The 57,142-nt window shown below is 73.1% G+C and carries 49 protein-coding genes and 2 pseudogenes (1 of these 51 cut by a window edge); 27 read left to right on the top strand and 24 right to left on the bottom strand.

What is annotated here, in order from left to right; all coding sequences use genetic code 11:
* The 4 genes from ACFC09_RS18630 to ACFC09_RS18615 form a co-directional block, all read left to right on the top strand.
* Positions 1–3,760, top strand: partial view of an SDR family oxidoreductase gene (locus tag ACFC09_RS18630; RefSeq protein ID WP_376529322.1) — the 3' portion only. 2,525 nt of this gene lie to the left of the window's left edge; only the last 3,760 of its 6,285 coding nucleotides appear in the window; its start codon lies beyond the left edge, outside the window; its stop codon occupies positions 3,758–3,760.
* Positions 3,761–3,810: 50 nt separating this feature from the next.
* Positions 3,811–4,446, top strand: a complete 636-nt coding sequence (locus ACFC09_RS18625; protein ID WP_376529320.1) for a 4'-phosphopantetheinyl transferase family protein — start codon at positions 3,811–3,813, stop codon at positions 4,444–4,446.
* Positions 4,419–5,192, top strand: a complete 774-nt coding sequence (locus ACFC09_RS18620; protein WP_376529317.1) for an SDR family NAD(P)-dependent oxidoreductase — start codon at positions 4,419–4,421, stop codon at positions 5,190–5,192. Before ACFC09_RS18625 ends, ACFC09_RS18620 begins: the two co-directional genes overlap by 28 nt.
* Positions 5,193–5,494: 302 nt before the next feature.
* Positions 5,495–5,824: a hypothetical protein gene (locus ACFC09_RS18615; protein WP_376529315.1), complete on the top strand. Its 330-nt coding sequence runs from the start codon at positions 5,495–5,497 to the stop codon at positions 5,822–5,824.
* A gap of 270 nt (positions 5,825–6,094) precedes the next feature.
* Here the strand turns inward: ACFC09_RS18615 and ACFC09_RS18610 are convergent, their stop codons facing one another.
* The gene (locus ACFC09_RS18610) at positions 6,095–6,724 is read right to left on the bottom strand and encodes a TetR/AcrR family transcriptional regulator (RefSeq protein WP_376529313.1); all 630 of its coding nucleotides are present in this window, start codon (positions 6,722–6,724) and stop codon (positions 6,095–6,097) included.
* 58 nt (positions 6,725–6,782) lie between these two features.
* On the opposite strand from ACFC09_RS18610, the gene ACFC09_RS18605 reads away from it, so the two are divergent.
* Positions 6,783–8,264: an MFS transporter gene (locus ACFC09_RS18605; protein WP_376529310.1), complete on the top strand. Its 1,482-nt coding sequence runs from the start codon at positions 6,783–6,785 to the stop codon at positions 8,262–8,264.
* 228 nt (positions 8,265–8,492) lie between these two features.
* On the opposite strand, the gene ACFC09_RS18600 is transcribed toward ACFC09_RS18605, so the two are convergent.
* Positions 8,493–9,041 carry a GNAT family N-acetyltransferase gene (locus tag ACFC09_RS18600; RefSeq protein ID WP_376529307.1) on the bottom strand — a complete coding sequence of 183 codons (549 nt, stop codon included), beginning with the start codon at positions 9,039–9,041 and terminating at the stop codon, positions 8,493–8,495.
* 442 nt (positions 9,042–9,483) lie between these two features.
* The gene (locus tag ACFC09_RS18595; RefSeq protein WP_376529582.1) at positions 9,484–10,089 is read right to left on the bottom strand and encodes a helix-turn-helix domain-containing protein; all 606 of its coding nucleotides are present in this window, start codon (positions 10,087–10,089) and stop codon (positions 9,484–9,486) included.
* 107 nt (positions 10,090–10,196) lie between these two features.
* Here ACFC09_RS18595 and ACFC09_RS18590 point away from each other — a divergent pair.
* Positions 10,197–10,824, top strand: a pseudogene (locus tag ACFC09_RS18590) (SAM-dependent methyltransferase).
* Positions 10,825–10,866: 42 nt separating this feature from the next.
* Positions 10,867–11,367, top strand: a complete 501-nt coding sequence (locus ACFC09_RS18585; RefSeq protein ID WP_376529304.1) for a DinB family protein — start codon at positions 10,867–10,869, stop codon at positions 11,365–11,367.
* Between the two features lie 171 nt (positions 11,368–11,538).
* Here the strand turns inward: ACFC09_RS18585 and ACFC09_RS18580 are convergent, their stop codons facing one another.
* Positions 11,539–12,120 carry an ABATE domain-containing protein gene (locus ACFC09_RS18580; RefSeq protein ID WP_376529301.1) on the bottom strand — a complete coding sequence of 194 codons (582 nt, stop codon included), beginning with the start codon at positions 12,118–12,120 and terminating at the stop codon, positions 11,539–11,541.
* A gap of 122 nt (positions 12,121–12,242) precedes the next feature.
* Here ACFC09_RS18580 and ACFC09_RS18575 point away from each other — a divergent pair, with 122 nt between their 5' ends.
* A complete protein-coding gene (locus ACFC09_RS18575; RefSeq protein WP_376529298.1) occupies positions 12,243–13,046 on the top strand; it encodes an MBL fold metallo-hydrolase in 804 nt (267 codons plus the stop codon).
* On the opposite strand, the gene ACFC09_RS18570 is transcribed toward ACFC09_RS18575, so the two are convergent.
* Positions 12,997–13,503: a hypothetical protein gene (locus ACFC09_RS18570; RefSeq protein ID WP_376529294.1), complete on the bottom strand. Its 507-nt coding sequence runs from the start codon at positions 13,501–13,503 to the stop codon at positions 12,997–12,999. The genes ACFC09_RS18575 and ACFC09_RS18570 overlap by 50 nt on opposite strands.
* A 257-nt stretch (positions 13,504–13,760) precedes the next feature.
* Between ACFC09_RS18570 and ACFC09_RS18565 the strand changes: the two genes are divergently transcribed.
* The 9 genes and pseudogenes from ACFC09_RS18565 to ACFC09_RS18525 all read left to right on the top strand — a co-directional run.
* Positions 13,761–13,904 carry a hypothetical protein gene (locus tag ACFC09_RS18565; RefSeq protein ID WP_376529291.1) on the top strand — a complete coding sequence of 48 codons (144 nt, stop codon included), beginning with the start codon at positions 13,761–13,763 and terminating at the stop codon, positions 13,902–13,904.
* Between the two features lie 115 nt (positions 13,905–14,019).
* Positions 14,020–16,158, top strand: a complete 2,139-nt coding sequence (locus ACFC09_RS18560) for a SpoIIE family protein phosphatase (protein ID WP_376529288.1) — start codon at positions 14,020–14,022, stop codon at positions 16,156–16,158.
* A 920-nt stretch (positions 16,159–17,078) separates the two neighbouring features.
* Positions 17,079–17,462 (top strand): RNHCP domain-containing protein, encoded by a 384-nt coding sequence (locus ACFC09_RS18555; protein WP_376529285.1) that lies wholly within the window; start codon positions 17,079–17,081, stop codon positions 17,460–17,462.
* Between the two features lie 28 nt (positions 17,463–17,490).
* Complete coding sequence (locus ACFC09_RS18550; RefSeq protein WP_376529282.1) at positions 17,491–17,919, top strand: RNHCP domain-containing protein; 429 nt, start codon at positions 17,491–17,493, stop codon at positions 17,917–17,919.
* Between the two features lie 309 nt (positions 17,920–18,228).
* Positions 18,229–19,374 (top strand): molybdopterin-dependent oxidoreductase, encoded by a 1,146-nt coding sequence (locus ACFC09_RS18545; protein ID WP_376529280.1) that lies wholly within the window; start codon positions 18,229–18,231, stop codon positions 19,372–19,374.
* The gene (locus tag ACFC09_RS18540; protein ID WP_376529278.1) at positions 19,371–19,826 is read left to right on the top strand and encodes a hypothetical protein; all 456 of its coding nucleotides are present in this window, start codon (positions 19,371–19,373) and stop codon (positions 19,824–19,826) included. Before ACFC09_RS18545 ends, ACFC09_RS18540 begins: the two co-directional genes overlap by 4 nt.
* A 323-nt stretch (positions 19,827–20,149) precedes the next feature.
* Entirely contained in the window at positions 20,150–21,202 is a 1,053-nt protein-coding gene (locus ACFC09_RS18535; RefSeq protein WP_376529274.1) for an NAD-dependent epimerase/dehydratase family protein, read from the top strand.
* A gap of 11 nt (positions 21,203–21,213) precedes the next feature.
* The gene (locus ACFC09_RS18530; RefSeq protein WP_376529272.1) at positions 21,214–21,420 is read left to right on the top strand and encodes a hypothetical protein; all 207 of its coding nucleotides are present in this window, start codon (positions 21,214–21,216) and stop codon (positions 21,418–21,420) included.
* Between the two features lie 46 nt (positions 21,421–21,466).
* Positions 21,467–22,926: pseudogene (locus tag ACFC09_RS18525) on the top strand (glycosyltransferase 87 family protein); the annotation flags it as partial.
* 48 nt (positions 22,927–22,974) lie between these two features.
* Here ACFC09_RS18525 and ACFC09_RS18520 read toward each other — a convergent pair.
* Positions 22,975–23,604, bottom strand: a complete 630-nt coding sequence (locus ACFC09_RS18520) for a TetR/AcrR family transcriptional regulator (RefSeq protein ID WP_376529270.1) — start codon at positions 23,602–23,604, stop codon at positions 22,975–22,977.
* 64 nt (positions 23,605–23,668) lie between these two features.
* On the opposite strand from ACFC09_RS18520, the gene ACFC09_RS18515 reads away from it, so the two are divergent.
* A complete protein-coding gene (locus ACFC09_RS18515; protein ID WP_376529267.1) occupies positions 23,669–24,328 on the top strand; it encodes a peroxiredoxin-like family protein in 660 nt (219 codons plus the stop codon).
* 377 nt (positions 24,329–24,705) lie between these two features.
* Positions 24,706–25,305 carry a YbhB/YbcL family Raf kinase inhibitor-like protein gene (locus ACFC09_RS18510; RefSeq protein WP_376529264.1) on the top strand — a complete coding sequence of 200 codons (600 nt, stop codon included), beginning with the start codon at positions 24,706–24,708 and terminating at the stop codon, positions 25,303–25,305.
* 147 nt (positions 25,306–25,452) lie between these two features.
* Here the strand turns inward: ACFC09_RS18510 and ACFC09_RS18505 are convergent, their stop codons facing one another.
* The 3 genes from ACFC09_RS18505 to ACFC09_RS18495 all read right to left on the bottom strand — a co-directional run bounded on the left by ACFC09_RS18505 (position 25,453) and on the right by ACFC09_RS18495 (position 29,069).
* The gene (locus ACFC09_RS18505) at positions 25,453–25,974 is read right to left on the bottom strand and encodes a hypothetical protein (protein WP_376529261.1); all 522 of its coding nucleotides are present in this window, start codon (positions 25,972–25,974) and stop codon (positions 25,453–25,455) included.
* A 2-nt stretch (positions 25,975–25,976) separates the two neighbouring features.
* Positions 25,977–27,410, bottom strand: a complete 1,434-nt coding sequence (locus ACFC09_RS18500) for a molybdopterin-dependent oxidoreductase (RefSeq protein WP_376529259.1) — start codon at positions 27,408–27,410, stop codon at positions 25,977–25,979.
* 282 nt (positions 27,411–27,692) lie between these two features.
* Positions 27,693–29,069, bottom strand: coding sequence for a glycosyltransferase 87 family protein (locus ACFC09_RS18495; protein WP_376529256.1), 1,377 nt, complete (start codon positions 29,067–29,069; stop codon positions 27,693–27,695).
* Positions 29,070–29,462: 393 nt separating this feature from the next.
* On the opposite strand from ACFC09_RS18495, the gene ACFC09_RS18490 reads away from it, so the two are divergent.
* Both ACFC09_RS18490 and ACFC09_RS18485 read left to right on the top strand, forming a co-directional pair.
* Positions 29,463–30,587: an MFS transporter gene (locus ACFC09_RS18490; RefSeq protein WP_376529578.1), complete on the top strand. Its 1,125-nt coding sequence runs from the start codon at positions 29,463–29,465 to the stop codon at positions 30,585–30,587.
* Positions 30,588–31,023: 436 nt separating this feature from the next.
* Positions 31,024–31,659, top strand: coding sequence for a ScbR family autoregulator-binding transcription factor (locus ACFC09_RS18485; RefSeq protein WP_376529253.1), 636 nt, complete (start codon positions 31,024–31,026; stop codon positions 31,657–31,659).
* 66 nt (positions 31,660–31,725) lie between these two features.
* Here the strand turns inward: ACFC09_RS18485 and ACFC09_RS18480 are convergent, their stop codons facing one another.
* The 3 genes from ACFC09_RS18480 to ACFC09_RS18470 form a co-directional block, all read right to left on the bottom strand.
* Positions 31,726–32,502 (bottom strand): class I SAM-dependent methyltransferase, encoded by a 777-nt coding sequence (locus ACFC09_RS18480; RefSeq protein WP_376529250.1) that lies wholly within the window; start codon positions 32,500–32,502, stop codon positions 31,726–31,728.
* Positions 32,503–32,789: 287 nt separating this feature from the next.
* Positions 32,790–33,956, bottom strand: a complete 1,167-nt coding sequence (locus tag ACFC09_RS18475; protein WP_376529248.1) for a tetratricopeptide repeat protein — start codon at positions 33,954–33,956, stop codon at positions 32,790–32,792.
* 7 nt (positions 33,957–33,963) lie between these two features.
* Positions 33,964–36,840 carry a CHAT domain-containing protein gene (locus ACFC09_RS18470; protein ID WP_376529246.1) on the bottom strand — a complete coding sequence of 959 codons (2,877 nt, stop codon included), beginning with the start codon at positions 36,838–36,840 and terminating at the stop codon, positions 33,964–33,966.
* A gap of 23 nt (positions 36,841–36,863) precedes the next feature.
* On the opposite strand from ACFC09_RS18470, the gene ACFC09_RS18465 reads away from it, so the two are divergent.
* The 4 genes from ACFC09_RS18465 to ACFC09_RS18450 all read left to right on the top strand — a co-directional run bounded on the left by ACFC09_RS18465 (position 36,864) and on the right by ACFC09_RS18450 (position 42,074).
* A complete protein-coding gene (locus ACFC09_RS18465) occupies positions 36,864–37,232 on the top strand; it encodes a hypothetical protein (protein WP_376529245.1) in 369 nt (122 codons plus the stop codon).
* A complete protein-coding gene (locus tag ACFC09_RS18460) occupies positions 37,229–38,119 on the top strand; it encodes a hypothetical protein (protein ID WP_376529244.1) in 891 nt (296 codons plus the stop codon). The genes ACFC09_RS18465 and ACFC09_RS18460 overlap by 4 nt, the downstream gene beginning before the upstream one ends.
* Positions 38,116–38,661: a hypothetical protein gene (locus ACFC09_RS18455; RefSeq protein WP_376529241.1), complete on the top strand. Its 546-nt coding sequence runs from the start codon at positions 38,116–38,118 to the stop codon at positions 38,659–38,661. The genes ACFC09_RS18460 and ACFC09_RS18455 overlap by 4 nt, the downstream gene beginning before the upstream one ends.
* 218 nt (positions 38,662–38,879) lie before the next feature.
* Entirely contained in the window at positions 38,880–42,074 is a 3,195-nt protein-coding gene (locus tag ACFC09_RS18450; RefSeq protein WP_376529238.1) for an amidohydrolase family protein, read from the top strand.
* A gap of 43 nt (positions 42,075–42,117) precedes the next feature.
* Here the strand turns inward: ACFC09_RS18450 and ACFC09_RS18445 are convergent, their stop codons facing one another.
* Positions 42,118–43,362 carry an MFS transporter gene (locus ACFC09_RS18445; RefSeq protein ID WP_376529236.1) on the bottom strand — a complete coding sequence of 415 codons (1,245 nt, stop codon included), beginning with the start codon at positions 43,360–43,362 and terminating at the stop codon, positions 42,118–42,120.
* A 134-nt stretch (positions 43,363–43,496) separates the two neighbouring features.
* Here ACFC09_RS18445 and ACFC09_RS18440 point away from each other — a divergent pair, with 134 nt between their 5' ends.
* Positions 43,497–44,423, top strand: a complete 927-nt coding sequence (locus tag ACFC09_RS18440; RefSeq protein WP_376529233.1) for a LysR family transcriptional regulator — start codon at positions 43,497–43,499, stop codon at positions 44,421–44,423.
* A 13-nt stretch (positions 44,424–44,436) separates the two neighbouring features.
* Positions 44,437–44,634, top strand: coding sequence for a DUF4333 domain-containing protein (locus tag ACFC09_RS18435; protein WP_376529230.1), 198 nt, complete (start codon positions 44,437–44,439; stop codon positions 44,632–44,634).
* Positions 44,635–44,785: 151 nt separating this feature from the next.
* Here the strand turns inward: ACFC09_RS18435 and ACFC09_RS18430 are convergent, their stop codons facing one another.
* From ACFC09_RS18430 to ACFC09_RS18380, 11 genes are all read right to left on the bottom strand, one after another.
* A complete protein-coding gene (locus ACFC09_RS18430; protein WP_376529227.1) occupies positions 44,786–45,685 on the bottom strand; it encodes an HpcH/HpaI aldolase/citrate lyase family protein in 900 nt (299 codons plus the stop codon).
* On the bottom strand, positions 45,682–47,022 hold the full coding sequence (locus ACFC09_RS18425; protein ID WP_376529225.1) for a CaiB/BaiF CoA transferase family protein: 1,341 nt from the start codon (positions 47,020–47,022) through the stop codon (positions 45,682–45,684). Before ACFC09_RS18425 ends, ACFC09_RS18430 begins: the two co-directional genes overlap by 4 nt.
* 92 nt (positions 47,023–47,114) lie before the next feature.
* Positions 47,115–47,438: a PfkB family carbohydrate kinase gene (locus ACFC09_RS18420; protein ID WP_376529222.1), complete on the bottom strand. Its 324-nt coding sequence runs from the start codon at positions 47,436–47,438 to the stop codon at positions 47,115–47,117.
* Positions 47,435–48,859 (bottom strand): ADP-ribosylglycohydrolase family protein, encoded by a 1,425-nt coding sequence (locus ACFC09_RS18415; RefSeq protein ID WP_376529576.1) that lies wholly within the window; start codon positions 48,857–48,859, stop codon positions 47,435–47,437. The genes ACFC09_RS18420 and ACFC09_RS18415 overlap by 4 nt, the downstream gene beginning before the upstream one ends.
* A 2-nt stretch (positions 48,860–48,861) precedes the next feature.
* The gene (locus ACFC09_RS18410) at positions 48,862–50,010 is read right to left on the bottom strand and encodes an ADP-ribosylglycohydrolase family protein (protein ID WP_376529220.1); all 1,149 of its coding nucleotides are present in this window, start codon (positions 50,008–50,010) and stop codon (positions 48,862–48,864) included.
* Positions 50,007–51,347, bottom strand: a complete 1,341-nt coding sequence (locus ACFC09_RS18405) for an ADP-ribosylglycohydrolase family protein (RefSeq protein WP_376529217.1) — start codon at positions 51,345–51,347, stop codon at positions 50,007–50,009. The genes ACFC09_RS18410 and ACFC09_RS18405 overlap by 4 nt, the downstream gene beginning before the upstream one ends.
* Positions 51,344–52,462 carry an ADP-ribosylglycohydrolase family protein gene (locus ACFC09_RS18400; protein ID WP_376529215.1) on the bottom strand — a complete coding sequence of 373 codons (1,119 nt, stop codon included), beginning with the start codon at positions 52,460–52,462 and terminating at the stop codon, positions 51,344–51,346. Before ACFC09_RS18400 ends, ACFC09_RS18405 begins: the two co-directional genes overlap by 4 nt.
* Positions 52,463–52,550: 88 nt before the next feature.
* A complete protein-coding gene (locus ACFC09_RS18395; RefSeq protein ID WP_376529212.1) occupies positions 52,551–53,858 on the bottom strand; it encodes an extracellular solute-binding protein in 1,308 nt (435 codons plus the stop codon).
* Positions 53,858–54,679 carry a carbohydrate ABC transporter permease gene (locus tag ACFC09_RS18390; protein ID WP_376529574.1) on the bottom strand — a complete coding sequence of 274 codons (822 nt, stop codon included), beginning with the start codon at positions 54,677–54,679 and terminating at the stop codon, positions 53,858–53,860. The genes ACFC09_RS18395 and ACFC09_RS18390 overlap by 1 nt, the downstream gene beginning before the upstream one ends.
* Before the next feature lie 89 nt (positions 54,680–54,768).
* On the bottom strand, positions 54,769–55,677 hold the full coding sequence (locus ACFC09_RS18385; protein ID WP_376529572.1) for a carbohydrate ABC transporter permease: 909 nt from the start codon (positions 55,675–55,677) through the stop codon (positions 54,769–54,771).
* A gap of 38 nt (positions 55,678–55,715) precedes the next feature.
* Complete coding sequence (locus tag ACFC09_RS18380; protein WP_376529209.1) at positions 55,716–56,846, bottom strand: LacI family DNA-binding transcriptional regulator; 1,131 nt, start codon at positions 56,844–56,846, stop codon at positions 55,716–55,718.
* Positions 56,847–57,142: the final 296 nt, after the last annotated feature.

The following is a 57,142-nucleotide window of genomic DNA, read 5'->3' as shown; positions in this document are numbered from 1 at the left end:
CGTGGCCTGGTCGGCCCACCTGCCCGGGACCCCGGACGCGGCGGACGTCGCCCGCCGTCTGGCCGACGGACGCGCTCCCGCGGCACGGCGCTCGTTCGGAGCACGCTATCCGCTCCCCTCCTTCGCCGAGGTACCCCTCCCCGCGCGCGCCGCGGCGGCCGTCGACCGGGCCCAGCTGATGGCGCTGCAGGCCGTCGCCGCACTCGTGCCGCCCGACATCTCGCCCTGGTGGGAGGGGCTGCGGGAGACCTGCGGGGTCTTCGCAGCCCACACCGGTGTCCCCGCCGTGTCACCCGACATGACCGTCCGCTGCCACGCCGCCTCGCTGGCCGAGGCAGCCACGCGCCCGGCGCCCCGCGGGCTCGACAGCGCCGAACTGCGCAGGGCCACCGCGGCGTTCCTCGACGCGGTGCGCGAGCGCACCAGCTGCGGGGAGGACACTCTGGCCGGCCTGATGCCGAACGTGCTCCCCGCCCGGGTCGCCGCCCTGCACGACCTGCACGGCCCCACGATGACCCTCGACACCGGGCTCACCTCGGGCCGCAGCGCCCTCCGGGCCGCCGCCGCCCATCTGCGGCGCGGGGAACTGGAACTGGCGCTGGTGCTGGGCGCCAACGGCGCCGCCGGCCCGCTGTCCGCCCGCCTGCACGACATGGGCGCATCCCGCGAGCCGGCCGAAGGGGCCTTCGCGCTCGTGCTCACCCGCGCCTCCGTCGCCCGCGCCCGCGGCTGGCCCCAACTCGCCGGCCTCGGCGCCCTGCTGGACCGACTGCCCACCGGGCATCGCGAACCGGACGGGTGGAGCTACCTGGGAGCCGACGATCTGATAGCCGTCCTGCGGTACCTCGTCACCCGTGGCCCGGTCCCCGCACCGGCCGCCGCGGCGCCTACGACGACCCCGACGCACCCAAAACCGGCGAACCCGCGTCCGACGGTCACGGAACCGACCTCCGTCGGTCCTGCGACCACTGATCCAGCGTCCATCGTTCCTGCGACCGTCGTTCCCGCGTCCACCGATCCAGCGTCCGTCTTTCCGACGACCCCCGATCCGACGGTCACGGATGCGACCCATCCCGCCGAAGGCGCCGAGGTGGCGGTCACCTGGCGGCACACCCTGAGCTGGGAGGCGGCCGGACCGTGCGGCACCGGGACGCGGCCGCTGCCGGCCCGCACCCTGGTCATCACCGGCTCGCGGTACGCGAGCGCCCTGCGCGCCCCGGTCGACGCCGGCGCCCACTGCCGCCTGGTCGCCGTCGACGGGGACCAGGACCCGCAGGAGGCCGTCGACCGCGTCCTGCGCGACGTCCCGGAAGGGTTCCGGCATCTGCGGGTCGTCGCCGACCTGCACTCGGCACCCGCCTGGCCCGCCCCGCCCACCGCCGGCGTGCTGGCCGTGCAGGAGGCGGCGTTCTGGGCGGTACGCCGGCTGCGCGACCGGATCACCGCGGGCGGCAGCGTCGCCGTGGGGGTGACGGCGCCGTACCTCGGAGCGGAGGCCGCCCCGCACGCGCATCTGTTCACCGGCTTCGTCAAGTCCCTGGCCTGGGAGCTGAGCGGCTGCACCGTGCGCGCGGTGGTGGGTGACAGCGCCCGGCCCCGGACCGTACTGGCTGCCCTGGAGGACGAACTCGCCCGCCCGGCCGGCGGGTTGCCCGTGGTCCGTCACCGCGGCGCCACCCGTTTCGTCCAGCGAATCACGGAGAACATCCCTGCCGCGGCCGGCGGACCCCTGCCGCTCGCCCCCGGAGCGGTGGTCGTGGCCACGGGCGGGGCCCGCGGCATCACCGCCGCCTGCCTGCTCGGCCTGGCACGCCAGGTGCCCCTGCGGGTCCACCTGGTCGGGTCGAGCCGCCCCGCCGACCTGCCGGACGGCCTGCTGCACGTCCCCGAGCAGGAACTGCCCGCGGCCCGCGCCCGCTACATCACCGACCAGCGCTCCCGCACGCCACAGCGGCCGGTGGGCGAGATCAGCGCGGCCTTCGACCGTCTCCTGCACGCCCGTGAGTCCGCCCTGACCCTGCGGGCCCTGGGCGAGTCGTGCGGCGCCGGCCAGGTCCACTTCCACACCTGTGACGTCACGGACGCGAACGCCGTACAGGCTCTGGCCGATGCCGTCCGCGCCCGGGAAGGCCACGTCGACCTCCTCGTCAACGGTGCGGGACTCCACCACCCCGGCGACATCACCCGCAAGTCGCTGCCCGGCATGCGCCGCATCCGCGACGTCAAGCTGTTCGGCTACCACCATCTGCGCGCCGCGTTCACCGGTGCCCTGACCCCGCGCCTGTGGTGCAACTTCGGCTCCGTCACCGGTATCGCCGGTCTGCCCGGCGAGAGCGACTACTCCCCCGCCAACGACTTCCTGTCCGCCGCCGCCCATGTCGGCACCGACGGCGAATTCACCATCGCCTGGACCATCTGGGACGAGACCGGTCTCGGCTCCGGAGCCATCGTCCAGGCCCACACGGCCCGCACCGCGCGCCTGTCCCGCATGACCACCGCCGAAGGAGTCACCCACTTCCTGAGCGAGCTGCGCCACCGCGCCCCCGGCGAGAGCGGCGAGAGCGGCGAGAGCGGCGACCGGCTCGTCACCTTCATCGGCGACGCGGAACACCGTTCCTTCGACACCCTTTTCCCGGGTCTGCACACCACGGGGCACCCTGGCCGGGTCCCCCCGGCCGCCCCCGCGCACACCGCACGTGCCACCGATGACGACATCCCGTCCCGGCCGACGGCCGGCCCTGTCCCGGCCCCACCGCCCCGCGAACCCGTCCCGGTCCCACCACCCGGCGGAGCCACCCCGCCGGGACTCCTCGACGTACCCGTCACCCGCCGCGCCGACCACGCCGCCTGGGACCTGGTCCTCGACCTGGACGCCCACGGCTTCCTGTGCGACCACCTGGTGGACGGCAGACCCACCGTGCCGGGTGTGCTGCTGGCCGACATCGCGGTCCAGGCGGCCCGAACCCTGGCTCCCGGGCTGCCGCCACGTGCCGTCGACGACCTCGCCTTCAGCGCCTGGGTCCGCGCCCGTACCGACGGCAGACCCGCCCGGTACCGCGTGACGGCCCGCCGTCGCGGTTCCAGGACGGCCTGCGCGGTCAGCGTGACCATCCGCTCCGACGTCGTCGCCCCCGACGGACGCGTCCTGTCCCGCGACCGGGAGCACTTCCGCGCCACGGTCCGGCTGGGCGGACCGGTCCCGCTGCCCGAGCCGTACGGCCCGCTCACCGGACCCCACCGCACGGTCGACGACCCGTACTACGACGCCGCCTCCCCGGTCCTGCTCACCGGCGCCTTCCGCGCCACCGACCAGTGCCGCACCACCGGCACCGGCACCACCGCCCGCTGGCGTCCCGGCCCGCCGCAGTTGTCCGCGCTGCCCCGGCTCTCCACCCCGGCCGTCCTCCTGGACGGCCTCGCCCGCACCCCCGCCCTCCAGCCCACCCCGGACGGACATCACACGGTCGCCGTCCCCCACCACATCGAACGCATCACCCTGTACGAACACGGCGACGACCACGACCTCGTCCGCACCCACCGCGCCGGGCTGCGGCTCCACCACTCGCCCGCCACCGCCACCAGCACCGCCTCCACCCAGGACGGCCGCGTCATCGCCCAGATCTCCGGCCTGCGCGCCACCGTCCTCGCCCGCGTCCCGGCCCGCCCCCGCACACCGACCACACCGACCACACAGGAGGCACCGACCGCACAGGAGACACCGGCCTCGGCCGGCGACCACGACCCGGCCGTCGGCACATGACGCCGCCGGGCCGCGCACCCGCCGGTTTCCGCCACCGCCGGGTGACCTCGGTGGCAGGCCCGGTCGACCTCTGGTGGCACATCGCCCCGCACGGGCCTCCGCTGCGCGGGCGGGACCTGCTGCGCCATGCCGTCGCGGCGCAGCAGGCCCGACCGCCCGACACCGTCACCGTCGTCCGTGACCGGCTCGGCCGCCCCGCGCTCGCACCGGAAGAGAACCTGCCGTCCCTGCGCCTCACCGCCGCCCACAGCGGCCCCGTCGCCGTGGCCGCACTCATGGCAACGCCGTGCGACGGCACCCGGATCGGCATCGACGTCGAGCACCTGACCTCGCTCCCGTCGCCGGACCTGCTCCACTACGCCCTCCACCCGGACGAGCGCGCCGCGCTGACGGACCGGCCCGCGACCGCGCGCAAGGGGGACTTCCTGGCCCTGTGGACGGCCAAGGAGGCCATCGCCAAGGCCCTGGGCTGGCCTCTTCTGCGTGCCCTCGTCGATGTGGAGGTCGCCCTGCGTCCCCGGCCCGCCCTGGTCCGGCTGGGCCACGACCCGGCCCCGCTCGGCTGGCAGTTGGTGCCCCTGAGCCTTCCCGGGACACCGCACACCGTCACCCTCGCCGTCCACCACCACCCGCCACACAGCCCACGACGGGAGAGCGCATGGACCTCACCGGCAGGACCGCACTGATCACCGGAGCCACCCGCGGCATCGGACTGGCCATCGCCCACACCCTCCACGCCCACGGCGCCCGGCTCGTCATCACCGGCCGCTCGGCGGACAACGGCCGCGCCGCCCTCGCCCGGCTGGACGCCGGGGACGACGTCGCCCTGTGCGTCGCCGACGCCACCGACCGGGCCGACGCCGAACGCGCGGTCGACGAGACCGTGGACCGCTACGGACACCTCGACATCGTCGTCAACAACGTCGGCGGGGCCACCGACTTCGCCACCGTCGCCGACATCACCGACGACACCTGGCACCACACTCTCGCCCTCAACCTCGACTCCGCCCTCTACACCACCCGCCGCGCCCTGACCCACCTGATCCCGCAGCGCTCCGGACGCGTCATCAACATCTCCTCCGTGGAAGGCCGCGACCCGGACCCCGGCCTGTGCGCCTACGCCGCCGCCAAGCACGCGCTGATCGGATTCACCCGGGTCCTGGCCAAGGAGACGGGCCCCTACGGTGTCACCGCCAACTGCGTGTGTCCCGGCGCCGTCGAGACCGACTGGTTCACCGAACAGGGCCCCCGGGCCGCACGCGTCCTCGGCACCGACTACCCCGGCCTGGTCCGCCACTTCACCGGCCGCACCGCCACCGGCCGTCTCACCCGGCCCGAGGAAGTCGCCGCCGCCGTCCTGCTTCTCGCCTCCCACGCGGGCTCCGGCATCACCGGCGCGTGCATCCCCGTCGACGGAGGCACCACCGGGTGAGGCCCACCCCGCGCCGAGCGGCAACGGCGGTCGGTCCGCTGCTCGCGCCGAGCCGCCGCCGAGCGGCCCGGCCCGCGGCCGGCCGGGAAGCGCGGCACGCGTGAGCGAGTCCGCGTGGCGGTCGGGCCGTTCGGCGGCGGCTCGGCCCAGAAAACCCTCGATGCGTTCCACGTCAGGGACGCACGCTCGCCGACCGGGCACTTCCCGACGGGTCGGGGGTACGTCGTGGCGACCGCTGTTCCCGCCGGCAGCCTGGGCCCGGATCCTTGACACCGCTAGGCTGCGATCAGAAGGGGACGGGGATGATGGTGACGCAGTGGCCCGAGGGCCCCGCCGCCGATCCGGAAGCGGCGCGGGAGCGGTACGCCTCCGACATGAAAGCGACGCGCGAGGCGTCGCGGAACGCGGTCCGGGCCGACCTGCCCGCCGCGCACTTCGGTTCGGCGCTCGTCGTCGTCACCAGTGCGTTGGTGGGCTACTTCGTGGCTCCTGCGGCCGGGGCCCTCGTCGCGGGAGCCTTCGCGGCACTGTTCATGGTGGCCCGCGCCGTCATGTTCCTCCGGGGCGTCCGGGGCGTGGAGGCTTCGCGGCGGGCATATCTCTTCACCTTCGGCTGGGCGAACTGGCTCTAGGCACACGGATCGTGTGCTCCGGGCGGGGCCCACCGCTCAGAACGGCACCGTCGGCGCCTCCGTCCGAGTGACCAGTGGGCTCGGCCGAGCGCTCCCCCACGCCGTCGATCAGCCTTCGCCCCGGGCCGGATGCCGGCCCCAGGTTCGCGGGTCCTGTGTCAACGAGACGCCACAGCCCGGCCGTTCGGCTACCCCTGCTTGTCTCATGAAGCGGGTGCAGGGCTGCCGATGGACTGCCTGCGACCCGGCGGCGGCGGTCGGGGCGGTCGGTCAGTGGTGCCACCGGGCCCGCCAGTCGTCGGTGGCGGCGCCGCTCAGGACGGCTCTGACCACGTCCTCGGCGAGTGTGGCGGTGATCGGGAGGTGCCCGAACAGGACCCGGTAGTAGGTGGTGGCCGCGAGCATGTCCAGCAGGAGGTCGATGTCGATGTCCGGCCGGAGGTCGCCGCGTTCGATGCCCCGGCGCAGGGCGGCTGCCGTGGAGGCCCGGCGGGGGTGGAAGAAACTCTCCCGGAACTCGGTGTCCAGCTCCGGGTCGTCGGCCAGGTCGGCGACGAGGGCGGGCAGGACCCGGCGCCCGACAGGTTCGGCGAACGCCTCGCTCAGTGTGGTGATGCCCTCGATCAGGTCGCAGTGGGTGCAGCCGGTGTCGGGTGTGGGGGCGGTCCCCGCGACCCCGGCCAGCGCGTGGACGACGAGGTGCTGCTTGGACCGCCAGCGCCGGCGGAGGGCCGGCTTGCTGGTGCGGGCCCGTACCGCGACGGCGTCCATGGTCAGCCCGGAGTACCCGTTCTCCTGGAGCAGTTCCAGTACGGCCTTCGGGACCGCGGCGTCGATGCGTTCGTCGCGGGGCCTGCCCTGGGACAGGCGTTCCTGGGCATCGTGAGCGGGTTTGGCCATGGGGGCAGTATAGGTTTACATTTACGTTCCGATCAGGAACGTAATTAATTGGAGAGGCGTGCGTGCTGTGACCTCCTGGACCGAGACCCCTGCCACAGGGACGGCCGACGGCGTCTTCGCCCGGCCCTACAGAGCCCTGACCTGCGGAGTGATCCTCAGCGTCGCCCTGGTGGCCTTCGAATCCCTGAGCATCGCAACCGTCCTGCCCGAGATCGCCCGTGCGCTCGGCGGCCTCGACTCCTACGGGTGGGGGTTGTCCACGCTGATGCTCGCCAACATCGTCGGCACGGTGGCGGCCGGCCGGTCCGCCGACCGGACAGGAGTCCGGCGTCCCCTTCTGCTGGGCCTGGTGGTCTTCACCGCCGGCTGTCTGCTCGCGGGCGCCGCGGGCAGCTGGCCGCTGTTCCTCGCCGGGCGGGCTGCGCAGGGTCTGGGCGTCGGCGCCATCATGGGCATGGCCTACACGGTGGTCGGGCTGGCCTACCCGGAGCGGCTGCGGGCACGGATGTTCGCTCTGCTGTCCTCGGCCTGGACGGTGCCGTCCCTGGTCGGGCCCGCCCTCGCCGCGTGGATCGCGGACGCGGCGGACTGGCGAGGTGTCTTCCTGCTCATGCTGCCCCTGACCGCCGCCGCCGCGCTGCTCGCGCTCCCGCCGATCCGCGGCCTCCGCCGTCCCGATGCCTCCGACGCGGACGCCTCCGACACCTCCGACGCCTCCGACACCTCTGACACCTCCGACGTCGGCCAGGACGCCCGCTGGTGGCAGGGTCCTGTCGCCGCCAGTTGCGCCCTGACCGCCGCGACCGCCGTCCTTCTGTGGGCGCTGTCCCTGCGCGCCGTACCCCTGCTGGTGGTCCTGGCACTGGCCGGTATGGCCGTGGCGCTGGCGTCGCTGCGCCGGGTCACCCCGCCCGGGACGTTGTCCCTGCGTCCGGGCGTGGGCGCGGGCATCGTGGTGCGCGGGCTGCTGTGCGCCGTGTACTTCGGCAGCGAAGCGTTCATTCCGCTCGGGCTGACGGAACTGCGCCACCTCAGCGCCACCGAGGCCGGCCTCGGCCTGTCCGTGGGTGCGCTCACCTGGGTCGCCGGATCCGGCCTCCAGGCCCGGCACGACACCCGCGCCGCCGGCGACAAGAAAGCACGAGGTCGGGGGCGGAGCGTGGCGCTCGGTTGCGCGGTCCTGTTCGCGGGCCTGCTGATCACCGCCCTGGCCATGCTCCTCCCCGCCGTGCCCGCCCTGGTCGCCGTCGCCGGCTGGGCCGTCGGAGGTCTCGGTATGGGCGTGGCGTTCAACGCGGCCACCACCGACACCATGGAACAGGCCGCCTCCGGCCAGGAGGGCGCGGTCAGCGCCGGCCTCCAGCTCGCCCAGACCCTGTCCACCGCTCTGATCAGCGGCGCGGGCGGCGCGGCCCTGGCGATCGCGCACGCCCACGGCTCGACCACGCGGGCCGCGCTGCTGGGCGTGTTCGCCGTCACCGGAGTCCTCGCCGCCCTCGCCGTACCCGCGGCCCGCAGACTGCGCCCCCGCACCGTTTGACCCTTCGGGTTCGGCCCGACCGGTGAAGACACGGCCCTCGGGGCCGGAAGGACAACAGCCTCAGGCGGCCGCCACCGGCGCGCGTCTCAGCCCACTCGTCGAGGAGTTCCCCACGTTCGGCCGGCTGGAGCCGCCCCCGGTGGCACCCGGCACACCGTACGTGGCACGTCGTGCGGCACGCGGCATGCCGCCGGGACCCGAGCCGGTCAGTGCCGTCCGGGCACGAGCTCAAGCGGGCGGCGTGACCGGGGACCGTACGCCCATCCACTGTTCGGCGCCCCACTCCTCGAACCGCAGTACCTCGGTGAACCCCAGCTTCGCCGCGAGGCGCATCGAGCGCTCGTTGGCGGTCTGGGTGCAGAGCACCACCGGCTCGCCGGGAAGGGCGTCGGCGAACCAGTCGAGCGCCGCCGCGCACGCCTCGGCGGCGTACCCGCGTCCCCACGCCTCCGGCAGGAGCAGGTAGCCGAGCTCGGCCTCTCCGGCATCCGGACGGACATGGCTCCGATGGTCCGCGTCGCGCCGGTTGAGTTCGATGGTGCCGATCATCGCTCCGTCCAGTTCGATGACGAAACGGCCGGGCCGCATCTCGGGCGTCTCGGGCAACTCGCGCTCGCACTCGTCACGCGGTCGAGGGCCGCCTGTATAGGCACCCACCTCCGGCGAGGTGAACAGCTCGATGAACGCCGCACGGTCCCGGGCCTCGGGCACACGGAGCACGAGCCGCTCGGTCTTGATCGGGGCAGGTGGCCAGGCGACGGATCCCAGTTCAGTCATGGCAGGGAACCTATCGCCGCGAGCGCGGCACCGGCTTCACCTCCTTGCACGAGAACTCGACGCGGACGGTGTGGACGCGGCGCTCCGGGCGTTCCTCCCGGCCGACGGGCGAGCGCCGACGTCCCCGAAGAAGTCGAGGCGGTGCGCCGGGTCGGCTCCGAGTCGGTCGGGCAGGTGAGTTCAGCGTCGAGAACCAGACGCTGGGGTTACGACAGCCTGCCTCTGTACGTCCGTGAGGGCGCCGTCCTGCCGCTGGCCGCAGGCGCGCGCCGGCGGTGAAGCGCGCGGCCGACGGTGCAGCAGGCGGCCGACGGTGCAGCAGGCGGCCGACGGTGCAGCGGGCGGCCGACGGTGATGCAGGGGCGCCGCGATCCGGTGTCGTCGCGGCCTCGGCGCGGTGGGCGCCCGGCCGACGCCACCGCAGAACCACTCGCTGTAGTCGTCACCGGGGCTCGGCGCGGGCCGGTCGATCGAGGTCGGTGCGTACGTGCGCACGCAGCCCTTGCAGGCCGAACAGGATGAGGAGTTCGACCGCTGCGCCGTCGGCGCTGCCCAGCCAGTGCGGCAAGGACGTGTCGAACTCGGCCGCCTCACCGGGCGGCAGGGTCAGGTCACGCTCGCCGGTCACGAGCCGCAGGCGACCGTTGAGCACGTAGAGCCATTCGAAGCCCTCATGGGTCTGCGGGGTGGGTTCAAGCGGTTCCGGCCGGGCGGGGATGATCATCTTGAAGGCGTGCACCCCGCCCGGTCGCCGGGACAGCGGCACGAAGGTCATTCCGTACCGCCGGATCGGCTTGAGGTGGATCCGGGGGTCGCCGGTGCGCGGGGCACCGACGAGGTCGTCCAGCGGAACGTCGTAGATGCGGGCCAGCGGCAACAGCAGTTCCAGGCTCGGCCGGCGCTGTCCGCTCTCCAGCCGGGACAGCGTGCTCCCCGACACCCCGGTCGTCGCAGCGAGGTCGGCGAGGGTGATGCCGCGGTCACGACGCAGCGCACGCAGGCGCGGCCCCACCGCGTCGAGCACGTCGTCGTCTGTCCTGGGGTCCATGCGGTCCATGCGGTCCATGCGGTCCATCTTGCCGTTACCGCAAGATTTCGTGCCAGGTCGTGGGGCGCCTGGTGAGACTGGGCGCCCGCCTGCGACAAGGAGTCCTGATGAGCACCACCGATGCGGTCACGTTCTGGGACGGCATGTATGCCGCCCGGCCGCCGGCCGGCGACCCGCGGCCGAATGCCCGCCTCACCGAGACGGTGACGGGTCTGCCGCCCGGCGACGCGCTGGACCTCGGATGCGGTGGCGGCGGCGACGCCCTGTGGCTCGCCGGTCAGGGGTGGCAGGTCACCGCCGCCGACATCTCGGCCGTGGCGGTCGAGCGGCTCACCGCCCTCGCCCGCTCACACGGCCTGGGCGACCGCGTCACCGCCGTGCGGTGCGATTTGCAGGAGTCCTTCCCGCCCGGCGAATTCGACCTGATCTGCGCCCACTACCTGCATACCCCCCCATGACCTGGACCGGTCGGCGGTCCTGCGCGCGGCCGCGCACGCGCTGCGCCCCGGCGGGCGGCTGCTGGTCGTCGACCACGGCTCGACCGCTCCGTGGTCGTGGCAGCAGGAGCCCGATGCGCACGGTCCGAGCCCGCGGGAAGTCGCCGCCGGTATCGGCCTGGCCCCGGAGTCATGGACGGTCGAGCGGGCCGACGCACTCCGCCGGGTCGCGACCGGACCGGGCGGGCGCACCGCCGAGGTCACCGACCATGTCCTCCTCATCCGCCGCGCCATCTGACTGGTGGCCGGCACCGCCCCCGACGAAGGAAGGCGACCACCGTTGCCCAGCACCACGCACCGCGACCGCCGCGGCGACACCCCGCCGCCCCGGACCGGCAGCAGCGAGACGGAGGTCCTGCGCGGATTCCTCGACTACCTCCGGACTTCGATCGCCGCGAAGGTCGACGGCGCTCCCGAGCCGCAGGTCCGAACAGCCGCGGTGCCCTCGGGCACGAACCTGCTCGGGCTGCTCAACCACCTGACGTTCGTCGAGCGCGCCTTGTTCCTCGGGGACGGCGTCACCGACTGGCAGGCCACGTTCCGGGCCGCACCGGCGGACAGCGTGGCCGATGTCGTAGCCCGCTACCGCAAGGCGGTCGAGCAGGCGAACGACGTTCTCGACGGGTGCACCGATCTCGACGCACCGGTCCCCAAACCGCGGCCGGGACGCCCCGCTCCCAGCGTCCGCTGGGCACTGACCCACATGATCGAGGAGACCGGCCGGCACGCCGGCCACGCGGACATCCTCCGCGAACTGATCGACGGTTCGACCGGTCGTTGATCCGCCGTGATCCGCCTTCGCCGCCGGGCGGGTTGAGGGGCTCGGCAGACGGGCGGCGGAGGCGGCGACGGCCGGGTGATCCGGGCCGAAGACGGTGCGCCGACCGACGAACTCGTAGGGGTCGGTCGAAGAGGGCCGGTGGCCTCCTCGCCGACCGGACACCCGACGGCGTCACGGGGAGGTGGTGCGGCGGGCGTAGGCACGGGCGGCGCGGGCGCGGTCGCCACAGCGGACGGAGCACCAGTGCCGGCGGCCGTGGCGGAGCAGGTAGCGGTTGCAGGGGGCTGAGCCGCAGGCGGTGAGGCGGTCCGCGTCGGGACTGGTGAGCAGGTCGGCGGCATCCGCGGCCAGGGTGGCCAGCGCATGGTCCACGATCGCGGTGGTCGGATGGGGGGCGGCGCGGTACGGACCCGTCTTGGCGTCCCAGTGCAGCAGAGGTGTGGTGGGGACCCGGGTCATCGCGTCGTTCACGGCCCTGACCGCGGCGGGGACGGCGGGCACCGCATCGGCGCGGGAGGCGAACAGCGACCTGATCTGTTCTCGCAGCGAGCGCAGTTGTGTCGCGCACATCTCCCGCATGCCGGCGTCGACCGGGGCGAGACCGCGTTCCGTCAGCCAGTGGTTGGCGTCCCGGGGCGTACCCAGGAGATCGACCATGTGTCCGCCGGGCAGCGCGATCGCACTGTTGACAAGAGCGAGAGAGAGATGTGCCGCCTCGCCCTGTGCGGGCGGCAGGTGGGACTGTCCAGTCATGGGCTCCGTCACGGGTTTCTTCACGGGTTCCTTCGCTTTCCTCATGGTACGGCTTGCACATGTCCGTGAGAAGCGACTACGGTCGCCTCACGGTTCAATGTAATTCTTCCGTGAGGTGTTTCGTGTCTTCCCTCCCAACAACGTCCGAGCGGTTCCCTGTCCGTGTCCTGGGTGGCCCTACCGCCCTCTTCGAGTACGGCGGCCTTCGGTTCCTGACCGACCCGACTTTCGACGGCCCCGGCGACTACGGCCGACCCGGCCGCCCGGTCCTGACCAAGACCGCCCCTGCCGCCTGCACACCCGCTGATCTCGGCCGTATCGACGTGGTCCTGCTCTCGCACGACGAACATGCCGACAACCTCGACATCTCCGGCCGAGCCCTGCTCGCCGGCGTCCCCCTCACCCTGACCACACCGAGCGGCGGTGAACGCCTGCGGGAAAGTCTGCGGGAGAAGGCCAGGGGTCTGGCCGACTGGGAGTCCGTCGAACTGGACCACCCCGGCGGCGGCACCGTCACCGTGACCGGTGTCCCCGCCGTCCACGGCCCCGGCTCCCGGGAGGAGGTCGAGCCGGTCACCGGCGAGGTCGTCGGCTTCGTGTTGACCGGCGAGGGCCTGCCCACGGTCTACGCCAGCGGTGACAACGCCTCCCTCGACGCGGTCCGGGAGATCGCCGACCGCTTCGCTCCCGTCGACACCGCTCTCCTCTTCGCCGGCGCCCCCCGCTTCCCCGTTCTCTTCGACAACCAGCTGATCGTCCTGGACAGCGCCCAGGCCGCCGAGGCCGCCCGGATCCTCGGCGCCCGCCGCGTAGTTCCCGTCCACTACGACGGCTGGGCCCATTTCAGCGAGGGCCGCGAGGAGTTGGAAGCAGCTTTCACCAGCGCCGATCTGGCCGAGCGTCTGGACTGGGGTCGGCAGGACTGACCACTGACGCCCGCGGCGCCGATCCCGGGGCGAGCCGGCGAATGACGTCGAGGGTGCCGCCGTCAGGAGGTGCGGTCATGACCATGGTGGCCTGGTCGTCGTGGGCGGAGTGAAGCACCTGCCAGTCCAGGGAGAACCGTCCCGCTTCGGGATGCCGGAGAGTCTTGGTGCCGAAGGTCTGGTGACTGACACTGCGCGACGCCCACCAGGTGCGGAAATCACGGTCGCGGAGGGAGAGTTCGCCGATCAGCTCCGCCAGACGCGGTTCACCGGCACCGTCGCCGAGCGCGGCACGGAAGAACCCGACGCAGGTACGGGCGAGAGGCGGCCAGTCCACGTAGCATCCGCGCAGGTGTGCGTCCAGGAACAGCATGCGCATGAAATTGCGCTCGCGGCGCGGGACGGCGGCGAAGTCCGTGAGCACCGCGGAGGCCGGCGGGTCCCAGTCGGGGCTCATGCCGCACGTCTTCTTCGACAACTTCTCCGGGATTCTTGCGGCCAAATACCCGCCGATAAATGTGCGACGACATCGCCGTCGAAGCTCTCTGCACACCGGTGGGCACATACCGGCACCGAGGCGGTCGACAGGGATCCATCCATCGCCCCGATAACACCATATGAGGTATATATGGGGTCAAGGTGTGGCGAAAGGTGGTCCATGCAACTTTTTCGGCGGCGAACATCAGCCCGGGAAGAGAGTGAGCGTGGCGACTCATGTCCGGCATCGCAGGCCGGGTCTCCCTCGGTCCTGATCCCCACACGGCGGCGGACACCCAGGACGGCCAGGACGGCCAGGCACGCGGTCGTGACCCGGCACCGGCGCGTCCGCGCGCACAGCACACCGGACGACAGGCGTGAACCAAGGCAGTTGACGGCCGACGCCCCGCGGTGCGGGCTGGCCGGCCAGGCACGGGGCTGCCTCGCGGACGACCGCCGACCCACCCCCGACAGCCCGGACCTGGAGTAGGAAACCATGTCGTGGGCAGCCGTGGACGAGGCCCTGCTGCATGTCGTGCGATGCACCCACGCACACGTGGGGGCCGTCTATCTGCTCGACGACCACGAGCAGGTGCTCCGGATGTCCGTGGTGACCGGCGTGTCGAGCCGGATCGCGCAGCCCTGGTCGCGGGTGGCCTGGGCGGCGCCGGTACCGGTCGCGGAAGCGGCCCGGGAGAACCGCATGATGTGGCTGCCCAGCCACCGGGACATCATCAGACGGTATCCGCGGACCGGCACCGCCTTCCCCTACGACGTCGCCATGTGCGTGGCGCCCGTCGCCATGGCCGGCACCGTCCTGGGCGTCGTCCTGCTGCTCTGGCCAGGCACCCGCCCGTCCGAACTGTCGGCCGACGAGACGCGCGAGATAGCCGGCGCCGGGCACGCGGTCGCCGCGGTGCTCACCCGGGCGCGTGCGGCGGGCAGCCCCGTCGAGGCCCCCGAGCGGGTACGTACCGTGCAACCGCCGCTCCCCCGGGCCGAGCAGGGAAGGCCCGCGGCCACCGCCCTGGTCGAGCGTCTGGCGGAGGGGCTGTGCGCGCTGGACCTCGAAGGGCGCATCACCTTCCTCAACGGTGCGGCCCGGCGTCTGCTCGGACCGCGCGGCGCGGACGGCGAGGACCTGATCGGCTCCCGCCCCTGGAAGGCACTGCCCTGGCTGTGCGACCCGGCCTACGAGAACGCCTACCTGTCGGCGCTCTTCAGCAGGCTGCCCACGTCCTTCACCGCCCTGCGCCCACCGGACCGGTGGCTGCACTTCCAACTCTTCCCGGACGCCACCGGAGTCAGCGTGCGCGTCGTCGCCTCCGACCCTCCCAAGGAGGACAGGGGCACGCCCGTCACGCCGCCACCGCCGGCGGCCACCGGGGCGGCCGCACTCTTCTACCTGCTGCACCTGTCGTCGGCGATCACCTCGGCCATCGACGTCTCGGACGTACTGTCCGCCGTGACGGACCAGATCATGCCCGTCATCAACGCGCAGGGCATGGCCATGATGACGTGGGACGAGGGCAGGCTGAACGTCCTGTGCTCGCACGGCTTCCCGCCGGGAGTGGACAGCTACTTCCACGGCAGTCTGACGTCGCTGCGCAGCGCGAGTGTGCTGGCGATGGAGACGGGCCTGCCCGCCTTCTACCCGAGCAACGAGATGTTGCAGCGCCGCTACCCGCACGTCCCGCTGTACCGCGAGATGAGCGCCTTCTGCTACCTCCCGCTCGTCGTGTCGGGCCGGGTGTTCGGCTGCTGCGTGCTCGGCTACGACCGGCCGCGCCCCTTCCCCCCGGAGGAGCGCGCGGCCCTGACCTCGCTGGGCGGAATGATCGCGCAGGCACTGGCGCGCGCCCGGCTGTACGACACGACCAACCGCGTCGCCCGCGGTCTCCAGGCGGCCCTCCTCCCGCAGGAACTGCCGCGGGTCACCGGTTTCGACGTCGCGGCCAGGTATCTGCCCGCCACCCGCGGGATGGACATCGGCGGCGACTTCTACGACCTCATCCGCGTCCGAGAGGACACCGTCGTCGCGGTGATCGGCGATGTCCAGGGCCACAACGTGAGCGCGGCCGCCCTGATGGGGCAGATCCGTACGACCGTGCGGACGCACGCCGTCTCGGGCGCACCACCGGACGAGGTGCTCCGCCGCACCAACCAACTCCTCGTCGACCTCGACAGCACCCTCTTCGCGAGTTGCCTGTGCGCCGAGATCAACCTGCCGAGCGGGAAGGTGCGCGTGGCGACGGCAGGCCACCTGCCGCCGGTGCTCTGCCACGCCGACCGCTCGACGGACATCGCCGAGACAGTTCCCGGGCTGCTGCTCGGCATCGTCCCGGACTCCGTGTACGACACGAGCGACGTCACGCTGACACCCGGGGACCTGCTGGTGCTGTTCACCGACGGCCTGGTCGAGAGACCTGACCTCGACCTGGACGTCGCGATCGGCCTTCTCGCACGCCAGTTGGCGGGCATCGAAGGCGGCGAGTTGTCGGGCATCGACGACGTCCCCCTGGACGCGCTGGCCGACGCCCTCATGACGTGGGGGCGGCGCACCGGCCAGGGGTACGACGACATCGCGCTGCTCCTCCTGCGCGAGTCCCCGGCGGTGACGCACGCGCCATGCTGACCCGCACGACCGAGTCATCACCCGACGGCGAGGTCTTGGCCCAGTACGGCAGTCTCTGACGCAGGGTCCGCACCGGGTGCGGGCGCCCACGTGCCCTGGCCGCCTGGCCGGCCGAAAAAGTCGGTGGCCCACCGGTTGCCGGCTCCTGCCACTCCGCTCGCCCCGGCCGACGGCGGCGGGGGTGCCCGAACCACTTTCCGTGCGCCGAAGCCGACGCCATCGGCACCACCAAGGCCCTCGCCTCGGCCAAGGCCGACGGCGGCGGTGACGACCTGTCACTCACCCTCGACCCGGCCACCAGCGCCGAGGGCGCGTATCCGATCCCCCTCGTCAGCTACGGAGTCGTCTGTGACAAGGGCAATGATCCCGCCACGCTGAAGACACTCCGGGCTTTCCTGTCGTACGCGACGAGTGCCGCGGGCCAGTCGGCGGCCACCGGCCAAGGCTACGCGCTGCTCCCGGACGCGCTCGTCGAACGCGTCCGCAACACCGTCCGGGCCCTCGGCTGAACCGTGGGACGCGTGCACGGCAACCGGGTCGGAACACGTCTTCGCCGCCCACTGGGCATGGAGCACGGGGTACGCGTCCGGAAAGACCTCTGATTAATTCACTGGCACCGAGCGCGAAGCCGTTGTTACGGTGACGGCGTTCTTCCCGTCCGCTCCGGGCGAATGCGCCCTAGAAAAGAGATTTTGTGCCCCGGCCCGCGCCGAGCGCGCTTCGCTGCACCGCGTAACGTCCGTCTGCCCGAGACCGTCCGCCCCGCGGACGGCGACCGGACGTGAGTTTCCGGTGCCCCGACTCGGCCCACCCCTCGGCGCCCACCGGCAGGCCGGGGCCGGTGAGGCCGCTGTCTTCCGTCGAGGCCGCTCGGCCTGCTCTTGCTGTCATCGCAGACTTCTCAGCAAGGAGCACCCCGGGTGTCCAAACCCCACAAGACGTCGTCGAACACCCCGCACAACACGTTCAAGGTCGACACCTTCGCCTGCGCGTGGTGCGGCCTGACCGTGTCCACCTACACGGGCGACGGCACACTGCGCAATCACTGTCCGTCGTGCCTGCACTCCCAGCACGTCCATGATCAGGTCGAGGGCGGCGCAGGCGACTGCCACGGCCGGATGTCGCCGATCGCCATCGCCGTACTGCGCACCGGCGACTGGATGGTCGTCCACCGCTGCGTGCGCTGCGACGAGTTGACGTCCAACCCCGTCCGCGCAGACGACAACCAGCTCATCCTGATGCGCATGGCAGTACGGCCGTTGGCGCAGCCGCCGTTCCCACTCGAAGCGTTCGGCACCCTGTGAACCACTTCCGGAAGGGGAGGAACTGACCGTGCCCAGACGCAAGAACCCACGCGGGCGCGCGCCGGGGACGCGGCGGCCGCAGCGGCACAAGGACGTGCTCCACAGCCAGGGCGGGCACCGGGCGAACGACTTCCGGTGCGCGAACTGCCGGCTGGACGTGTCCCCGGACGCGCCCGGCACCACCCACCGCAACCACTGCCCGAACTGTCTGACCAGCCTGCATGTGGACCGACGCGTCCCTGGCGATCGAGCCGCGGACTGCCGTGGCCGGATGGAGGCGTTGAGCATGTCGGTACGGGCGGACGGCGAATGGATGATCATCCACCAGTGCCGGTCCTGCGGCAGGCTCAGCGCCAACCGCATCGCGGGCGACGACAACGCTCTGGCCCTGGTACGCCTGGCACTCAAGCCCCTCAGGAACACCGGCATCGCCCATCGCATACTGCTCAGCCTGTGACCTCGGTCCGATGACCGGGTGCGGGGTGGCGGCCCCTCGGCACGGCCCGCCGCCCCGCGCCCCGGTGGGCCGGGCGGCTGCTGCTTGCGGACCGTCAGGGTGCCCGGTCACCGCACGGTCAGCCAGTGCCGTTGGAACACTCCCTTCCGGCACGCCCGACGCGAGGAGCCGAGGGCGAGCGGCGGCCCGACCGCGTGTCCCCGAGCCGGAATCCGGGCGCTCGCACAGGGCGGTGCCAGCGGGCGATGTCCGCCTTCCGTAAGGATTCGGACGTTCCGCTTCGCCCGTGCGACGGCTGTGATGGAAGGCATGAAACCGCGTTTTCATTCGCTCCGTCCGCCCGTGTTCAAGGGGCGGTTGCACGATGCCAGAACGGCGACCTCGATCGGGCGGTGGCTGGGCCTGGCCTTCGTGGTGTGCTTCGTGACCGGCCTGATCAGCCACTTCCTCCAGCATCCCCCGAATTGGCTGGCCAATGAGCTGCCGAGCCGTCCGGTGTGGGGTTACCGGCTCACCCAGGGCCTGCACGTCGCCTCCGGCACAGCCGCGATTCCCCTGCTGCTGGCCAAACTGTGGGCGGTGTACCCGCGGCTGTTCACCTGGCCACCGGTGCGTTCGGTGCGGCACGCGCTGGAGCGGCTGTCGATCGCCCTGCTGGTGGCAGGAGCGGTGTTCGAGCTGGTCACCGGGCTGTTGAACACCACACAGTGGTATCCGTGGCCGTTCTCCTTCGTGCCGGTGCACTACGCCGTGGCCTGGCTGGTGGCCGGCTCGCTGCTGCTGCACGTCGCGGTCAAGGCGCCCGAGATCAAGGCGCACTGGAGCCGGCGTTCGCCCGGAACGCTCGCCCTGCCCGCCGAGGGCGCGCTCGACCGGCGCTCGCTGCTGACGGCGGTGGCCACGGCGGTCGGCGCGGTCACGGTGACCACCGTCGGCCAGTCCTTCACCCCGCTCAAGGACGTCGATCTGCTCGCGCCCCGGCAGCCTGACCACGGCCCGCAGGGCCTGCCGGTCAACCGGACGGCGGCCGCGGCCGGCGTCGGCCGGATCCCCGATGACGCCTACCGGCTGACGGTGGAGGGGCCGCGGCCCTACACGCTGACGCTGGCAGACCTGCGCGGTCTGCCGCAGCACGAGGTGGAACTGCCGATCGCCTGCGTGGAGGGCTGGAGCAAGTCGGCGCACTGGACCGGTGTGCGCGTGACGGATCTGCTGGAGCGGGCGGGTGCCCCGTCGCACGCGCGTGTGCGGGTGGTGTCCTTGCAACTCCGCGGTGGCTACCGGGTCTCCGAGATGAGCCACGAGCAGGCCCGCGACCCTCTCACCCTGCTCGCACTGCACCTCAACGGTGCGGAACTCACTCCCGACCACGGCTATCCGACCCGCCTCATCGCCCCGAACCGGCCCGGTGTGCTGCAGACCAAGTGGGTCGGCCGACTGGAGGTGCTGTCATGAAACCGGACCTTGCGAAGGTAAGCCGTGCGCGGCCGAACCCGGTGCAGGTGAGTGTGGCCCGGATCCTGGCCGGCGCGGCCGGGCTCGCGCTGCTGGGCTGGGGCGTGTCCCTGCTGCTGGACGTACCCGACCTGACGGGCGTCCTGGTCTGGCTGGGCGGGGCTCTGGTCCTGCACGACGTGCTCATCGCGCCGCTGGTGCTGCTCGCCGGGCTGGTCCTGGTGCGTGGTGGCGTGCGCGGTCCGGTCCGCGGGGCGCTGCTGGTCGCGGGTGCGCTGACGGCCGTGGCCCTGCCGGTGCTGCTGCGTCCGGGCCCCCGGGCCAACCCCTCGGTCCTGCCACTGGGCTATCCCCGCAACTGGCTGCTCACGCTGGTGGGGGTGGTCACGGTCACCGCGCTGGTGCTCGCCGTGCGGGGATTCAGCCGGCACCGGCGCCGTCCGCCGTCCTGAAGTCCGCCGATGACCGCGGCGTCCCGCTCCGACCGTTCCCCCTCGGCCCCGCCGGCGGCTCCACCCGACGGCTCCACCCGAAGGCCCCGCGGCACGTTCGGCATCCCCGGCTGCGCCCAGGTCCGCGCTCCGGTCAGCCCTCTGGTCCGCGCCTCGGTCCGTACTGCGGTCCGCGCACGGGCCCGCGCCTCGGTCCGTGCGCCGCCGACGCGGGCGGCCTCGCGGCCGGGCGCCATCGGGCCCGCACTGATCCGCCTTACGTACCCGTGACGTTCCGGCGAGGCCCGCCCGTGTACGCCGGACCGGGCCCTACCGTCGACACCATGCTGATCCTGGTCACGGGAGGTGCGGGCTTCATCGGTTCGCACCTCGTCACCGTCCTCACCGGCGCCGGGCACGAGGTGCGTGTGCTCGACGCCCTGCTGCCCGCCGCGCACCGCACCGCACCGCCGATCCCCGAAGGGGTGGACTGGCGGCACGCTGACGTCCGCGACGCGCGGGCCGTCGCCGACGCCCTGCGTGGCGTCGACGCCGTATGCCATCAGGCCGCGATGGTCGGGCTCGGCAGACACTTCGCGGACGCACCCGACTACGTCAGCTGCAACGACCTCGGCACCGCCGTGCTGCTGGCCGGCATGGCCGACGCCAGGGTGCGCCGCCTGGTACTGGCGAGTTCGATGGTGGTCTACGGCGAAGGACGCTACGAATGCGCCCGCCACGGTGTGGTGCGGCCGGGGCCGCGCCGGATGGACGACCTGGAGTCGGGCCGCTTCGAGCCGCCCTGCTCCCGGTGTGGCGAAGCGCTCACCGCGGGGCTGGTCGAGGAGGACGCGCCCGTCGACCCGCGCAACGTGTACGCGGCCACCAAGCTCACCCAGGAGCACCTCGCCGCCGCATGGGCGCGGGCGGCCGGCGGGCGGGTCGTGGCGTTGCGCTACCACAATGTCTACGGACCCGGGATGCCCCGGGACACCCCGTACGCCGGGGTCGCCTCCCTGTTCCGCTCCGCACTCGCGCGGGGCGAGTCGCCGCGGGTGTTCGAGGACGGACGGCAGCGGCGGGACTTCGTCCACGTCCGGGACGTCGCCGAGGCCAACGCGGCGGCCCTGACCGGGGTGGACGATCTTCCTGACGGGGGTTTTCGGGCGTACAACGTGGGCAGCGGCGACCCGCACACGGTGGGAGAGATGGCGGCGGCGCTCGCCGTGGCGTGCGCCGGGCCGATGCCGGTCGTGACGGGTGACTTCCGGCTCGGCGACGTCCGGCACATCACCGCTTCCTCCGAACGGTTGCGCGGCGAACTGGGCTGGAAGCCGCAGGTCGGTTTCGCGGAGGGGATGGCGGAGTTCGCGGTGGCAGCGCTGCGCGCCGGATGACCCGCCGTCACATGCCTGCACCCGGTGCACCGCAGCACCGGTACCGGCGACGACCCGGCCGCCCCGGTCACCCGCTGCCCCGCCGCGTCGTCACCGGCGGGCGCCCGCTGACCGAGACCGGTCCGCACGGCGTGGACCGCCTCCTCACCGTCCGTTTCGAGGACGCGCACGCGCACGGCGGCCCACGCCACCCCTTCGCCCCTCTGCGCACCACCTGAGGGCGGTACACCCGCACTCCCCGGAAAGTCAAGGGATCGATCCGCCATGACACAGGCCGTCACCTCGCGCTGGTCGCGTCCCGGACGGGCCGAACCCCCGCCCGGGACGCCGGCCGCGGAGCCCGCGGGCGACGGCGCCGGTCGTGCGCGTACGCGTGTCGCCGTCACCGTGGTACTCCTCGCCGCGCTCACCGCGGTCGTCGCCGACACCGTCCGGGCCGGCGACAACCAGAGCGATCCCGGCCGTGTCCTGGCCGGCTACGCCGTGGCCTGGACACTGTTCGCCGCCGCCGCATGGGCCGTACGCAAGGTTCCGGTGCGGGCGGCGACCGTCCTGGTCCTGGCGGGTGCGGCGGCCGTCGCCGGCGCCGCCCTCGCGGCCCCGCCCCGCACCAGCGACGACATGTTCCGCTACGCCTGGGACGGTCGTGTCCAGGCCGCCGGTGTCTCCCCCTACGCCTACCCGCCCGCGGCTGAGCAACTCGCCCCGCTGCGCGACGACTGGCTCTTCCCCGCCCACGGCTCCTGCACGGGCTGGGGTCTGCACCGGACCGACACCGGCCTGTGCGTCCGAATCAACCGCCCTGCGGTGCCCACCATCTACCCGCCCGTCGCCGAGGGCTGGTTCCTCGCCGTCCACGTCCTCTCCCCGCCCGGCAGCCGTCACAAGCCGCTCCAGATCGGCGGCGCCGCCCTGGCGTTCGGGACCACCGTCGCCCTGCTCGGCGTGTTGCGCCGACGGGGCGATCCGCGGCGGGCCCCGGCCCGGGCCGCGCTGTGGGCCTGGTGCCCGGCTGTCGCCTTCGAAGCGGTCGACGACGCGCACATCGACACCCTCGGTGTCCTGCTCACGGTCCTCGCCCTGGGCACCGCGACCGCCGGGGCCCGGCGCGGCGCACTCCTGGGAGCCGCGATCGCCGTGAAGCTGCTGCCCGTCCTCGCCCTGCCCGGCGCGCTGTCCGGCCGGCGCGGCCCGCTGCACGTCCTCCGGGTGGCGACCGCGGCCGCCGCGACGGTCGTGCTCGCCTATCTGCCCTACGTCATCGCCTCCGGCAGCGGCGTGCTCGGCTACCTGCCCGGCTATCTCCAGGAGGAGGGCTACGAACCAGGCCAGGTACGGCGTTTCGCGCTGCTGCGTCTGCTGCTCCCGGACACCGCCGCGGGTGTGGCCGCGGTCGTCCTGCTCGCCCTGACCGCGCTCCTCGTATGGCGGCGGGGGACCCCGCTCGCCCCTGGCGCGGCGCGCTGCTGCTCACCGGTACCGCCCTGTTGCTGATCTCGCCCAGCTACCCCTGGTACTCCCTGCTCGTCGTCGCGCTCGTCGCACTGGACGGCCGCTGGGAGTGGCTGGCGGTCACCCTGGCCGGGACCGTCCTCTACCTGTCCGGCCGACTGCTTCCGGGCTTCCCCCTCCAGGCTTGGGCGTACGGCGTGGCGGCCGCGGTCGTCGTGCTCGCCGCCTGCCTGCGCGCCGCCCGGACCCGGCGGGAACGGGGTGGTGCCCGCGGGGCGGACCGCGGCGGATCGGCGCCCCGGTGGCCCGCCGGTGCGGTCTCAGGGCCGGTGGGAGCGCAGGTGGGCGAGGGCCATGGTCAGGGCGTCCTGGAGCGGGGTGATGTCACGGCGCAGGTGGGCCAGCATCAGTCCGCCCTGAAGGGCCGCCATGGTGGCGGCGGCAAGGCGGGCGGGATCGGCGTCGGCGCGCAGTAGGCCGCGTTCGCGCAGCCGGTCCAGGCCGCCCGCCAGGAAGGACTCCCAGGTGCGGAAGGCGGCGTCGAGTTCCTGGTGCAGGCCGGGGTCGTCGTCGAGTTCGCCGGCCAGGCTGCCGAGGGGGCAGGCTGCCGTGCCCGCGGGCCCGGATTGCAGGGCGAGCAGATCGGCTGCCCAGCCGTCGAAGTCCGCCCAGCTCTGCAAATGCTCCAGGCGGGGCTGGTTGGCCAGGATCCCCCGAAGTTGGTGGTCGATGACCGCGGCGACGAGTTCCTGCTTGCCACCGAAGTAGTGGTACAGCTGCGACTTGCCCGCGCCACAGGCGTTCAGTACGTCGTCCAGGCTGGTGGCGGCCACCCCGCGCTCATACATCAGTTGCCCGGCGGCGGCCACGATCGCCGCTCTGGTGCGCCGTCCCTGCTCGGTACTCGGCTCGCGCCGACGCATTGCCCTGCTGTCCTTGGTCACCCTCACAGTCTGTACTGTATAGTCCAACGACTGTACCGATTAGTACACGACTGTGATCGGGGTGTGCCGCATGAGCGCAGACGGGCTGAACGTCCAGTTGGACGAGTTGAAAGCGCAGATCAAGACCAATGCTCCGGCCGAGGTCTTCGACACCTTCGCGGAGGAGCAACGGACTCTCGTCTCCTCCGCGGACCCGTCCGGCTTCGTGCAGGCCGGCGACAGGGTGGAGCCGTTCACCCTTCCCGACGCCGACGGAACGCCGGTCGAGCTGAGCCGGCTGCTGGCCGCGGGACCCGTCGTCATCGTCTTCTACCGCGGGGGATGGTGCCCCTACTGCAATCTGACCTTGCGTGCCTACCAGCGCGAACTGCTGCCGGAACTGGAGCGGCTGGGCGCCGCCCTGGTCGCGATCAGCCCGCAGACCCCCGACGGTTCGCTCAGCGTCAAGGAGACCGCCGAGCTGACCTTCACGGTGCTCTCCGACGTCGGCAACAAAGTCGCCCGAGCGCTCGGCATCACCCACCGGCCCTCGGCCGAGACCCGCGCGACGTCGCAGGCCCTGGGCAACGACCTCGGCGAGGTCAACGGCACCGGCGAGTGGGAACTCCCCCACCCGACCGTGCTGGTCCTCGACCGGGACGGCAGCGTCGCCTTCGCCGACGTACACCCCGACTACACCAGCCGCACCGAGCCCGCCGCGATCCTGACCGCGGTCCGCGCGGTCGTCTGAACGAATCGTCCGGCGTCGTCGCCCCGCACCCCGGGAGATGTTCCGCAGGCAACTGACGGGCCGCAAAGCCCTGATCACCGGAGCCGGCAGCGGTATCGGCCGCACGCCGGCCCTCCGGCCGGCCGACCCCGGCGGTGTCCTCCAGGGACTGACGGGCCCACGTGCCCCTCGGCCCGCGCCGCTGTCCGGTCGGGACACCCGGACGGCGGTACCCGGCGGGACGCCGTCCAGGGCATCCGGCCGCTGTCCGACCGGGTCGTACGTGCCCTTCCCTTGCCTGCCGCCCAGCCTGATCCCCTGTTTGAGGACCGACGGGTCACGAAGCCGTAAGGCCGTCGCGGGCGGCCGGGTACGTCCACCCGTCATACGGTTCCGATATGAAGCACCGTTTCCTTGTCCCGGGCGCCATCGCCCTGGTCGCGCCGCTGGCGACCACCGCGTGCTCGTCATCCTCGTCCTCCGGGCCCGCCCTGTCGACGTCGTCGCCGTCCGCCGTGGTCTCCCGGGCCACGGCGGTGCCCACCGGTCCCTTCGCCCTCGGCCGGGGCGAGGGTTTCGACGCCTCGGGCGCGTTCCTCTCCCTGATGACCTGTGACAGCCCCCACGACTTCTCCCCGGCGCTCACGTTCAAGAACGTCCCCGTCGGGACCGCCGAACTCGCCCTGTCCATGGTCGACCTGAACAACCACAAGATCCACTGGTTGCAGGTCGGTCTCCCCGCGACGGCACCGGGAACGAAGGCCCACATCCTGACGCCCGGTGCCCGGGAACTCCTGAACGACCTCGGCGAGGCGACGTACGACGGCCCCTGCCCGCCCACAGGTCAGACGCACCGGTACCAGCTGACGCTGTACGCGCTCCGCACCCCGCTGCCGGCGTCCTTCGGCCGGGACACCGCGCCGAGCCAGGCCCTTGAGCAACTACGGAGTCACGCCGATGCCACCGCGGTGCTGGTCGCCCCCTACACCCGGAAATGACCGCGGCGGCGGTTCACGCAGGCGGAATCAGCACCCTCGGCCGACACCCCGACACCCCGACACCCGACACCCCGACACACCGACCCCCCGACACACTGACGGCCTCGGCGGTCGGACCGCGGAACGCGGTCAGCGGCCGGCCGGTCGTCACGGTGTGCTGCCCGGTGTGGGGCGTGTCGTGCGGGTGGGGGGGCGGGTGGTTTTCCGGGTCCGGCGGAGTTTGAGGGCGAAGGCGAGCGCCGAGGCGAGGAAGAGTACGGCGGTGATGGCGAGCCACCGGCCGAGGTAGACGTCCGCTGACAGGCGGGTGGCGCCGGGGTAGGGGACCGACAGGTCGAGGATGAGGGGGAACCAGACCAGCAGGAGGACGCCGGAGAGAAAGGCGGGGACACGCAGGTAGTTGACCCACGGCACCTGCGGCCCGGGGGTGGTCCGGTGGCGCAGCACGGAACTCGCCGAGCGGTCGGCCACCGAGTAGAGGGGCAGCAGGATCAGGTCGTGGAGGATGGCCGCGCCGACGATCCAGAGGGCGACCTCCAGGGGGCGGACGGCGAACAGGCGGACCATGGCGTAGCCGGTGATGGCGAAGGAGGCGGCCAGGGCGAGCAGGTGCAGGGGGCCGGCGCCGTACCAGCGGGTGAGGTGTGCCCTGCGGGTGGGGTGTGCCATGGTCAGGTCCTGAAGGTGAGCCGGTGCACCCATTTGGTGTTGTTCACGCCGGGGTTGGCCGGGACGATGATGCGGGCGGGAAAGCCGTGGTCGAGGGAGAGGTCCGCGCCGTTGACGTGCAGGGCGAGCAGGGAGCGCGGGTCGTGGATCTGGTTGTGGCGCAGGAGTACCGAGGTGTAGGGGCCGGGTGGCTGGACGGACTCGACCAGGACGCTTGCGGCGCCCGGGATTCCGGCGATGGCGGCGAGGTCGGTCAGGCGCAGGCCGCTCCAGTGCTGGTCGGTGGTGGACCATCCCTCCACGCAGGCGATGGGCAGGGCGGCGGTGTGCTGGGGCAGGGCGAGGAGCTGTGCGCGGGTGAAGACGCGGGTGGGGCCGGGGCCGTGGATCTCCAGGCGCCAGTCGGGGCCGACGTGGGCGGGGGTGACGCCGACGGACGCGGCCGTCTTGTTGATCTGGAAGCCGTTGGGTCCGCTGCCCGGGGTGCGGTTGTGCGGTGCGAGCAGCGCGGTGTAGCGCAGCCAGCCGCCGATGCTCTGGCCCGCGGTGACCACGAGGAGGAGCAGTGATCCGCCTCCCACCATGGCCAGTGCGCCGCGCCGGGTCATCGTGGGCGGTGCGGGCGCAGGTGGGACCAGGCCGTCGGGGTCGGGGGGCTCGGGCTGTGTGTGGGCGAGGTCGGTGCGCAGTTCGGCGGTCAGGCTGCGCGAGCGCAGGGCGCGGGTCATCCGGCCGAGCCGGAGGCCGACGTGGAGGAGGAAGGCGGCGATGAACACCCAGGCACCGTAGAAGTGCAGAGTGTAGAAGGAGCCGGGGAAGACGTAGTAGAGCTGGATGTTGAGGATGCCGGTGGCGAACTCGAAGATCGCCCCGCCGACCAGCAGGAGCAGGGACAGGCGCTCCAGTCCGTGGGCGACGGTGCGGACGGGCGGCCACTCGAACAGTTTGGGGATCACCGACCACAGCTTGGCCAGCAGCACCGGCACCAGGACCACGCCGAGCGTGACGTGCACGCCCTGGGTCAGCCGGTAGAGCCAGTACGGATGCGTGGGCCAGTGGAAGAGGTAGAAGCCCAGCAGGCCCTTGTCCGGGGTCTGGTCGTTGATACGGCCCAGTCCCGGGTTGTAGGAGGCGTAGGAGAGCATGCCCGTGACGAACAGCACCGGGACACCGATCAGCAGGACCAGGCCGAACACGGACGTCAGCCAGGGCCCCCGCAGGGGACTGCGCCAGAAATCCGGACGGAACGCCCCCGGTGGCGCCGGAACCCGTACGACCCGACCCGCGAGAGCCCGGACACGAGCAGCGGCACTGCCCACACCCGCCGCCACGGCAGCACCGGCACGCCCGACACGCCCACGCACCCGGTCGTGGTCCCCGGCCGGGCCCCGTGACCCGCCGGAACCCCGGCCGTCCGGCCGTCCGCCCCTGTCCATCCACTGCCTCCTTCCACCTCCGGCCCGTTCCTCGGCAGCCGCCCGGAACCCACATCCACCACGACGGGCGAGGGTCCGCAGACCCATCGGGAAGCCAGCTACAACCTGACACGGAACAAGCCGCGACGCCGTACCGGACGGGCATGCGGGTGCACGCTGCCAGCCGAGCGGCTGATCCGCTCCGCACCATGGAGTCCCCCGCGACGGCTCAGCCCACGGCGCGGCGCCTCCGTCGGGCCCGTACCGCGGAGCCCTGGTGCCCGAGCCGGCCGGCGTCCTCCCTCAGGCGCCGACCGGCCGCCGGTCTCCGCCGCCGCGCGCCCGCACCCGGACGAGCGCACCGGCGAACACCGTCAGGGCGGCCGACCCGTACGCGACGGCCTGGACGTGGTTCCAGCGGAAAGCGTCCGCGATGTACAGCACGGTGCTCGCGACGGTGACGGTGAGCCACTCCCCCCGTCCGCCCATGGCCACGAGGGCCACGACGAGCAGTGCGTACCAGTAGTAGCCGGGCGAGGTGAGCAGCAGCGCGATGCCCGTGACCAGCAGCGCGCCGTGCCACGGTCGCTGTGGATCGCCGCGCCGCAGGACGTACCAGGCGCTGAGCGCGACCAGTGCGACGGCGGCCGGAGCGGCCCACTGGTTCGGCAGCACCAGTCGGAGCAACGCGAACCGGTCGATGTCGGCCGACTCGTAGCCCTCTTCCCGTAGATAGCCGGGGAGGTAACCCAGGACCGCGGAACCGGATGCCAGCACGTAGGGGAGATAGACGAGCACCACGACGCCGACGGCCGCGAACAGCACGCCCGCCGTCCTGCGCAGCGCGGCACGGGGGGCGAGGCCCTGGGCCAGTACCCCCGACAGCGCGCCCGGAAGGCTGAGCACAGGCAGCAGTTTGACGGCGATGGCCGCGCCGAGCAGCGCTCCACGGCGTGTTCCCGTGGCCGTACCGAGGGCGGCGACCGTGAGCAGCACTCCGAGGGTGTCCACATGGGCGTCGTTGACCGCGGCGAACAGCACCGCCGGACACCACGCCCACAACGCCACCCGCCGTAGGTCGCCACCCGTCCGCCGCCGCACCAGCAGCAGGGCGACTGTCGTGGCGACGGCAAGCAGCGCCCCCGCGAGTTGCAGCGGCTTGTGCCGCCCGCCGGCCGGGGAGACGGCGTGCACCAGCAGGAACCATCCCTCGGCGACGGGCGGATAGATCGTGCGTGCGGACGGCCTGTTGATGTGTGTGCACCCGCCCGGCACCGGGTGGAGGTCCCACGCACGGCACTCGGTCCGGGCGGGAAAGAGCCACGGATCACGCAGCCGGGCGAGCTGTGGCGCGTCCGGGGGGTAGGCGTACGGGGAGATTCCGGCGGCCTGTACGGTGCCGTCCCACGCGTAGCGGTACATGTCGTCGCTGGTGCGTGGCGGAGCCGAGAGCGCCGCTGCGCACAGGGCGATCCCGCCGGCCAGGATCAGCGTCACGGCGGCGCGCACCGGCACCCGGCGCACGGCCCACGCCGCGCCGGCGAACAGTGCCCACGCGGTGGCGTACCAGTACAGGAGCGCGGTCGGCCGGCCGAGATCACCGCCCGTGCGGACGGTCGCGGCGACGACTGCCGTGAGGGCGGCGAGAAGCGTCGTGGCGCAGAGCGTGCGTACTCCCACATCCGCCACAGTGGCAGTCGCGAACGTCCCGGCCGGACTCGCCGCGCCGGACCCCCCGGATCCGGCCGCGGCCTCGAAGGGGCGACCGTACGGTCATGGAGGGCCGTCCTCCTGCGCCTTCAACGCTTCGCCCGTGAGGCGCCCGCCCCTCCATTACGTCGTAATAGCCGTGGGCCGTCCGGGATTTGAGGTCGGCCGGAGTCTCGCGTTCGCGCCTGCGACCGGATGACACCGCCCCGGCGGGTGGTGGGGCCAGACACGCCCGACGCCGGCCTTGCGGGCCGTCCCGTACCGGACGGTTACCGTGAGAACGTGGTCAGTCGCGACGCCGAACGCCGTGGGCGGGTGCGTCGGCTGGGGTACGGCGCCGCCGCGGGTGTCTTCGCCGTCGGGATGATGGGCACCACCCTGCCGACGCCCCTGTACGAGCTGTACCGCCGTCAGATCGGCTTCTCCGAGCTGATCGTGACGGTGGTCTTCGCCGTCTACGCGGTGGGGGTCATCACCGCGCTGCTGGTCGCCGGTGACTTCTCCGACGTGCTGGGACGGCGCCCGATGCTGTTCTGCGCGCTCGGCCTGTCCGCGCTGAGCGCGGTGTGCTTCCTGTGCGAGGGCGGCCTGCCCCTGCTGTTCGCCGGGCGGGTCCTGTCGGGGTTCTCCGCCGGTCTGTTCAGCGGCGCCGGCACCGCTGCCGTCCTGGAACTGGCGCCTGAAGCACGCCGCGCACGCGCCGCGTTCGCAGCGACCGCCGCCAACATGGGCGGGCTCGGACTCGGCCCCCTCGTGTCCGGTCTCCTCGCCGAGTACGCGCCCTGGCCGCTCAAGCTGCCCTTCCTCCTCCACCTGGTTCTCCTGGCGTCGGCTGCGGCGGCCACCTGTCTGCTCCCGGAGACCGTGCGCCGCACCGTCCCACGGCCCCCGCTGCGGCCGCAGGGCATGACGGTCCCGCCCGAAGTGCGCGGCGTGTTCACGCCGAGTGCCCTCGCGGCCTTCGCCGGCTTCTCGCTGCTCGGTCTGTTCACCGCGGTCGCTCCGGACTTTCTCGCCCGGACGCTGGGCGAGCACAATCTGGCGGTGGTCGGCGCCGTCGTCTTCTCCGTGTTCTGCGCCTCCACCGGCGGGCAGTTGCTCATGGGCCGTGTCGGCCTGCGCAGGGCCCTGCCGCTGGGGTGCCTGGTGCTCGTCGCGGGCCTGCTCCTCGTCGGAGCCTCGCTGCTGCTGGCGTCCTTGCCGGTGCTCCTCGTGGGCGCCCTGACCGGCGGCGTGGGGCAGGGCCTGGCATTCCGTGCGGGCCTGACCGAGGTGGGCTCCGCGGCTCCGGACGCCCGCCGGGGCGCCACCATCTCTGCGTTCTTCGTGGTCGCCTATGTGGGGATCTCCGTGCCCGTGGTCGGGGTCGGCGCCCTGGCGGTGGCGCTGGGGGTGCGGGGCGCCGGCCTGGTGTTCACGGGGTGCGCGGTCCTCGGCGTCTGCGGGGTGTGCGCCGGCCTGTGGCGCCGGTTCACCGCGGCTGCCTGAGAGGGCACGGCAGGCACGGTCCGGCCGGAACGATCGTCTGCGGCGTCAGGCATCATCGTCGTGCCTGTCGCATGCGCCCGTTCACGGGCAGGGGGATCGTCGGGGGTACCGCACTGTGCTGGAGTACGTGGAACGTGAAAGAGTCACTGTCACTCCGGTCCGGCGAATTGGCTCGGGCAGGCCGTTCCTGATCGTCCCGGCGCCATCGCCGACACCGCCGCACGGCAACCGGTCGTGACGGCGCTGGACGTGCCCGGAACGGTCCGAACGTCGACAAGGGGGCGTCTGCCACGGTGATGCCCGCGCTTCTGTGCCGCTTTCCCGAGCGGCGCTCGCCGGGCCAGTCATACAATACCCGACGTACGGTTTGTTTTTAGCCGATCGGCCTGACCGGTCATCAGGCCGACATGTCCTGGGGAAACAGGGAATCACCACGATGGCACAACAGGAACGAGCGATCGCCACGCGACGGAGACTGCTGATGGGGGCGGCCGAAGTCTTCGACGAACGCGGCTACGCGGCCGCGAGCATCAACGAGATCCAGGAGCGCAGCGGCATCACCAAGGGTGCCATGTACTTCCACTTCAAGTCGAAGGCGGAGATCGCGAACACCGTCATGGCCGCGCAGACCGAGATCCCGCTGGAGGTGCGCAGTCCGTCCGGATCGCCGCTGCAACAGGTGATCGACTTCACGCACGTACTGGCGCACCGGCTGCGCACGGACGTCCTGTTCCGGGCCAGCATCCGGCTCACGGTGGAGCAGGGGACCTTCCAGTCCGACGACTCGGACATGTACGACTGGTGGCTGCTCGCCTTCACCCGCGATCTGACCCGTGCCCAGGGCGCGGGAGAACTGCGCGAAGAGATGTCTCCCGAGGACGTGGCGGCCAGCGTGGTGGGCTCCTTCACCGGCATCCAGATGCTCTCCCACGTCACCTGTGGCCGTCGTGACCTCCATCAGCGCCTGGCCTGCTGGTGGCAGCAGATCCTCCCCGGCATCGCGATGCCGGACGCCGCGGCCGAAGCCCGGCCGGCCGGGTCGCCGGAACTCGACCTGTCCTACGAGACCTGACCGCTGTGCGTGGCGTGAGCCCGGCGTGCCGCGCCGGGCCCCCTTCCCCGTCCCCCGGGCGGCCGTTCACCCCGCCTTCGCGGCGCGCAACGTGTAGACGAGTGGGACGCGTTGCCCGGCGGGGTGCCGGAAGTGGCCGTGGTCGTGTTCGTGCAGGAACTCCAGGCGGAGCCCGGCGGCGGCCAGGGCACTGACCACCTCACCGATGCCGTGCTGCCATTCGACGGTCAGGCTCGCGGTCATCGGCGCACCGGTGTCGGCATAGGTACCGGGTGCGTCCTCGACGACCGGGGCGCGGCGGAAGTAGTCGCCCTCGACGGTGCGGCCGTCCTCGGCGAGGATGTCGGCCACCGGATGGAACTCGGCCAGGTAGAGGAAGCCGCCCGGGGCGAGGAGTTCGGCGACTGTCCGTGCCCACCGCTCGATGTCCGGAAGCCAGCACAGCGCGCCGAAACCGGTGTAGACGACGTCGAAGGTCCGGCCGTCGAGTGCCTGGACGGCGTCGTACACGTCGGCGGTGACGAAGCGGGCGTCGGCGACGCCGATCCGCGCGGCGAGGCCGGCGGCCGTCTCCATGGCGGGCTCGGAGAAGTCGACACCGGTGACGGTGGCTCCGCGCCGGGCCCAGGACAGGGTGTCGAGCCCGATGTGGCACTGCAGGTGGAGCAGGGTCCGGCCGCTCACGTCGCCGACCTCGTCGAGTTCGAAGTCCCGCAGTGTGTCCTTGCCCGCGACGAAACCGGGCAGGTCGTAGAAGGGGCCCGCGACATGGATCGGGACGCGTTCGTCCCAGTTGGCGCGATTCGCCGCGCGCCAGTCGGCCTCTTCCGGGGTCGTCGTCATGACGTTCAACGCTAGCCAGACGCAGGAAGGTGATCAATCCATTTGAGCGCCACCGCACGGATCCGGGCTCCGGAGGAGCGGGGAGGGGCCGCGCTTCGACGGCGGCCCCGTCCTTCGTCCAAGGGCTCGTACCGCAGGCATGGACGGCGTCGCCGAGCCCGCGGCGTGCCATGTCGGCGAGCCCGTCGGCTCGTGGGCGACGTCGCTCACGGATCCGTCCGACGAGCCACCGGCCGTGGTCGGTTGCCGGTCACCGTGACAGGTCCGGCATTCCGCGGACGGGTCTCCTATCCACCCAACTGCCCGAGGATGCCGGTGAGTTCACGGACGCGGGGATGGTTGGGGCCATACGTGCTCCGGTAGCCCTCGATCGCGTCGCGCAGCAGTGGCACCGCCTCCGCGTTGCGGCCCTGGTTGGCCTTCATCGCCGCGAGGTCGACCTGCACCCCGAGGGTCTTGGCGTGCCGCGGGCCGTGCGCCCGCCGGTACCCCGCGAGCACCTCGGCGATCAGCGCCTCCGCTTCGCCGACGCGGCCGAGCCGGTTCAGGACGACGGCGTAGTTGTGCCGGGCGGTCAAGGTGTCCGGATCCCGGTCGCCCTTCAGCCGTGACCGGATCTCGACCAGTTCCCCGTACATCGTCAGCGCCTCGGCGTGTCTGCCCTGGTGGATGAGGACGGCGGCGAGGTTGTGCCGTACGGCCAGGGCCTGGTCGCTGTCGGCGACGGTGTCGGCCAGCATCGCCCGGTACATGCGCTCGGCCTCGGCGAGCCGGTCGGGCGAGCCGCGTAGCGCGCCCGCCAGGGTGTTCCTGCTGCTGAGGGTGTCGGGGTGGGTGGCACCGAGGGCGCGGGTACGGCGGGCGACGGTGTCCCGCATCAGCCCTTCCGCCTCCTCCCTGCGCCCGAGGTCGAGCAGGACGTTGCCCAGGTTCGTCGCGATCGACAGGGTCTGGACGTCGTCCTGGCCGCGCAGCCGCTCCCACCCGGCCAGCGCCTCCCGCAACCGCTGCTCGGCGACCACGAGTTGGCCGCCCTCCTGTAGGAGCCGGGTGAGGTCGTTCAGCGCCAGGAGTCTGTTCTCCTCGTCCCTCGCGCGGGCGGCGACCAGCCAGTTCAGCAGTTCGACGGCGTCGGTCAGCCGACCGGGCTCCCGGCCCACGGCCACCGCGTGCACGTGGAGCGCGTGCAGTGTCTCCGGGTGCTCCAGGCCGAGTTCCTCACGCTTGCGCTCGAACTCCAGGCCGGAGGCGAACTCCTGGGTCACCGACAGCTTGACGTGGACCAGCGGTACGTCACCCGGCCGCTCCGTCATCTTGATCTCGGCACTGCCGAAGTCACCGACGAAGTGGTCGGTGACCTCGGGCTGGTTCTTCTTCGTCTTCTTCCTGCCCAGAACGCCACCCCACCAGTTTGGCCGACATGCCGCGCCGGTGCCCATGGGTTCGACGTTCACGTGGCTTTCATCGCCCGGAATACAGGTACGCCGCCCACAGCGTCGGGGTCCTCGGGTAGCGCTCCCGGCAGCGGCGCACGGCGTGGTGCAGGGCCGTCGCGACGTCCTCCCCCGCTGCGATCCCCTGGTGCAGGTCCACGGCGACCAGCCGGGCCACGTGGTCGTTGACCTGCCACAGAGTGCCGACGACCTGCGGGTAGCCGGCGAGTTGGAAGGCCGACACCAGGTGCAGCCCCTCGTCCGGGATCCGGTGTGTGCCGAGGGACGTCTCGCAGGCCGACAGCACCGCCAGCCGGACCCCGGAGAGGTCCAGCGCCGACACGTCCAGCACCGACAGCGGGCCGTCGTGCAGCAGCAGATGCCCGGCTGACGGATCATCAGGGTCGTGCGTCGCGTGGCACGCGAAGTGCGCCGACGCGTGCGTGGCCAGCGCGGCGCGGACCGTGTCGACCGTCGCCCGCGCGCCGGTCAGCCGAGTCGCCGGAGTCAGTGCGGCGATCCTGCTCGCCTCGCGTTCCGTGCTGCGCAGCGCCTTCGCGCCGGGTGCGTCCCCGATCGCCACGACCACCAGGTCGTCGCCGGCTCGTACGTACCGGGCCCGCGCGTGCCGCAGGGCGCGCAGCGTCGGGGTGTAGGCGCAGACCGCGCGGTCGAGGACCGTGGCACCGTCCGGGAAGCGGCCCGCCGCGTGGAGGGGGAGCAACGCGAGCTGCCCCACCGGCGACCACCAGATCCGCGGCGGGGTGCCGGACGGTGCGGCGGTGTGGCCGAGCCGTTTCAGCACCGGTTCGGCGACGAAGTCCCACAACCAGCCGAGCACCCGGGTGACGGTGGTCTGGGCCTCGGTCTCGCCGGGTCCCGGCCGGGTCGACGCGGCGAGCGCGGTTCCGAACGCGTCGGCCTGTTCGGCCACGGAGTCCGGTGAAACGCCCGGCAGTTCGACCACCGTGACGCCCGCGGGTCCGACGATCAGCGCGTCGCTGCGCAAGGCGCTCACGTTGATGAGGACGACCGGGCCGTCCTCGGCGGCGGCCAGCAGGTCGGTCAGCTCGGGCGGTGCGAGGAAGTCCTCGAACCCGGGCAGCGTGCGGACCTCGTCGAGCAGCCGCCCCAGACGGATGTCCAGGCCGTGCCGCTCGTCGGCCGCGGCGCCCAGGAGGTGCCCGGACGGGGCCAGCCGGTCGAACGCCTCGCCCAGCCGATCGGCCAGCTCCGGCGCGACCTCGTGCAGCCGGGACAGATCGCTGCGGCTCTGCAGTACCTGCCCGCCCAGTACGCCGCGGCCGAGTTCCAGCAGCCGTACCGCGGTCTGCGGGTCGTTCGCCCACACGGCGCTGGCGGCCGCGTCGGCGGCGAGCCCGTTCAGTTCCTCCAGCATCCGTTGCTGGTCCGGGCGGGCCAGCCGCCGCGGGACCACGAGCGGAAGCAGGCCGACCGCGAAGGCGTAGGCGTCCCGCGCCCGGCGCCAGTGTGCCGCCTCCGCCTCGGTGCGGGCCCATGCGCGGGCGGCCCTGATCCGTACGATCGGCTGCGCCTCCTCGGTCCGCGCCGCCTCGTGGAACGCCTGCCCCGCCGCGGCGAGGACGCCCGGGTCCAGGTTCGTCTCGTACTGCGCGTACAGGGCGTCGCCGTAGTTGATCTGGGCCGCGCCGCGCCGCGGGGTGCCGGGAGCGCTCGCCCGGACGACGCTGCCCAGAGCCGTCACAGCCCGGCCCAGGGCCGCGGGATCGCCGCTGAAGCGGTGCTCGGTGAGCCAGAGCCGGCCCAGGTTGCCGAGCGCCGCCCCATGGTCCGACCCGCCGTACGGCACCGACTCGACGACCTGCGTGTACTCGCTGACGGCCTGCGCCAGGTCGGTCCGCAGCCGGGTGTGCAGGAACCGGTCGTGGTGCAGCAGGCCGAGCAGCAGCGGGACGGTGGCGTCCTTGCTGCCCCGGCCGCGCGCGGACCTGCCGATCTCCACGGCTTGGTCCAGCAACTCGATGTCGTCCGTCCGTTCGATCAGATCGTGGACGGCGATCAGGTAGTTCTCGCAGCGGTTGCCCCACGAGCGGGTGCCGGTCGGGGTGGCCGCGAGCACCTCGTGCAGGAGGCCCACGCCTTCCCGCAGGGCCGCGAGGTCGCCGGTGTAGCGGCCGCGGTCCCGCAGCGCGGCGGCGAGGTCGACCTTGAAGTCGAGCAGCAGGGCCGATGTGTTCGGGGCGCCCGCCACCGCGGCCCGCAGATGGCCGATGGCGCTCTCCCGCACCGATTCGTCACCCGTGTGTTCGGCGGACCTCTGCAGCACGTCGCCGAGGAGGTTGAGCCGCAGCAGACGGTTGAGGTCGTCGGCGGGCGATGCCCGGACGCTCTCTTCCAGGAGGCGGGTCGCCTCGACGAGCGCGGTGTGGTCGTCGGTCAGCACGTACCGCTGGTGGAGGGCCCTGCCCAGTACGAACAGCACCGCCGGTTCGCGCGGCAGCCGGGACGCCGATTCGACGGCCTGGGCGACGTACGAGGCGTCGCGGGTGTGCTCGGCCAGCACGATCAGCGCCTCGGCCCGCATCGTGGCCACCACCCGCCGGTCCTGCTCGTCCAGGTGCGGGAGCGCCGCGTCGCAGCCGGTGATCGCCTCGTGCAGCGCCGACACGTCACCGAAGTACTCGAAGTGGTCCAGCAGCAGGGAGCTGAGGTTGACCCGCAACGTGTGTCCGACCGGATGGTCCGACACGTACCCGATGGCGGTACGCAGCCGGCTGATCCCCGCCAGCAGGTCGGCCGGATCGCCCGTGTACCGGTGGCGGTCGCGCAGTCCCATGGCCAGGTCGAGCATGGCGTTCACCGAGCCCTCGTCGGCCAGGCGCCGGTTGCGTTCGATGTCGTTGTCGAAGGGTGTCGGGGTCATCACGCGAGGCTATCCTCACTACGATGAGCGCTGACCAACTCGCCGTTCTGTGCGAGCGTTTGGCCGATGCCGCCGACGCGGTGCGGTCCTCGCCGGAGGTCCGGGCATGCGCGGAGTCGATCGCCGACCGGGTCCGCGGCGGTGCCGCGCCCCTCGAACTCGCCGACGACTTCGACGAACTGGAAGAGCTGCTGCTACAGGCCGGGCACTCGGCGGGGCTGAGCCCGTTCCGTACCTACGAGCGGCTGCTCGGCGTCGGCGACGGGCACCGGGTCCTTGAGGTCCTCGCCTGCCCCGGCGGCACCTGCTCCCGCATCGAGGCGCCGGGCGCGGCCCCGGTGGACTGCCTGGTGCACCGGCGGCCGATGGCCGTCAATAGGCTGCGGTCGTGACCAGGTTCCTGGAGGCGCTGGGCGGCCGACTGGCCGAGCGGTGGCTCGCTCTGCTGCTCGGCCCCAGCGTGCTGCTGATGGGTGCGATCGCGGCGGGGGTGACGCTCGGGCAGCGGCGCTGGCACGACATGGGGCTGCTGCTCGACCGGCTCGATGGGCTGGCGGCACAGCCGGCGCTGCGGACCGGTGGCACGCTGGTGCTCCTCCTGGCGGGGGTCCTCGTCGTCTCCGCGGGTCTCGGGCTGGCGGTCACCGCGCTGGGCGCCGTGGTGGAACGGCTGTGGCTCGGCGACCGGCCGCGACGGCTCACCGCCCGGCGCCGTCGGCGTTGGGACGCCGCGCAGGAGCGGTTCGACCGCGCCCTGGTGGCGGCGGCACGGGCCGAGCGCACTCCCGGGGCGGCGGCCGCCGCGGCGCGGGCCCGTGACCTCAACGCCCTGCGCAACCGGATCAGCCTCGCGCGGCCGGCCCGCCCGTTCTGGCTGGGCGACCGGATCGCCGCGGTGGACACCCGTGTCTGGGACAGCTACCGGCTCGACCTCACCTCGGCCTGGCCGCGGCTCTGGCTGACGCTGCCCGAGGACGTCCGTACCGAACTCGGCACGGCCCGCGCCGGCCTGGCCGCGGCGACCCGGCTGCTGGCGTGGGCCCTCGGCTATCTCGTCGTCGGCCTCGTGTGGTGGCCGTCGGCGGTCGTCGGCGCCGTCACCGCCGTGACCGCCTGGTGGCGGGCGCGGACGGCGGGCGCGGCGTTCGCTGAACTCGCCGAGTCGGCCGTCGACCTGCACGGCCGAGGGCTCGCGGAAAGTCTCGGCATCCCGTGCGCGGGCATGCTCACCGAGGACGTCGGTGCCGAGATCACCACGTTGCTGAGGAAACGGACATGACTTTCTTCTCCCGCCGTCGCGGGTCCGGCGACTCACCGACCCTGGACGACCAGGCCGTCCTCGTGATCGACCAGGGAGCACTGCCCTACCGGTCGCCGCACTGGTACGGCCATGCGGACTACCACGTACGGGTCTTCCGGCCCGGGAACGCGCCGAAACCGGTGGTCGTCCTGGGCGATCTGGACAACGACCCCGTCGCCTCGATCACCAACAAGTGCCCCGAGGTCACGGCGATCGTCGCCGGCCTGGTCCTGCGTCGCCACGGCGTGCACCCCACCCGGTTCGAGGACCACGCCCGGTGGCTCACCTACTACTCGGCCGCCGGTGGGATCGGCGAGATGTTCTGCGAGGTGCACGACTTCGACGTGGTGCCCGGCTACGACCCGCCGCTGGTCAAGGTCAGGTACCGGGACCTGCGGCGCGAGGAGGCCGAGGATCTCGTGGGCGGACCGCTCGGCAGGTGGCGGCGCCAGGACTACACGGTCGTGGAGCTCCAGCGGCGCGGGGTCCGCGTGATGCGGGTGCACCCGGCGAGTTCGTGATCCGGGAGGGTGAAGGGACCGGACGCACGGCAGCAGGCCGGACCGGCACGGCCGTCGGCCGCCGCCGTCGGCACCGCGCCCGCCGCCGCGGGCGATGACACCCCCGTCGGCCGAGAACGACCCGCACGCCTGCCGGCCCCGGCTGCGGCATCGGGCTCACGGGGCACACTGCCGCGTGGCTACGGACCCGGCCGGCCGTTCCGTGCTGGAGTCGCCCCATGGACGAGTCGAACACGCTGACGCGGCGTGGGGTTCTCCGGGCCGGGGCCGTGAGCGTCGGCGTGACGGCCCTGGCCCTGCCGCCGTCGTCCGCGCGGGCGGCATCCGCGCCGGCGGCCGACGGGGCGGCCGAAGCCGCCCCGGCCGTGCGGCGGTTGCGTTTCACACGGGGCACCAACGCCTCCGTCGCCGTGTCGCCCACGGACGGCACGCTGATCGTCGAGGTGCAGGGTGTGCTGTGGTCGCTGCCGCGCACGGGCGGCACGGCAACAGCGTTGACCGGCCCCGACCTGGAGCCGACCCGGGTGGCCTGGTCGCCGGACGGGACACGGGTCGCCGTGTGCGGGTACGGGGTCGGCGGGTTCCACCTGTGGACCATGGCCGCGGACGGTTCCCGGCTGCGGCAGGTGACGTCCGGCCCCTGGGACGACCGGGGCGTGACCTGGTCGCCGGACGGGTCGCGCATCGCGTTCGCCTCGGAGCGCGGCGGGGATCCGGTGCGCGGAACCTCGTACGCGATCTGGTCGGTGGACGTGCGCTCCGGCGACCTGGCGCGGCTCACCCACGACCGTGACGTCGACGACTTCGATCCGGCCTGGCATCCCGACGGCAGCAGGCTGTTGTTCGTACGGGCCGACGCCTCCGGGGCCCGCACCCTGGCCTCCGTGCCCGCCGGGGGCGGCCCGGTGACCGTGGAACGCACCGTGGACCGCGGCACCCTGGTCGGACCCGCGGTCGGCGCCGACGGCAGGGTGGCCTACGTACAGGTCGCGGAGGCCGTCCCGCCCGCCAATGCCCCCGCCAGCACGCTCATGGTCGACGGTCGGGCCGTGACCGACGGCGAGGACGTCTCGCCCCTGCCGCCCTGTTGGAGCGCGGAGGGCGAGTTGTTCTACGTGGCCGACGGGCACCCGCGGGTCCGGCGTCCCGCTCCCGACGGAACGCGACCGCCACCGAGGGACATCCCCTTCACGGCCGCCCTCGACGTCCCGCGGCCCGCCTACCGGCGCAGACGCTATGCCTTCGACTCCACCGCGAACCGGCCGGTGCGCGGGATCCATCTGCCGGTACTCTCCCCGGACGGCACCGCTGTCGTCTTCGCCGCCCTGAACGCGCTGTGGCTGCTGCCCATCGGCCGCACGCCCCGCGTGCTGGTGCGGGCGAACCCCCACGGCTACGTCCAGATGCCGTCCTGGGCGCCCGACGGGCGCAGCGTGCTGTACGCGTACGACGGCGGGCCGGACGGCGACGGGCTGCTCTGCGTGCACCGGCACTGGCTCGCCGACGGCCGCGACGAGGTGCTGGCGACGGGTGGCCGTATCAACCCCGTCCTCTCCCCCGACGGTTCCCGGCTCGCCTGCCACGACTCCGCCGGCGATCTCCTCGTCAGGGATCTCGGCACGGGGGCCGAGAGGACTCTGGCCACGCCACTGGGCGCCAACGGCCTGCCGGGCCGGCCGAGTTGGTCACCCGACGGGCGCTATCTGGCGTTCTGCGACCGCAACCGGCTGAACCGGCGTTTCCGCGAGGGATACAACCTGATCCGCGTCGTCGACGTGCGCACGGGAGAGTGGACCGCCCACCAGCCGGCGCCCCACGCGTCGTTGTCCGACCGGGGCACCAGCGGCCCCGCATGGTCACCGGACGGCTCGGCCATGGCCTTCGTGATGGAGTCCGCGCTGTGGACCCTGCCGGTAGGTCCCGACGGCACACCCGCCGGAGAGCCACGGCGCCTCACCGACGAGGCCGCGGACCACCCCTCCTGGTCCGGGGACTCGCGCACCCTGCTCTACGGGTCGAGCGGCACGCTCAGGCTCGTCCACCGCGACGGCTCCCGCCCGCGCACGGTGCACGTGCCCCTGCGGTACCGCCGCCGTCCGCCGTCCCGGACGGACACCACGCGCGTGCACGCCGGACGGCTCTGGGACGGGACCGGCGCATCCGTACGCGAGGACGTCGACGTCGTCGTCCGGGGCAACCGGATCCTGGCCGTGGAACCCCACCGGGCCGGGGGCCGCTCGGGCGAGACGTTCGTCGACGCGTCCGCCTGCACGGTCGTACCGGGACTGTGGGACGCCCACACCCATCCGTGGCAGTGCACGTACGGGGGCCGGCAGAACGCCCTCGCCCTCGCCTACGGCATCACCTCGCAGGTGTCCCTGGGTGGCTTCGCCCACGAGTCCGTGCGCATCAGGGAAGCGGTGGCGGCGGGAGACATGGCCGGACCGCGCCTGTTCGCCACCGGCGAGCTGATCGACGGCAGCCGGGTCGCCTACAGCATGGGCAGGGCGCACCGGACCCGGGAGGGGGTGCGGCGCTCGCTGGACCGCGCCGTCGCCCTCGGCTTCGACTTCGTCAAGACGTACGTCCGTGCCCCCGCCGTGACGATGCGGGCGGCGGCCGACACGGCGCACGCGTCGCTCGGCGTCCTGTCCGGCAGCCACCTGCTGTCACCGGGTGTCAGCACGGGGCAGGACCTCACCACCCATCTGCACGCCACCCAGCGTTCCGAGTTCGGGCGCGCCCGCACGCCCACCGGTCACTCCTACCAGGACGTCGTGGAGACCTACCGGGGCGGCGACTTCAAGCTCGTCATCACTCCGTTCACGGCGCTCGCCCTGCTCGGCGCGGATCCCGCACTGGCCACCGATGCCAGGGTGACCACGCTGATGCCGCCGTGGGACACCGCCCTCGTCGACCGGTGCGCGAGCACCCCTCCCCTCCCCGCGGTCACCGAGGCCATCGCCACCGAGATGGCCGTCTACCGGCGGATCCTCGCCGAGGGCGGCCTGATCGCCCTCGGCACCGACGCGCCGCTGACGCCGATCGGCCTGCACCTCCATCTCGCCCTGCGTGCCCTGCGTTCCAGTGGACTGTCCACCGCGCAGGTCCTGGCCACCGCCACGGTCGCCCCGGCCCGGCTGTTCGGTGTCGGTGACGACCTCGGCACCGTCGAGCCGGGCCGACTCGCGGACCTGACGGCCGTCGACGGTGATCCGTTCAGCGACTTCGACGACCTCGTGCGCACGACGTGGGCGATGCGGGACGGCGTTCTGTACCGGCAGCGGGACCTGGTCGGGGTCTTCCCCGCGCCCCCGGCCGTCCGTCGTGCGGCGGACGGCACGGACTGGCTCGCCGTCAGCCGCCGACTGCGTAGGGAACCCTGCTGTGCCGAGCACGCGTTGACCCCGTGACCGGCGCGAAGCCCCTGGACGTGGTGAGGCGGGCCGCACTCGGTCAGGTGGTGGTCACGGCGTGTTCCGTCGGGTTCCGGGGCACCTTCTCACGGAGCGGGAGCAGCAGCGGGGTCGCCAGGAGGACGACCCCGGCGAGGGCGATCGCCGTGCGGGGGCTGGTCGCGGCGGCCAGCACACCCCACAGGGCGGTCAGGAGCGCGATGGCGGCGCTGCTGCTGATCGACCACGCGGTCAGGGTGCGGGCGACGCGGTCGGAGGCGATGTGGTGGAGCCGGTGGGTGGCCACCACCGGGTTGAACACGCCGAAGCAGGTCACCAGAGCGAACTGGACGCCGATGATGAGGACGATCCCGGGGACGCCGGGTCGGACGAACGCCAGTCCGACGGGCCAGCAGGCGCGCAGTACTCCGGTGGCGAGCAGCACCCTGCGCTGTCCGAACCGCGTCACGAGCCGGGGCGCGAGACGTGCGCCGAGGAGACCTCCGACGCAGGGCAACGCGAACACGAGACCGTACTGCCAGGGCGCGAACCCCAGGCTGCCGACCAGGAGCACGGCGAGCAGCGGGTCGGCGGCCATGATCAGACCGTTGACGACGATCGTGTTGAAGAACAGCGGGCGCAGCGCGGGATGGGTGAGTATGTGGCGCCATCCTTCGAGGAGTTCGGCCGCACGCGCCCGCCGGACGCCGGCGCGCGGGGGGCGCTGTTCCGTCCCGCCGATGGCGCGGATGCCCAGCGCCGAGAGCAGATAGCTGACCGCGTCGGCCGCCACGGTCGTCACCGGGCCGAACAGCCCGATCGCGGCGCCGCCGAGCGGCGGTCCGAGCACGGTCGCGCTCCACGTCGTGGACTCGAACCGGCCGTTCGCGACGAGGAGGTCGGCCGGCGGCACGAGCGCCTTCAGGTACGCGCCGCTGGCGGCCTTGAACGCGATGTCGGCCGCGGCGGCGACGACGGAGACGACGAGGAGTTGGGGGAAGGTGAGCCGGCCGAGCACGTACGCGACGGGGACGCTCGTCAACGCGGCGAACCGGGTCAGGTCCATGGCCATCATCACCGGCCGTTTACGGCGGAACTCCATCCACGGGCCGAGCGGCACCGCCACCAGGGCCCCGACCGCCCGCCCCGTGGCGGACAGGGCCGACACCTCGGTCGGCCCGGAGTGCAGCACGAGGACCGCGATCAGGGGAAACGCTCCGAACCCGAACCCCGTGCCGTACGCGCTGACGGCGTACGCCCCCCACAGCCATCCGAAGCTCCTCCCCAGCGTCCGCCTGTCTGCCATGCCCCACGCAACCCTCGTCGTTCCGAACAGCCTCTTGCCGACCAACGGCATCAAAGTGACTGACGGGTGCCCGGATCAAACAACCGACCGGGCGGGAAAGCACAACCATTCGTTGTACCGATACCCTGATCGGTGTGGATCTCGATGCTGTGCGCACCTTCGTGACCGCGGCGGACACGGGGCGGTTCCAGGACGCCGCCGCCGAATTGGCGGTCACCCAGCAGGCCGTCTCCAAACGCATCGCCACCCTGGAGAAGGTCCTCGGCGTGCGGCTGTTCACCCGCACCGCGCGAGGAGCGACGCTCACCATCGACGGGCAGGCGTTCCTGCCGCACGCCCGCGGTCTCCTGCGGGCCGAGGAGCGGGCTGTCGCCTCCGTGCGTCCCGACCGTCGCGCGCTGCGCGTCGACGTGATCGGCCGGCGGCTCGCCCCGGCTGCCCAGTTGGGGGACTTCCGCCGCGCGCACCCCGAGGTCGAGTTGGACGTCGTGACCCTCTTCGACGTCGACGCAGCCGTCGACGCGATCCGCGCCGGCACGATCGACGCGTCCTTCCGTGCGGTCACCATGCCCGGAAAGCGGCTCCCGGACGGCATCGGGGCCGCCCGTGCCTTCGACGAACCCCTCCAGTTGCTCACCGGACCGTCCCACGAACTCGCCGCCGCCCGTGCGGTCCGGCCCGCCGAACTGGCCGGGCGGCGGATCTGGATGCCCGGCCTCGTTCCCGGAACCGAGTCGGCCGCCTACTACGACGATCTGGCCGCCGCGTTCGGGCTCACCATCGAGATCACCGGCCCCGACTTCGGCACCGAGCCCCTGCTGGACACCATCGCCGACTCCCGGTCGCTGGCGACGTTCGTCGGGGAGCAGACGCGGCTCGTCTGGCCCGCCGACCACGGCCTGCGGCGGATCACCCTGCGGGACCCGACGCCGGTCTACCCGCACTCACTGGTATGGCACCACGACAACCCGCACCCGGCCCTCGTCACGCTCCGCGACCACTTCCGCTCCGGACGGTTCGGCCAGACCGAGGCGGGGACGTGGACACCGGCCTGGGCCTAGGGCCCCGGCAGGGGTGCACAAGCTCCTCTCCGGCCGCGCGGGCGTCAAGCCCCCGACCATCGACGATGTCAGCTGCCCCGCTTCCGTCCCCGTCGAGGCGGGCCGGGAGTTCGAGTGCAAGGTCGACGGCGTCGGCGACGGCCACACCAGCGGCCATGCCTGGGTCAAGGTGAAGATCAGGGACGATCAGGGCGACCTGTCACTGAGCTGAGGAACGGCAGAGCGAGCGGGACCGCCCCCGCACCACGGCGGTTCCCGCTTCGGCGGGCACGTCGGCGCCCCGGAGCAGGGCATCGGCCTGACGCGCCGTGCGCGCCTCCCGCCCGGCCCTTCGCCGCCGCCCGGTCCGCCGGGGGCCGGCGTCAGGTTCGGGCCGTACCCCGGCGGTTCGCGAGGGCCAGGACGCGCCGGGCCGAGGCCACCACCGCCGGGTCGACGAAGCGGCCGTCCGGCAGGGCCGTCGCGCCCGGCGTCGCCCGCGCCGCTTCGACCGTCTCGTGCGCCGCGGCGATCTCCGCTTCGCCCGGCATGAACGCCCGCTCGATGACCGGGAGTTGACGCGGGTGGATCGCCGCCCTGCCGAGCAGGCCGAGGGCGCGGCCCCGGCGGCAGGACGCGGCCAGCCCCTCGACGTCGCGCACGTCCGGGTAGACGGACTGCGCGGGCGGCGCGAGGCCCGCCGCCCGCGCCGCGACCACCGCGCGCACCCGCGGCCAGGAGAGCCCTTCCTCGTCGGTGATCCCGAGGTCGGCGCGGAGGTCGGCCTCGCCGAGCGCGATCCCACGGACGGCGGGATGGGCGCGCGCGACGGCGTAGGCGTTCTCCAGACCGAGCGCCGACTCCAGCAGCGGGTACAGCGGGGGTGTCCCGGCCGGGCCGCCGTCCGCGAGCGCCCTGACGACGGACCGCACGTCGGCGGCCGAGGTCACCTTGGGCAGCCGCAGCCCGCCCAGGCCGGGCAGCGCCCCGAGCGCCGCCAGGTCCGCGGCGGCCCACGGGCCGTCCAGCGCGTTGATCCGCACATGCACGGACGCGGGACCCGGCGGGGATGCCGACAGCAGTTCCGCGGTCGCCTCGCGGGCGTGGTCCTTGCGGTCCGGCGCGACGGCGTCCTCCAGGTCGATCACCACCACGTCCGCACCGGACCGCAGGGCCTTCTGCACCGTGTCGGGCCGGTCGCCCGGAACGTAGAGCCAGGTCAGGAAGGCGTCCGACAGGCCGGGGACGCCCGTGCCGGCAGCGGCGGCGGTGAGTGCGCTCACAGTGCCCCCTCCTCGCGCAGGGCTTCCCGCTCCGCCCCGGTCAAACCCAGTTCGGCGAGGATGCTGTCGGTGTCCGCGCCGTGCGGGCGGCCCGGCCAGCGGATGGCGCCCGGCGTCGACGACAGCCGGAACAGCACGTTCTGCATCTTGATCGGCCCCAGTTCGGCGTCCTCGACGTGGGCGACGGTGCCGAGCGCCTCGAACTGCGGGTCGGCCAGCACGTCCCGTACGTCGTAGACGGGTGCCACCGCGGCCTGGGCCTCCTCGAACGCGGCGACCACCTCGTCCCGGTCGTGGCGGGCGATCCAGGCGCCGACGGCGGCGTCGATCTCGTCGGCGTGCTGCGCACGGCCCGTCCCGGTGGCGAACCACGGCTCGGACACGAACTCGGGGTACCCGACGAGTTTCAGCACCCGCTCCGCCACCGACTGGGCCGACGAGGACACCGCGAGCCACTTGCCGTCGGCCGTGCGGTAGGTGTTGCGGGGCGCGTTGTTGACGGACCGGTTGCCGGTCCGTGGCTGCACATAGCCGAGTTGGTCGTACCAGAGCAGTTGCGGTCCGAGCATCGCCAGCATCGGTTCGATGATCGCCAGGTCGACGACCTGTCCGGTGCCGGTGCTCGCGCGTGCGGCCAGCGCCGTCATCACCGCGTACGCGGTCGCCAGCGCGGAGACCGAGTCGGCGAGCCCGAACGGCGGCAGGGTCGGCGGGCCGTCGGGTTCGCCCGTGGTGGCCGCGAAGCCGCTCATCGCCTCGGCGAGGGTGCCGAACCCGGGGCGGCGGGCGTAGGGGCCGAACTGGCCGAATCCGGTGACGCGGGCGAGCACGAGCCGCGGGTTCGCCGCCGACAGTTCGGGCCAGCCGAGGCCCCACTTCTCCAGGGTGCCGGGGCGGAAGTTCTCGATGACCACGTCGGCGTCCGCGACGAGCCGGAGCAGCACGTCCCGGCCGCCGGGGGTGGACAGGTCCAGGGTCATGTTCCGTTTGTTGCGGCCCAGGTGCTTCCACCACAGGCCCACACCGTTCTTGGCGGGGCCGTGGCCGCGGGACGGGTCGGGCCGGCGCGGATGCTCGACCTTGATGACGTCGGCGCCGAAGTCCCCGAGCAGTGTCGCCGCGATCGGTCCGGCGAACAGCGTCGCGAGGTCGAGGACGCGCAGTCCGGCCAGCGGGCCGGGGCCTTTGCCCGGGGACGGTTCGCGCGCGGAGGTCCGGGCTATGGCGCCCCGGGCTCCGGGGCCGGGTTCCGCCCCGGCTCCGGGCGTGGTGCCGGGGTCGGCGGCTGTGCCCGGCGTGGTGCCGGGACTGGAGCGGTCGGGTCGTGCGTCGTACATGGTGGTGATACCTCGGCTTCCTCGGCCGGTCGGGCACGCGGGGTGCGGCAGGCGGATGGTCGGCGGACGGCGGCGGACGGCGCGGCGGACGGTCAGGGCGGGCTCGCCGCGACCCGGTCGATGGCGGCGCGGTCCGGCATGGAGGACGAGGCGCCCGGCCGCTGGACGGAGAGCGCGGACGCGGCGGTCGCCCACGTGAGGGCGTCGGCGACGGGCCGTCCCTCGCCGAGTGCGACGGTCAGGGCGCCCACGAAGGTGTCCCCCGCCGCGGTGGTGTCCACCGCGCAGACCCGGCGGGCCGGCACCCTCAGCCGATCACCGTCCCGGCTCAGGTACACGCAGCCCTGTCCGCCCAGCGTGACCACCACCTCGGCGCGCACGGCACGGGCGCGGGCCGTGCGGGACGCCGCGGTCATGCGGGGCCCTCCTGTTCGCGTCGTCCGGCTGCCGGGGCGGGCGGCTCGACGACGGCCGCGGTGCGCCGTGCCAACGCGTCGAAGCCGATGCCGTCGAGCCCGGCGACCGTCGTGGCCAGCCGGTTCTTCAGCGGTCCGGTCCACCGGCCGGGCAGCCCGCCCGGGGAACCCGCCAGCAGTCCGGCCACCGATCCGGCCGTGGCCCCGTTCGAGTCGGTGTCCCAGCCACCCGAGACGACCCGGCAGATGGACCCGGTGAAGTCGCCGTCGGCGTGGGTGAGCGCGGCGGCCAGCAGCGCCGCGTTGGGCAGGACGTGCACCCAGTGGTGGTGCCCGTAGGCAGCGTGCAGGGCGTCGACGACCTCGGCGAACCCCTCGGGGGTGCCGGTGGGTTCGGCGCGTGCGCTGTCGATGCCGAACCGTACGGCGGCGGCGAGCCGGGAGCGCGCGGGCACCACGGACAGGCCGGCGGCGAGGCACTGGTGCGCGTCCGCCCCGCCGCCCGCGGCCCGCGCGATGACGGCGGCGGCGAACATCGCGCCGTACACGCCGTTGCCGGTGTGGGTGAGGACGGCGTCCCGCCATGCCTCGTCGGCGGCGGCCGACGGGTCGCCCGGGTGGGTCCAGCCGAAGACGTCCGCGCGGATCAGCGCGCCGATCCACTCCCGGAACGGATTGCGCGTCGTCGCCGTGCGGGGCGGTTCGACGCCGTCCAGGAGGTTGCGGTAGGCGACGCGTTCGGCGGTGAAGGTCCGGCCGGCCGGCAGTTCGTCGAGCCACAGTCGGGCGATGTCCGCGGTGGTGAAGGTGTGCCCGAACCGTTCCAGTGCGAGCAGGCCCAGCAAGGGGTAGTTGAGGTCGTCGTCCTCAGGCATCCCGTCGATGTTCTCGGCGAGCGAGGTGGGGCGGCTGCGCCGGTTCCACGGGTAGCGTGCGGCGATGTCGGGGGCGAGGCCCCGTTCGGTGAACCAGGTGGTCAGCGGCCAGTTACCGGTGGAGCGGGCGATGGCGCGGATGCCGTCGAGCGGCAGTTTCTCCACCGGTTTGCCGAGCAGGCAGCCGGCGGCCCGGCCGAGCCATCCCGCCTCCAGCCGGACCGCGACGTCCTCGGCGTCCGGGGCCCGCACGGCCGGGGCCCGGGACGGGCCTGGTGCGGCGTCGTGGATCGCGGACAAGTCGGTCGGTTCCTCGGCGGCCGACGGGCGCTCCAGCGCGGCGAGTTCGTCCAGCAGGTCACCGGCGAGGGCGCGCAGCACCGGGTCCCCGGGCCCCGGTGAGGCGCCGGCCCGCTCGGGCGCGAGGTGGCCGCCCGCCGCCAGCCACCGCCTCCGTACGTCCCGCGCGTCGCGCCCGTCCTCGGCGGCCTGCCGCAGTTCGTGGCCGACGAGGTCCTCCGGCTGGACCCAGGTCAGTCGCAGCACGGTCACCGCGCACCGGCCAGTTCGGTGAAGGCGGCCTCATGGGTACGGCGGCGCTCGGTGTCCTTCGCGAACACCTCCCGGGTGACGGCGGCGAGTTCGGCGGCGGGGCCGTGCAGGTCGAGGCGGCTGGCGCGGCCCACCTCCTCGCTCCACCGGGCCGGGACAGCCGTGCCGCCGCCCAGCGCGCCCGCGATGGCACCGCCCATCGTGGCGATCGAGTCGCAGTCGCGGCCGTAGTTGACCGAGCCGAGCACCGTCGGCTCGTACGCGCCGTCCGCGACGAGCAGCATGCCGAGCGCCACGGGCAGTTCCTCGACGCTGTGCAGCCGCGAGGGGCGCCGGGCGCCGAGGGAGGGCTGCCGGTAGTGGGGGCCGACCGTGTCGAACGGGGCGACGGCCTCCCTGAGCGGGGTGAGCGCGGACTCCCAGTCGTCGTGGTCGGCGGCCCGTTCGCACACCGCTTCGATCGCGGCCCGCGTGCCGTCCTTGGCGAGCCGCAGTGCCTCGGCGATCACGCTCGACGGGGTCGCGCCCGGAGTGAACGCGGCGGCCACCGCGGCGGCGAACACCCCGGCGGCTTCCCGCCCGTACGAGGACTGGTGCGGTGCGGCCACCTCCAGCGCCTCCCGGTAGGCGGCGTCCGGATGGCCCGCGTTGACGATGCCGACGGGCGCCATGTACATCGCGGCACCGCAGTTGACGATGTTTCCCACCCCCGCCTCGCGCGGGTCGACGTGCCCGTAGTGCAGGCGGGCGACGATCCACTTCTCGGCGAGGAAGATCCGCTGGAGCGGCAGCGCCTCGGCCTCCAGTTCGGGGATCCAGCGGGGGGTGCCGATCAGGTCGGGCACCAGGTGGTCCGCCACGCTGTAGGCGTCGAGATGGTCCCGGACGGTCGTGTACACCCGCACCAGGGCGTGCGTCATCAGGGTGTCGTCGGTGACGTGCCCGTCGCCCTTGTGGTACGGCGCGATCGGCCGGGCCGTGCGCCACTCGTCGCCGTGGAACGGGCCCACGACGCCGCGCACCCGGCCGCCGTGCCGCTCGGCGATCTGCTCGGGGGTCCAGCCCTCCACGGGGCCGCCCAGGGCGTCGCCGACCGCCGCGCCGACCAGGCAGCCGGTGACGCGGTCCTCAAGTGTGGGTTTCATCGGGCTTCAGGTCCTTCCGTGGCGGTGGGCACGGGCTCGCGGGTGGCGAGCCGGGTGGCGAGGCCGGTGAGGTCGCAGCCGGCGAAGCGGGGCAGGGCGCAGCCGACGAGCGTCCCGCAGGTGTCGCGCCAGGACGCGGGCAGGGCGGCGGCGCCGCCGATGGCCCCGGCGAGGGCTCCGGCGAGGGCGGGCGCCGAGTCGGCGACCCGGGACAGGCAGGCGGCCGCCGGCACCGCCTCGTGCACGGCGCCGTCCGAGGCGAGGACGAGCGCGAGTGCGGTGGGCACCGTCTCGGCCGCGGCGATGCCGTAGCTGTAGACGTGGTCGATGATCTGGTGCTCCAGGAGCGGGATCAGGCCGAAGGCCCGGCCGGGTGTGTCCCGGCCGTAGCCGTGCACCAGCGACACGGCGTGCGCCGTGTTGCGGGCGATCTCCGAGCCCTCCGGGAGTTGCCCTCGGGCGGCCTCGACGCACTCTTCCGGCGGGGCGCCGACGAGGGCGAGCGAGACGGCCGCCGCCATGGCGCGGGCGCCGTGCACGCCGTCGCCGTCCTGCGTGTAGTGGGCGTCGAACTCGGCGAGGTCGGCGGCGGCCGACGGGTCGCCGGGGTGGACGACGGCCAGCACGCAGGCACGGACGCAGGCCGCGTCGTCGAAGAAGTGCGGGTTGTCGTGGCCGGTGGCCGGCGGGCGCAGGCCGGTGGCGAGATTGCCGAGCCCGGCGCGCACGGAGATCCGGGCGCGGAGCGTGATCACCGCGGATTCGACCTCGGGGGCGCGGGCGGCCGCCGAGGAGATCTCCGACGCGAGCGCCGTCCACGCCAGGTCGACCGCGGAGCGCACCCTGCGGTCCGGGCTCAGGTCGCTGCGCTGCGTGGCGTGCGCGGCGATCACGGCCTCGGCGGTGAAGGCGGCCCATTCGGCGTCGTCGGACGGGCCGAGCCGCAGCGGTTCGGACGGCTGGTTGAGCGCGATCGGCACCGGCAGCGTGGTGGTGGCGTTCTGCTCGGCGAACGTGTCGAGTTCACGGGTGAGGCGGCGGGTCCACTCCGGCATCCGCGCGGCCCGGTGGCGGGCCGCGGGCCAGCCGGCCGCGTCGCCCGCGGCGAGTCCGATCAGCATGCCTTCGACGCGGTCGCGGGCGGCCGGCCGGAAGTCTGCGGTCCCGGCCGCGCGGGGCGCGGCACCGGTGGCGGCGGCCCGGCGGGCCGGGTCCTGCGCGGTCCTGGCCGTGGCGGTCCGGGCGCCGCGCGCGTTCTGGCCGTACGTGTTCTGGCCGGGCGTGTTCTGGCCTCCCGACCGGCTGTCCGGTACGGGGCGTCGGGATCCCGTCGTCACGACGCCACCCGCTCGGCACGATCGGATGCCTCGTGCTCGGGGGGCGACAGCAGGTCCGCTATGTCGCGGACGTGGTAACCCGCCATCGGCGGCAGACAACTGCCGCGCACGGGACGGACCGCCGACGTCCAGCGTTCGGGGAGCGCCGCGTGGCCGCCGAGCGCACCCGCGAGGGCGCCGGCGACGGCGGCCGTGGTGTCCGCGTCCCGGCCCATGTTGACCGCGCACAGCACGGATTCCGTGAAGTCGCCGTCGGCCAGCGTGAACGCGCCGAACGCCAGTCCGACGGCCTCCGGTGCCAGGTCCGTCCAGGGATAACCGCCGATGACCACCGACGACCTCAGGGCCCTCTCCCGGTCCAGGCGGGTCAGCGAGGCGTCCTGGCGGGCCAGCCGCGCCGCCGTCACCGCGCGGCGCAGCGAGCGGGCCGTCCAGGAGTCCTCGGGCACCACCGACAGCGCCGCGTTGATCACGGCCGAGCAGTCCCCGCCGCCCATGGCGGACGCCACCCCCGCCGCGACGGCCTGTCCCCCGTAGATGCCCTCGCCCTCGTGGCTGACGGTGCCGTCGACGGCGACGAGCAGCGCCGCCTCGGCGGGCCGGCCGGCCGCGAACACCCCGAACGGCGCCGCGCGCATGGCCAGGCCGTCGCTCCAGGCGTGCCGGTGCTGCGCCGTGATGGGGGCGGCCAGGCCCCTGCGCAGGTTCTCCAGCGTGCCGCGCTCGCTGAAGCCCGCTCCGCGGAACGGCCCCTCGTTGCGGTCGGCGATCCAGAAGTGCCAGGCGGCCTCGACGTCGGCGACGGTGAGCGCGGAGCCGTAGCGGGCGAGCAGCAGCCCGGACAGGATCGCGTACTCCGTGTCGTCCGTGCCCGCGGGGTCGGCCGTGACGAAGTCCTCGATACGGCCCCAGCGCTCCCTGATCTGGGAGGGCTTCATGTTCTCCGCGGGTGCGCCGAGGGCGTCGCCGATGGCGAGCCCGGTGAGCGCACCGCGGGCGCGGTCCCGCACGGTGCCCGGTTCCGGCGCCGGCAGCGGGGTGCCGCCGGGCGGCGGTGCCGGCGGTGGCCCGAGGGGGGATCCGGGACGTGCGGGGGACGTGGGGGGTGCGCTCATCTCGTGCCGTTCTCGTTCGGTGGTGCTGTGCGGTGCGTGCGGTGTCGGTGGGTCAGGGCGGCCGGGTGCCGGGCCGGCCGCCCGTGGCTCACTCCCGGTAGCGGTCGAAGATGCGGTTGCCCTCGCGGACGAGCTGGTTGCGCAGGTCGTCGAGGCTGGAACCGCCCTTGTAGTACTCCTGGAGCGCAGGCGTGGCGATCTTGTCCTTCCACTCGGGGTAGCCGCGTGACCCGAGCATGGGCGAGGCGATCAGGTTGCGGGCCACGGCGATTCCGGTCGACCAGCCGTCCTTGGCGGTGGTGATGGACGGGTCGGCGAGCGCGGTCTCGCCGGTGGGCACCATCCAGTCCCCGCGGGCCAGTTGGACGAGGTGCGCGTTCTGCGTCATGAAGGCGATGAACGCGGCGGCGGTCCCGGGGTGCTTGCACGCCTTCGACACGGACAGGGTCTGCGGGCTGACGCCCTGGGCGCGGCTGTGCGGGCCGACGGGCAGCGGCAGCGTCACCCAGTCGAAGCCGTCGGGGGCCTGCTGTGCCACCTGCTGCCGGTAGGAGAAGCCCAGCGGGAGCAGGGCGTAGCGGCCCGCGAAGAAGCCGGGCAGGGTGTCGCCGCCCCCCATGCCGAGCGCGCTCGGTGACGCCGTGCGGTCGGTGTTGACCTGCCGGTGTATGAGTTCGGGGAAGGCCGAGTCGGCGGCGTCGAAGCGGACTTCGGGCGTGCCGTCGTCGCGCCGGTACAGGATCTTGCCGCCGTTGGACACCGACAGGTTCACCGTCGCGTTGACGGGTGCGTTCATCGCCCAGGCCGTGCCGTACCGCGCGGCGGTGCCCTTGCCCGGGGTGGTGAGTTCCTTGGTGACGTCCTCGAACTCGGTCCAGGTCCAGGGCTTGTCGGCGGTGGGCAGGGGGATCCCGGCCCGGTCGAGGATGGTCCGGTTGGCGAGCAGCACCCAGGGTTCCTGGAGGAACGGCACGCCGTACAGGCCGCCGCCGAACTGTGCGGCGGACCAGGACGAGGCGGGGATGCGTGCCTTCAGGTCGGCGGGGACGAGGTCCGTGAGATCGGTGAGGTAGCCGCCGTAGCCGAAGTCGGTGAGGTCGACGGCCTCGTCGTGGATGATGTCCGGGGCCGCACCGCCCTCGAAGGAGGTGAGCAGCTGGTCGTGCACGGTGTCCCAGCTGCCCTGCACGTACCGGACGGGGGTGTGGGGATGGTTCTTGTTCCACTGGGCCACGAGCGCCTTGTTCGCGCTCACCGACTCGGCCTGCCAGGCCAGCGAGAGGAAGTCCAGCGCGCCGGATCCGTCGCCGGAGCTGCCGCAGCCGGTCAGCAGGGGCGAGGCGACGGCCGCCGCGGCGGTCGCGGCGGCGCCGCCCAGGAACGTACGACGGCGCATCAGCCCTTCACCGCCCCGGCCAGTACGCCGCCCACCAGACGCTTCTGGAGGAAGGCGAAGAACACCAGGCTCGGCAGGGTCGCGAGCACCGAGGCGGCGGCGAGCGGGCCGAGGTCCGCCGCGCCCTCCGCGCCGAGGAAGTGGGTGAGGATCACGGACATCGTCTGCTTCTCGGGGGACTTGAGCAGGACCAGGGCGAAGAAGAACTCGTTCCACGCGGTCACGAAGGAGAACATCAAGGTCGCCACCAGGCCGGGGACCAGCAGTGGGAAGACCACACTGCGCAGGATGCGCCACCGGCCGCAGCCGTCGATCGACGCGGCCTCCTCCAGCGAGAGGGGAACCGCCTTGACGTACCCCTGGAGCATCCAGAGTGCGAACGGCAGGTTCCACACCACGTAGACGATGACCAGGCCGGGCAGCGAGTCGACCAGGCGCAGGTTCTTCAGCACCAGGAACAGCGGGATGATGACGAGCACGAACGGGAACATCTGACTGACCAGCACCCAGCCCGTGCCGAGGCGGCTGACCACCGACCGGAACCGCACCAGCACGTACGCGGCGGGTACCGCGATCGCCACCGAGATCAGCGCGGTGACCACCGACACCAGGAGGCTGTTGAGCGCGGACCGCAGCAGCGGCTGTTCGTCGATCGCCGAGCGGAAGTTGTCGAGCGTCGGGTGCCGGGGCAGCCAGGTGGGGTCGACGGATCCCAGTTCCTGCGGGGACTTGAAGGCCGTCGACAGCAGCCACAGCAGGGGGAAGGCCAGGAAGATCACGTAGCACAGCAGGGCCAGGTACTGGCCGGTGCGGCCGGCCACGTGCGCGCCGCCGCGCCGGGTGGTACGCCGGGGACGGGAGTGCCTGGCCGGTTTCGCGGAGTCCGACCGCGTCGGGGCTAGAGTGCCGCTCACTGGTCTGCCTCCTTGAGACGGTTGCGCAGGAAAACGGTCAGCAGGACGGCGATCACGGCGATCATCACGAGTCCCATCGCGGCGGCGTAGCCGAACTGCCCGTACTGGAACGCCTCCTGATAGGCGAACAGGGTCGGCAGCCGGGTCTTGCCGCCGGGGCCGCCGTTCGTGAGCACGTACACCAGGCCGAAGGAGTTGAAGTTCCAGATGAAGTCGAGTGCGGTGATGGACAGCACCACCGGTTTCATCGCGGGCCAGGTCACGGCGGTGAACCGGCGCCAGACGCCGGCTCCGTCGAGGGCGGCCGCCTCGTGCAGTTCGGCGGGCACGTTCTGCAGGCCGGCCAGCAGGACGACCGTGGTCTGCGGCATCTTGGCCCAGACGCCCACCACGATCACCGCGGGCAGTGCGAGGGTCAGGCTGGAGAGCCAGTCGGTGGTGCCGGAGGTCAGGTGGAGGTGGCGCAGGGTGCTGTTCAGGATGCCCGCGTCGGGGTTGTAGACGAGCCGCCACATGATGCCCACGACGACCTCGGGCATGGCCCACGGAACGAGCGCGAGGGTCCGGGTCAACCAGCGGAATCGCAGGTTCTGGTTGAGCAGCATGGCGAGGCCCAGCGAGAGCAGGAACTGCAACGCCGTCACGCAGACCGCCCAGATCAGGCCGATCTTGAAGGAGTCCCAGAACAGCGAGTCGAGCCGGAGGTCCGCGAGATTGCGCAGTCCGGTGAAGGACGTCGAGCGGGTGACTCCGGACTGCGCATCGGTGAACGCGAGCGCGATGCCGTACAGCAGCGGGCCGACGCTCAGCACGAGCACCGGGATCAGCGCGGGCAGCAGCAGGAACCAGGCGTCCTTCTCCAGGCCGAGCATTCTGCGCCGCGCGGCGGACCCCCGCGGCGGCATACGCGTGCCGCGGGCGGAGCGGGTGGCGACCGGGGCGCTCACGGGCGGTTCCCCGCGGACACGCAGGGCTCGCCGGACGGGTGTGCGTCCCGTTCGCCGGGCGGTTCCCGGTCCGGCGACGCGACGGCCGCGTGACCGGCCGCGTCGGCTCCGGCGGAGGAGGCGCGGACGACGAGCCGGGGGGCGACCGTCGTGCAGCCGACGTCGGAACCCGCGGCCGGGGCGCCGGCTTCGAGCCGGGCGACCAGCATCTCGGCGGCGAGCCTGCCGCGTTCGGCGGAGCCGAGGTCGACGCTGGTCAGCGGCGGGTAGCCGGCCCGCGCCAGGTCACTGTCGTCCATGCCGACGACGGCGAGGTCCGCGGGTATGGCAAGGCCCCGGCTGTGTGCGGCGTGCACCACGCCGAGCGCCAGTTGGTCGTTGGCGCAGAAGACGCTGTCGATGCCGCGGCCGGCGTCGAGCAGCCGGTGCGCCGCCGCGGCGCCGGCCTCGACGGAGAAGTCGGTGGTGACGGTGAGGGCCGGGTCGACCGCGAGGCCCGCCTGTGCGAGTGCCGCCCGGTAGCCCTGGGCGCGGTTGGCGCCCGGAACGGTGTCTGCGGGGCCGTTGACGAAGGCGATCGTGCGCCGGCCGAGCCCTGTCAGGTGCCGCACCGCCAGCATCGCGCCCTGGACCGAGTCGGCGCGCACGCTGTCCACCGTGGCCTCGGGCGGCACGGAGCCGATGACGACGACCGGTCCTGACGCCGTCCGCAGCGCGGCGAGATGGGCGTCGGTCACCCGGATCGGGCAGATCAGGAGGCCGTCGCTGGTGCGGTCGGCGAGGCTGCGGATCACGTCGAGTTCGTCCTCGGCGACGGCGTCGGTCGAGTGCAGCAGCAGCCGGTATCCCAGCGGTTTCGTCACCGCCTGTATCTGCCGGACCATCGAGACGTAGGTGGGGTTGCCGATGTCCGGCATCGCGAACGTGAGCTGTCGCGACCTGCCCCCCTTGAGGGACCGGGCCACCCGGTTCGGCACGTACCCCAGTTCGGCCGCCGCCTTCTCGACCCGGCGTACGGTGTCGGGCCGACCGCCGTGACCGTTGAGCACGCGGGAGACGGAGGCGATCGACACCCCCGCTGCCAGCGCGATGGTCTCCACCGTCGGTGGTCCGCCCGAACTCGTCATGATCGCCCCTTTGCAGATCGGCTGGTCACTCCTGCTGTAAACGTTTACGGTCCGGTCGGCTTTCTGGAAACGTTTACAGAGCGGTCTGCACAACCGCCGGGGAGTGGAAGGTGTTTTCACATCCTGCGGACGGCTCAACCCCGCGTCAATGAGATGTGAGATCTGCCGCATCCGCCGACACGACTCTTGACGGGGTGCCACTCGACATGCGGGACCCGGTGTGCCGCGACGTCCGGACCGGCCGGCTCTACCCCCCGGGTCCGCCCCACCGGCCCTTCTCCTGGCGGGAGTCGAGC

The organism is Streptomyces sp. NPDC056161, assembly GCF_042268025.1.
GTDB lineage: Bacteria > Actinomycetota > Actinomycetes > Streptomycetales > Streptomycetaceae > Streptomyces.
Note: the sequence above shows the minus strand (reverse complement) of the source record. Positions and strands in the feature narration are given on the sequence as shown.

Coding starts and splice junctions, on each gene's coding strand:
- ACFC09_RS18600 (WP_376529307.1), bottom strand. CDS start 9,041: ATGACTGAACTGGGATCCGTCGCCTGGCCACCTGCCCCGATCAAGACC.
- ACFC09_RS18545 (WP_376529280.1), top strand. CDS start 18,229: ATGAAACCGCGTTTTCATTCGCTCCGTCCGCCCGTGTTCAAGGGGCGG.
- ACFC09_RS18515 (WP_376529267.1), top strand. CDS start 23,669: ATGAGCGCAGACGGGCTGAACGTCCAGTTGGACGAGTTGAAAGCGCAG.
- ACFC09_RS18400 (WP_376529215.1), bottom strand. CDS start 52,462: ATGAGCGCACCCCCCACGTCCCCCGCACGTCCCGGATCCCCCCTCGGG.
- ACFC09_RS18610 (WP_376529313.1), bottom strand. CDS start 6,724: ATGGCCAAACCCGCTCACGATGCCCAGGAACGCCTGTCCCAGGGCAGG.
- ACFC09_RS18445 (WP_376529236.1), bottom strand. CDS start 43,362: ATGGCAGACAGGCGGACGCTGGGGAGGAGCTTCGGATGGCTGTGGGGG.
- ACFC09_RS18540 (WP_376529278.1), top strand. CDS start 19,371: ATGAAACCGGACCTTGCGAAGGTAAGCCGTGCGCGGCCGAACCCGGTG.
- ACFC09_RS18570 (WP_376529294.1), bottom strand. CDS start 13,503: ATGAGCCCCGACTGGGACCCGCCGGCCTCCGCGGTGCTCACGGACTTC.
- ACFC09_RS18505 (WP_376529261.1), bottom strand. CDS start 25,974: ATGGCACACCCCACCCGCAGGGCACACCTCACCCGCTGGTACGGCGCC.
- ACFC09_RS18530 (WP_376529272.1), top strand. CDS start 21,214: ATGCCTGCACCCGGTGCACCGCAGCACCGGTACCGGCGACGACCCGGC.
- ACFC09_RS18510 (WP_376529264.1), top strand. CDS start 24,706: ATGAAGCACCGTTTCCTTGTCCCGGGCGCCATCGCCCTGGTCGCGCCG.
- ACFC09_RS18500 (WP_376529259.1), bottom strand. CDS start 27,410: ATGGACAGGGGCGGACGGCCGGACGGCCGGGGTTCCGGCGGGTCACGG.
- ACFC09_RS18420 (WP_376529222.1), bottom strand. CDS start 47,438: ATGACCGCGGCGTCCCGCACGGCCCGCGCCCGTGCCGTGCGCGCCGAG.
- ACFC09_RS18565 (WP_376529291.1), top strand. CDS start 13,761: ATGTCCGGCATCGCAGGCCGGGTCTCCCTCGGTCCTGATCCCCACACG.
- ACFC09_RS18580 (WP_376529301.1), bottom strand. CDS start 12,120: ATGACTGGACAGTCCCACCTGCCGCCCGCACAGGGCGAGGCGGCACAT.
- ACFC09_RS18385 (WP_376529572.1), bottom strand. CDS start 55,677: ATGCCGCCGCGGGGGTCCGCCGCGCGGCGCAGAATGCTCGGCCTGGAG.
- ACFC09_RS18380 (WP_376529209.1), bottom strand. CDS start 56,846: ATGACGAGTTCGGGCGGACCACCGACGGTGGAGACCATCGCGCTGGCA.
- ACFC09_RS18595 (WP_376529582.1), bottom strand. CDS start 10,089: ATGGACCCCAGGACAGACGACGACGTGCTCGACGCGGTGGGGCCGCGC.
- ACFC09_RS18535 (WP_376529274.1), top strand. CDS start 20,150: ATGCTGATCCTGGTCACGGGAGGTGCGGGCTTCATCGGTTCGCACCTC.
- ACFC09_RS18480 (WP_376529250.1), bottom strand. CDS start 32,502: ATGACGACGACCCCGGAAGAGGCCGACTGGCGCGCGGCGAATCGCGCC.
- ACFC09_RS18410 (WP_376529220.1), bottom strand. CDS start 50,010: ATGAAACCCACACTTGAGGACCGCGTCACCGGCTGCCTGGTCGGCGCG.
- ACFC09_RS18485 (WP_376529253.1), top strand. CDS start 31,024: ATGGCACAACAGGAACGAGCGATCGCCACGCGACGGAGACTGCTGATG.
- ACFC09_RS18620 (WP_376529317.1), top strand. CDS start 4,419: ATGGACCTCACCGGCAGGACCGCACTGATCACCGGAGCCACCCGCGGC.
- ACFC09_RS18425 (WP_376529225.1), bottom strand. CDS start 47,022: ATGTACGACGCACGACCCGACCGCTCCAGTCCCGGCACCACGCCGGGC.
- ACFC09_RS18465 (WP_376529245.1), top strand. CDS start 36,864: ATGAGCGCTGACCAACTCGCCGTTCTGTGCGAGCGTTTGGCCGATGCC.
- ACFC09_RS18395 (WP_376529212.1), bottom strand. CDS start 53,858: ATGCGCCGTCGTACGTTCCTGGGCGGCGCCGCCGCGACCGCCGCGGCG.
- ACFC09_RS18490 (WP_376529578.1), top strand. CDS start 29,463: ATGATGGGCACCACCCTGCCGACGCCCCTGTACGAGCTGTACCGCCGT.
- ACFC09_RS18470 (WP_376529246.1), bottom strand. CDS start 36,840: ATGACCCCGACACCCTTCGACAACGACATCGAACGCAACCGGCGCCTG.
- ACFC09_RS18450 (WP_376529238.1), top strand. CDS start 38,880: ATGGACGAGTCGAACACGCTGACGCGGCGTGGGGTTCTCCGGGCCGGG.
- ACFC09_RS18560 (WP_376529288.1), top strand. CDS start 14,020: ATGTCGTGGGCAGCCGTGGACGAGGCCCTGCTGCATGTCGTGCGATGC.
- ACFC09_RS18615 (WP_376529315.1), top strand. CDS start 5,495: ATGATGGTGACGCAGTGGCCCGAGGGCCCCGCCGCCGATCCGGAAGCG.
- ACFC09_RS18455 (WP_376529241.1), top strand. CDS start 38,116: ATGACTTTCTTCTCCCGCCGTCGCGGGTCCGGCGACTCACCGACCCTG.